This is a genomic window from Vibrio sp. Isolate30 (assembly GCF_022397975.1).
Lineage (GTDB): Bacteria > Pseudomonadota > Gammaproteobacteria > Enterobacterales > Vibrionaceae > Vibrio > Vibrio fortis.
Window position 1 is genome coordinate 112,037 of sequence record NZ_JAKEUS010000006.1, and the last position, 57,671, is coordinate 169,707.

Genomic DNA, 57,671 nt, shown 5'->3' on the forward strand with positions numbered 1-57,671 from the left:
ATCAATTTTCAGCGAGTTCCGACTGTTGATACCTCTAACCCACTTAATGCAAAAGGCATCCCTAGCCTCGACGAAAGTTTTGTAGTTATTCGTTTGCGTGGTATCAAAAACGTCGATTTCCCGTATCTACTCGCTATGATTGATGGCTCATTTATGTCACGTCATAACACGCTTGTTGTGCCAGGTGGGAAAATGAGCTTTGCTATGGAGCTCATCGTGAGACCTATCTTACAACAGCTCATCGAAACGGGAAAAATTGGCTAACGGAATAGCATTCTGGTTGATTACTTTTCATACCGTGATCATGTGCACAATTTTGCGTAAAAAATCGTAGCTTGGTCACGATTAAAATCAAGAAATAGTGACTGAAAAAGGATACTATTCTTAACCGAAACACAAGATAGCTTGCAGCACAGAACAAGTGCTCTTATCCTAAGAAGTCAAATTCAGGCTTAGCTAAAATATGGAAAGCGGCAAGCATACCCTGCAGAGGAAGTGAGATATTATGGTTCTAGGTAAACCTCAAACCGATCCAACATTAGAGTGGTTCCTTTCACACTGTCATATTCATAAGTACCCTTCAAAGAGTACTCTGATTCACGCTGGTGAAAAGGCAGAGACCCTGTACTACATCGTTAAGGGTTCTGTGGCAGTTCTTATCAAAGACGAAGAAGGTAAGGAAATGATTCTTTCTTACCTAAACCAAGGCGACTTTATCGGCGAACTTGGTCTATTCGAAGAAGACCAAGAGCGAACTGCATGGGTTCGTGCAAAATCTCCTTGTGAAGTTGCAGAGATTTCTTTCAAGAAATTCCGTCAACTTATCCAAGTGAACCCAGACATCCTGATGCGCCTTTCTGCGCAAATGGCTAGCCGTCTTCAAGTAACCAGCCAAAAAGTTGGTGACTTAGCGTTCCTTGACGTTACTGGTCGTATCGCACAAACGCTACTAAACCTAGCGAAACAACCTGATGCGATGACTCACCCAGACGGCATGCAAATCAAGATCACTCGTCAAGAGATTGGTCAGATTGTTGGCTGTTCACGTGAGACTGTAGGTCGTATCTTGAAGATGCTAGAAGAGCAAAACCTAATTTCTGCTCACGGTAAAACTATTGTGGTTTACGGTACTCGTTAATCTCGATTGACCGAGCAAAAATTCAAAAGCCACCAAATGCAAATTTAGTGGCTTTTTCTTTATCTAGATACGAGATACGAGATACGAGATACGAATGAAACACATCAGGCTCTCGCCTTGTAAACTTTCTCGAAGCGAAGCGTACCCGAATCTCTAGGGCAACCCCGTGCTCGTAGCTTCAATTATCCGTTAGTGCTCTCGAAGATCTTATCCGCTGAAGCAGCAACAAATCCGGTATAAAGCTCGCCATTGGCCATTGGGTAGCGCTTAGCAAACTCATAGAAACCACCTGGAACCAACTCTACCCCTTCTGAGAACTCAACCTTAACTTTGTCAGCCATTGTTGATGATTGCTCTAGTAGAACCTCTGGAGAGCCTTTTACTTGGCCACCGACACTGTTGATTGTAAAGCCAGACGCACTCAGGTGATCATTCACAGCTTGTACTTCGGTGAACTCATTTAGCTGATTCACACTCACGGTAAAGTGGTTAGCACCGTAACCGTGCGCCGCCAACCAAGAAGCGTATTCGCTCTCTGTCGCCAGTTGTTTGTAATCTTGGAAATCCAAGTTCCATAAGCGACCACCGAATAGGAAGTCGTGACCTTCTAGCTTGCTTGCATCTACCTGCGCCACCAACTTCGCAACAATCGCTTGTAGCTCAGAAGAACACTCTTCTACTTTCAATTCACTGATGAACACTTTTGGTTGGTTTGGATCTGGATGTTCAAAGTGCTTAGCCACTAGCTTTTTGCTTTCAAACACGTAGTCACCACACGCTTTATAGCCAAGTGCCAAGAAGGGTTTAGCCAGCGTATCAATCCCCAAAGGTGCGACATTAAATGTACGCAGCGCGATGTGATCATTAATGAGGTCTTCCTCTTCTTTCAACAGCTGATGTACCTTCTCAGCGGATGGGCAGAGGCGTTCGATATAGTCTTCCCACAGGGATTTGAACAGTAGATCGGGTGTCATGGTGACTCCTTGTCGGGTTCTAGCAAGCTAGAGGATTGGATTAGAAAATGAGAGGCTGCGACAAAAAGTCAGCAGCCATCAGCTTGTGACATACTTATTTATAATTATATCTCGCGGAGTCAGACGCCCTGCGAGTAATCCAAAAGGAGGCCAAACTTCCCTGCCTCCAATTGATGGTTTACGTTGTTAGTGATGATGAATGATTACAGTTCGATACCAGGACTAAATATCGCTGGAAGCTGAGTCTCACCGCCTTCCATCGATGCCATTGGGTATGCACAGTAATCCGCTGCGTAGTAAGCGCTTGGACGTAGGTTACCTGAAGCACCTGGACCACCAAACGGTGCATCACCACTTGCGCCTGTCAGCTGACGGTTACGGTTGACGATACCGGCACGGATATGATCTACGAAGTATTCCCACTCTGAGTCATCTGTCGATACCAGACCTGCAGACAAACCAAAGCGAGTATCGTTCGCCAGTTCAACAGCTTGCTCTAATGTCTCATAGCGAACAACCTGCAGCAGTGGGCCGAAGTACTCTTCATCCGGTAGTTGTGCAATATTGGTTGCATCGATGATGCCCGGAGTAACGAATGCCGCTTCACCCGCTTTCGCTTCCACTAGGCTTACACCACCTAAAGATTGCAGGTTTGCTTGTGCATCCAGAATGAACTTAGCCGCTGCTTCTGAGATCTGTGGACCCATAAACGGTGCAGGCTCTGCGAAAGGTTGATCGACACGAATCTTCTTAGTTGCCGATACTAGGCTATCGAGCAGTTGATCGCCCTTCTCGCCCAATGGAACATACAAACGACGTGCACACGTACAGCGCTGACCCGCACTGATGAAGGCTGACTGGATGATGGTGTATACCGTTGCATCCACATCACCAAAGTGTTCACTGATCACCATAGGGTTGTTACCACCCATTTCTAGTGCCAACATCTTACCCGGTTGACCAGCAAACTGACGGTGTAGGATATGACCCGTGTTAGCACTGCCGGTGAATAGCACGCCATCTAAGCCTTTCGCATCCGCTAGAGCAATACCCGTCTCTTTAGCACCTTGAACAAGGTTAATTACACCGGCAGGTAGGCCAGCTTCTTGCCAAAGCTTCATCGCAAACTCACCTGTCCACGGAGTCTGCTCCGATGGTTTGAATACAACTGTATTACCCGATAGCAATGCAGGCACGATATGACCATTAGGCAGGTGGCCCGGGAAGTTGTAAGGCCCAAATACTGCCATAACACCTAGAGGGCGGTGACGCAGAACGATCTGGTTGCCCGCAGCTTCACGTGATGATTCACCGGTACGGTCGTGATATGCACGAATTGAGATAGCAATCTTGCCTGCCATTGCACCAGCTTCAGTGCGAGTTTCCCAGATTGGTTTACCCGTCTCTTTAGCAATGATTTGTGCGATCTCTTCGCTGTTCTCTTTCACTTTTTCCGCGAACTTAAGCACAATTGCTTCACGCTCGGCAAAGCTAAGTTTCTTCCAAGTTAAGAACGCTTCGCGCGCCGCAGCGACCGCTGATTCAACTTGAGCAGGTGTCGCACTGTCGCCCTTCCATACTACTTGGTTGTCGTATGGGCTTACTGATGTCATCGCTTCGCCTTGACCGGCTACCCATTGCCCTGCAATCCACTGAGTCATACTTCTATCCTTCTTTGACTAACCATCGAGCTCTATTGAGCCAACATACGAACAAAATCGCCTTCTTTAACTTCCAATGCCTCGGCCACGTTTGGCGCAAGAATCACTTTACCGCTCGCTTGGTCATAAGCACCTTTAGCAGCGACCGCTCGGAAGTTTTCAAATGAGGTGTTACCAATCAGGTAATCTTGAGAGCTTGCATGCTCACTAATTTCAACCTGAGCGCGAATCGAGTGGCGAACTGATTCAATATTACGCAAGTCACACTCAACCGTTGGGCCAGCGTCGAAGATGTCGACATAACCACGGTTGGTAAAGCCTTCACGCTCAAGCAGTTTCAATGCTGGACGTGTTTTTTCATGCACTTGACCAATCACGTCTTGAGCTTCTTGGCTCAAGAGGTTGATGTAAATTGGTAGTTTCGGCATAAGGTCAGCGATAAAGCCTTTCTTACCGATACCCGTTAAGTAATCCGCCAGCGTGAAGTCGATTGAGAAGAAGTGCTCTTGTAGCCACTGCCAGAACGGAGAGTTACCTTCGTCGTCCGACACGCCACGCATCTCCGCGAAAATGGTTTCAGAGAAACGCTCTGGGTGCTCAGCCATTAATAGGAAACGACACTTAGACATTAGGCGACCGTTTAAACCTTTACGGTAATCAGGGCGTAAGAAAAGTGTACAAATCTCGCTGCAACCTGTGTAGTTATTGCCAAATGTCAGTAGCTTAACGACGTTATTTACTTTAAGTCGTTGCGACGAGTGCACCACTTTACTGATGTGGTAAGAGTAAAAAGGCACGTCCCAGCCAATCGAGGCTTCAATACCAGTCGTGCCAGCAACTTCCCCAGTTTCAACGTCAAAACCTACCATTAGGTAACCTTCGTCACCCGGCTCAGTTACGTTTTCTTTGGCAAAACTGTATTCAGAGTGTGTAATTCGATTGGTTAACAGTTCTTCATTAACCGGAAGTGATGTGAATCCATGTCCTGATTCGACCGCACATGTGTGTAGCGCATCGTAATCAGATAATTTAATTGGGCGTACAACAAGCATCATTATTCCCTCCAGATGCAAAACAGGCCCAAAACATTAAGCTTGGGCCTTGAGCTGTGCGTCATGAGATCGCTCTTGTGGCGATCATTTCTATGACGCCGCTTGAGGCTTATACTAGCGAAGCAATTGCTTTATCTAGTTTTGCTAAGCCCTCTTCAATTTCTTCCTTAGTGATCACAAGTGATGGTGTGAAACGAACCACGTTTGCACCCGCAACCAACACCATTAGACCTTCTTTACCCGCAGCAACTAATACGTCACGCGCGCGGCCTTGCCATTCGTCATTCAGAGCCGCACCTAGTAGTAGGCCTTTGCCACGAACTTCACTAAAGATTTGATATTTTTCATTAATTTTCGCTAGGCCATCACGGAATAACGCTTCACGAACCTTCACACCTTCAAGTGTGTCTGGCTGGCTAACAACATCAACAACTGCTTCTGCAACCGCACATGCTAGTGGGTTACCACCGTAAGTTGAACCATGAGTACCCACTTTTAGATGTGGCGCTAATTCATTGGTCGTTAGCATTGCACCGATTGGGAAACCACCACCTAGTGATTTCGCCGTGCTCAAGATATCCGGTGTAACACCCAAACCTTGGTAAGCGTAGAAGTTACCAGTACGGCCGTTACCCGTTTGAACTTCATCGAAAATAAGCAGTGCATTGTGCTTATCACACAGCTCACGTACCGTGTTTACAAACTCAGATGTTGGAGAAATGATGCCGCCTTCGCCTTGTAGAGGTTCCATCATCACAGCACAAGTACGATCAGAGATATGCGCTTCTAGTGCTTCGATATCATTGTACGGAAGGTGCGTTACGTCTCCTGGCTTAGGACCAAAGCCATCTGAGTATGCAGCTTGACCACCAACAGTAACCGTAAAGAATGTACGACCGTGGAAACCCTGTTTAAATGCAATGATCTCAGATTTTTCTGGACCATGAACGTCTGCTGCCCAACGACGAGCAAGCTTAAGTGCTGCTTCGTTCGCTTCTGCACCTGAGTTTGCAAAGAACACTTTCTCTGCAAAACACACGTCTGTTAGTTTTTTCGCTAGACGCAGTGCTGGCTCGTTAGTCATAACGTTACTTAGGTGCCACAGCTTATTTGCTTGCTCTGTCACAGCGTCAACCATCGCTGGGTGACAGTGACCCAAACAGCTCACCGCAATACCACCAGCGAAGTCGATGTACTCACGACCTTGCTGATCCCAAACGCGTGCCCCTTCCCCTTTTACTGGGATCATTTCCATAGGGTTGTAACAAGGCACCATGACCTCATCAAATAGACTACGTTCCACTTTATTTTCCACTGTCATCACACATTCCTTCTCGATACTGCAAGCTTCGCAAAATAAGCGTAATGGTTCATATCTGAGACAAAGGTATTTTGTCTCGCCATCATCCTGCTGCAGCATTATATTTACATTTAATTAACCTTTTCAATAGTAGATTATTCTTTCGCCACGCTAAATAGCCAGGCGAACGTTACTACCTATGACTATTTATGCATCAACGTATCTATTTTATGAAGCTTTTTTTACTTAGACGTGCTTTAACAAACAAGAAATGCAGACAGATCAAGCTCTGAGAGGGGATCGAGAGGAAATAACGCGAATAACTTTGCATAGACACAAAAAACGGTATTCACATCTATAAATGTTATAAAAAGTGATCGGTGTCAGAAGGATTCAAACACTCAGCGGGCTAGAAAATTAGCCAGTAGTTGGTGCCCTTGCTCTGTTTTAATCGATTCAGGGTGAAATTGTACTGCGTCGATCGGCAAAGTCTTGTGCTGATAACCCATAATTTCGTCCATAAGGCCATCTTCAAATTCTGTCCAAGATGTCAGTTCAAAACAGTCCGGCAAGGTGCCATTCTTCACCACTAAGGAGTGATAGCGCGTAACAGTCAGTGGGTTATTCAACCCTTGAAAAACACTCTTCCCAGTGTGACGAATCGGAGAGGTTTTACCGTGCATTACCTGTCTGGCTCTCACGACTTCACCACCAAAGACTTGAGCAATCGCTTGGTGACCAAGACAGACACCTAAGATAGGTAATTTGCCCGCGAAGTGCTCGATAGCCGCAAGCGAGATACCTGCATCGTCAGGCGTACATGGGCCAGGAGAGATCACTAGGTGGTTTGGTTTAAGCGCTTCAATGCCGGCGATATCAATCTCATCATTACGCACAACCTTGACCTCTGCACCCAACTCACAAAAGTATTGGTACAGGTTGTAGGTAAAAGAGTCGTAGTTGTCGATGATAAGTAACATACGTAAATCGTAACCGTATTGAAGAGAACAATAGGATGTGTATTGTGCAGTAAGAGATTAGAAAGGCAAGTCTTTCTACTTATTTACTATTTAAACGAGCCCCATAAAGAAGAGGCGCACTAGGCGCCTCATATCGTTTTTCTTAGATTACTTACAATCTTTCTCGAAGATGGTATCAACCCAATGAGGGTTATCTACGAATGGGTTACGGTTGCCCTGAATCTTTTGAATTTTGCCATTGCGGTTAAATTCAAAGTGATCCACTGGATCTTGCTCATTCCATTCTAGAAGTACACAAACATTACCTAAAGCAGTGCCGTTATTAGTTACGCTTGGCACAAGTTCAAGGTCTGGGTTAGAGACATCGCTGGTATCTTTGCCTTCATAGCGCGTTGCCATGTAGAACATCATACGAGCAACGTCACCCTTCACCTCATCACGAGGCTCAAATGAATCGCCATCTTTTAAGTTACCCGCTTCCGGAGACTCTGAAGTTGGCGAACCACCATTATCAAACTCTAGGTTGCCGCGCTCAGAGTTGATAGACGCATCTGTTGGGCGAAGGTGGTGAATGTCGGTATATGCCGCAGCACGACTGTCATTGAACTCACCATTCGATTTAGGGTAGCTATGCTCACGGTTCCAAGCATCACCATCGTTGTTGCCGCTGCTGGTAAATGTTTTGAGCTGTGAGCGACCGGTATACATCAGAATTACGTTACTGCTGTTGTTAGGATCTTCATCAGTAGTCGCAAGTGCATCCCATACATCGCCATAAGAGAGCTGTGTAATCCCTGTTGAGATGATGTTGTTCAGTGCTTCTTTCAGCTCATCGCCTGTTTTATTCAATGCGCTGTCGTAGTACCCATCAGGGTTGTGCACTTCACCTGGTGGAACTGGTGGCTCAACAATCGTGGTTTGACAAGTTACCTTAGGTAGCGTGCCGACAACGTGTGGATCATGTGCTTGTTCATATGCCGCATTAACACTGAATGCACATGGAATAAGTAAAGTCAGTAGTGTCTTTTTCATACTTTTTATTAGGGACAACGAAGCCCCTACTCCTTAATGCAATGAGGTTACTTGTTAAAACGACGACGTAGGAAGCCAAGTCCTAATAGGCTCAATAGACCGCCTAGGCCAAATGAACCACCATCGCTGCCAGAGTCACTCATTTGAGTAATAGACACTTGCTGCGTTTCAATCACTTTACCTTCAACAGCTGTTGTTACTGTGTAGTCACCGATCTCTAAACCAGAGATAGGGACTTCCGTCCAGCCCAGCGCAATCTCGAACTGATCAAGCACGTCTTTTTGAACATTTGAAGAGGTTGCTACAAACGCTTGAGTTGCATTGTTGAAGCTCACCGACACTTCATCACCCACTTTCAAGTAAGCAGAGTCTGAGTATTTAGTCAGATCAACAAAGTGGTTAAAGGTAGCGCCACCAATCGGAGACTCAGGACGAGGCTCATTGATTGGCTCATCAGGAAGTTCTACTGGCGTACCCGGTTGTACTGGCTGATCTGGATCTGGGAACACAGGATCAACTGGATCAATTGGTTTACCCGCAAAGGCAATCGATAGTACTACTGGATCATGTCCTGAAGCGCGGAACGAGTCAGAGTAGGCTTGACCCAATTCGTGCTTAGCGTCCAGAGTTTGAGATTCGCCTGCGTTGATATTCCAATGGGTTGCGCCAATAACTTTCGATTTAAGTCCCGCAGAAGTCAGAATGTAGTCGAGGCTACCATTCTCATCCCCTTGAACTACGTTGTAGCTATTTGGATCTACAATCTCCATTACGTTCTCAAAACCGTAGCTATCAGTAACAACCACACCTTCTTCGTGTAGAGACTCGTCACCGATAAAGGTTTTTTCAGCCGTTTTGATCTCATAGCTTTCAGGTGCGCCTGAACGATCAGTCAGTACTGTGATTGCATCTTCGTTATTGAAGGCATTTAGGCTACCAAGAATGACTTTTTCGCCTTCCATCTCAGCCAGCTTCTGGCCTAGATAATCCGCAGCAGACACACGTAGGTTTTCACAACCGCCTTGGCGATCATCGTCCGATGTATCTTCTAGACAAACTTGGTCCTTATCCGCAAAGTGGTTTACTGCAACCACAAGTTTCTCTTCACGATCTTTAAATGAGAATACTGGAACAACCGCTGCGTGCTGAGTCGTAAACTCACCATTTTCAGCTTCTTGTTTCGGCATTGGAATCACTTGTAGTGAGTCTAGACCTACGGTGATCGGACGGAAAATAACAAAGTTTGCTGTCGCTAGCTCACCTACCGTTGTTAATCCTTCACTGCTAGCAATGTTGTACTGCTTAGCCTCTGGAAGATCAGCATTAAGCTGAGTCACTAGGTAAGAAATCGCCGAGCTTTCTTCAAAACCGTTGTTTTCAATGTCCATCAAGCCAACGATATCGGCATCAAGCGCAGTTAATGCAGACACAAGTTTTGCTGTTTGATGATCAAACTGCGTTGAGTCTTGTGCACCGGGCGTCGCGTCGTGAGCTAAGAAATCATTGCTCTCACCGCCACCTTGTAAACTATTGAAATACTCTTGGGCATTAAATGTTGCGATACGAACGTCACCTTCATCAACTTTAGGTGCTACGTCACGGTTGTTACCACGTGCAATGAAAGTATCGTTGTTCGCTTCTTCTGTTACGTAGAAACGGTAATCTGAGTAAGAGTACCCAAGCACACCTTGAAGGTTACTTGCTCGGTCGCCAACACGGATGAAATCTTCGGTTGAACCGTTTTGATCAATATCTGTTTTAGCAAAATCTGGATACCAAGCCGGAGCGCCAACTGTATCTTTCTTAAACGATTCAACCACTAAGCGTGCGTCATCATTACAGTCCGCAGCTTTAGCTGCTTCGTCAGTACCAGGGAAGTTCGCTTGGTTCGGATGAACATTTGCTTTACCTTGACTTAGAACTAAGTTGTAACGCTTAGGTCCTTCATCCAAGCTGTAGCTGCGTGAAACGCGCATATCAACCGTCGAAGTCAGGTTAACCAGCATGCCTTCATGACGTTCAAGTGTGAAGTCAAACTCAGAGTCTGAAGAGATTTGCTCAAGATTAACAGCCGTCACTGAACCCGTTCCAACCGCTTTGATAGCCGTTGCTGGGATTTGTGTCCAACCAAAGTTTTCTTGCACTGGGCCTGTTACTTGAACTTTGTCACCGATGCTCAGCCCGGTCACGTCACCGACAACAAAGATACCATCAGAAGTTTTCGGATCGCTGTCTGGCGTTTCATCTTGCATGTAGAAGCCGACCGCAACATCACCATCAAGCGCTTCACTTTGAATCGCAGTGATAACACCCTCTACTGTGAAGGCTTCATCCGAGATGAACTTACCGTTGGCTGGGTCTGTATATGGAGAAGCCCAAGAATCCCCCTGAAGATGACTGATCAATGTATCTGGTGATGGGTCCGGATCTGGATCAGGGTCTGGGTTAACTGAACCGTTGACTTTACCTAGGCCGTCAAATGTATCTGTGGCTAGCTCTGTCCAATCAGATTCATTGTAAGTCGCAGACGGCGATGTACCATTTCTTTGTAATGTAACATCTTTACCCCAACCACTTGCTGTTGGAACGGCGCCTACTACATCGATAAATGTGTCACCATTGAAGAGACCAACAGCATCACCACCATTGTGATATAAAGCGCCCTTAATGGAGCTTACGCCATCATCTAGAGTGATAGTTGCTGAGTCATGTAGAACTACCAATACCGATTTCGCTGGTAATATTTGTCCGTCAAAGATCACCATATCCAATGGATTCTCGTCACCATCTTTATAACGAACTAATTTATAACCGGTTAGGTCGATGTCTTCAGAACCATTGTTAAAGAGTTCGATTGCTTTGTTGTTGGAACTGCCTTCTACATATTCTGTAATAACAACTTCACCAGCACCACCACCCAACTCAACCTTGCCAAAGTCACTCCAATCATTCATATCTACAACTTCAAACTTACTTGCGTCGTAAGTTGTACTTGGAGACATATCTGTTCTTCGTAATGTAACGTCTTTATTAAAGTCCTGGCCGTCGCCAGCACCGACGATATCAACAACAGTACCATTGTTTCGCACAGCGACAGTATCGTTACCATTGAAGTAAGTTACGGTAGACTCAACGTCACCCTTACCTTTTAATTCATCCGCCGCACTTGCATTAACAATGACATAAGTTTGCCCTGAAGCCAGCGTCACGCCATCCAAAGATTGGCTGCTGTTCCAATCTCCACCATTCGGTGCAAGATCGACCGTATAGCCATCCAAAGTGGCAGAAGATGAGCCGACATTGGCGATTTCAATTGCCTTATTGCTCCCTGAGCCTTCAGTGATCTCAGAGATGATGATATTCGCGTTTGCCATAGGCGCAATAACCGCACCAACAGCAATCGCTATTAAACTTTTTTTCATGTTTGAACCTCAAAGGTAAACAAATTTATATCCATATCAGCCAAGTCAACACAGTGTTTCCTTAGCTTTACTCAAAAGAAAGGGTTAGTGAAAATTACTAACCCTTTTATCAATTACTGACGACGGCGGCGTAGGAAACCAAGACCAATCAGTGACAACAGAGCGCCGAAGCCAAAGCTACCACCTGAACCATCGTATGATTCAGTAACTGGCTTAACATTGCTTGAATCTCGTTTAACGATATCCGTAGCCATTGATTTTGACTCAATCACTTGAGATGCAGAATCCGATCGACTTACTGCATCACGCTTCAAAGTCATCGTAAAGGTGTACTCACCAGCCTCAAGACCAGCGACATCAAACATAACTGTCTGTTCGCCATCTTTGCTCAGTGTGACCTTTGGTAGACCTACGTTCGCAGGGCGAGGAGAGATAGCAATTTCCGCGATGTCACCAGATTTAGCGTCTTTGGAAACAGGGAAACCGATATCAGCACGACCACTCTTAATTGCGATCTTCACTGATGTTTCACCCGCTTCACCATAGGTGTAACCAAGCGTTACCATCGCAGGATCGTGGTCTGAAGAACGGAATGGCGACTGTTCGTAGAACGGGTTGCTCACTTCGTCTGACGCTTTCTTATAGTTGCTGTAATCATATAGAGATGATTCTGGCGCATTAATATGCCAATCCACAGCATCCACTAAACGCTTCTCAAGAGAAGGTGTGATCAGTAAGTGATCAAGAGAGCCAATCTCAGTATTGTACGAGTAACTCCATGCCGTTTTTCCTGCTGGTGTTTTCAGGTTTAGGGCATTTAAGTAGCCAAACGTTTTAGTAATTTGTTGACCATCTAGCTCAAACACTTTGCCATCTACAGAGGTGTAACTTGACGCGTAAATTTCTTTATTTGTCGGGTTGTCCGTTAGAATCAACATTGGGTCTTCAAACGCATAAGAGTTCATATCCCCTAGCACAACTTGATCGCCGCCAATCTTAGCCATTTCAGTACCTAGATGGTACGCAGCTGCAGAACGGAAGTTCTCACAAGAACCTTGGTAATCGTCATTGCGAACGTCATCATTTACTGGGTCAAAACCTTCCCAAGATTCCCAACCAACCCAGTCTTCATAACAAGTTGAACCTTTCGACTTAAGGTGGTTGATCGCGACCGTTAGTTGTTTACCTGTACTAAGCACGTTAAACGTTGCTGCCACAGTATTACGCTGGTAGTTATCTCCACTTTCACGAACAGCGCCAGTGTCGTCGACAATCGGTGCACCCGATGAATCAACAATCATTGGTGCGTGCTGTTCAGGCATTGGAATCACTTTACCTGATACTAAAGACACCTTAGATGGACGGTAAATAACGCCTGTCGTGATGACATCAGTACCAATTGTGTCTTGCTCATCTAGGACTGTGTCACCGTTCTTATCGAAACCTACAAATACATAACGGTTGTGTTGTGATGTCGAGTAATGGCGTTTGTTGTAATCTTCTTCGTCATACTTAGCGTTCACTTTGGCCAGCAATTGTTTAATTGCGCCAAAGTCACCAAAGCCATTGTTCTCAACTTCCATTAAGCCAAGTACATCAGCATTTAAGCTAAAGATTGCTTCTACAATCTTGGCTTCTTGACGCTCAAACTCTTCTTGCGATTTTGCACCACGATTATCACCGAATGAATTACTTGAACCGCCATATGGTGAGTTGAAGTAATTCAATACGTTTTGTGTTGCGACTTTAATTGTAAAGCCGTGGTCACCATAAGACTCTTCAACATCAATGTTGTGAAGCATGTAGTCAGGTGATCTCTTATCAGTATTCGCCACAGTACGAGGGGTATTAGCTGTAATGTCTGTATCTTTCATGACAAAGTCAGCTTTTGGCACCAAACGATATTCGCTAAAACTGTAGGTAATCACACCTTCTACATTTTTGATGCCATCGTTGATACGAATCGGATATTTATTTGGGTCATCGTTAAATTGTGGATAGTAAGGGATCTTACCGTTACTTGGCGCAGTCGCACTGTCTAAAAATAAAGTGGCATCTTTGTTCTGCTGGATTTTTGCCAAAGATTCAAAGCTACCTGCAACATACTTTTGGTTCGGGTGGAAGTTGGGTTCCTCATATGCAAGTGCAATGTTGTTGCGATATTGTTCTTTATGATAAAGCTCAAAGTCGAACGCAAATGCACGTGTCACGCGCATGTCTTGATTGCCTGTTTTAGTATCGTCCATATCTTCAACAAGCTTCACTAACATACCTTCGTGACGCTCTAGCGTTTTAGCGAATGAAGCACCGTCGCCTTTAAGACGTTTAAGCTCAACAGCAGGAGTTAAGACTGGAGTACTGTTTACCACATTCCATTCACCATCTTTTTCAAGAGCAAATTGAGTTTGGCCTAACTCCTCACGCACTTTACCAACAACCGTAATCTCTTGACCAAGCATCGAGCTAGTTGCTTTTTCAGAATTTACAAATAAGCCATTGGATGTCATTGGATCTTCATCATCATCGAACAAGAAGAAACCTTTCGATATTCCCTGATTAGCACTTGTTAGGACATGCGCCACACGAGCTGTCACTTTAAAATTCTTCGTTGTCTCGTATACCTTGTCATCCTTCAGATCACTGCCATACTCCTCTTCAATCAAAGGAGAAAACATTCCATTACCTTGGACTTCTGAAATCGTAACATCTACAGGCGGTGTCGGCGGCGGCGGTGGGGTCTCTAGTGTTGGAAGACCTAAATCAGTGTAAACATCCGTCCCCTTGTTTACCCAATGCAGAGCTTCATAACTAGAGTCTGGGGATTTGGCATCATTAGTGCGGCGCAGAGTGACTTCTTTCCCCCAAGAACTATTAACACCAATAATGTCATGCACGTTTGTATGATCAGACGCTGAGCCAATCCATACTGCATCGTCACCATTGAAATTCAATGCGTCATGGCCAATTGCTGTACCGCCATTTTGGTCGTTGTGACTACCAGAAAAAACAATTGTCGCGCCATTCGCTGCTACGGCATCTTTCAGATCTTTTGTTGCATTATCAGCAACAACGATGATCGACTTACCCGCAGGAATAGTTACATTTTCTAATACTGGAGTGCTGTCATCAGGCTTCAAAACCTTGTTGTTATACTTGCTGTAATACAAAGCATGATTTGTAAAAGTAAAATCTGAGGTGCCGAAGTTAGTGATTTCAATAGCGCTGTTAATTGCATAAGAATCTACACTCGATTCCACATACTCAGTGATAATTACATCATTAATATCAGCCAGTGCCGCGCCACTAAGCACACTACTAATCGCACCAGCGAGTAGAGTCATTTTTTTGTTCATTTCGATATCTCTCTGATTTAATTAGAAGTAAACGCGAGCGTAAGCGTAAGCGTCTTGAGCTGCTTCACCAGTGTTCCACTCAAATGCGATAATGCTCGAACCAGTTGGTCGGTAGTTAACACCCAATGTTCCCCATACACGCTCATCACCCCAGCTGTAGTAATCGCCTACACCTCCTGTTGCAATGTGGTCAGCGTTTTTGATGGCCCATTTTTCATACTCTTCAACGTTGTAAGATGCTGTGAATTCCCACTGTTCTGTGAGCTGGTATTTCGCAGACGCTAGATAACCCTTGTTCTCTTGAGTTTCATACTCAGAGTACAGAGTACATTCAGGGACTCCAGTGTCTGGATTCGGTGTTTCAACAATGCAGCTACCAATATCTTCTTCTTCATAGAAAGCATTAACACCAAGATGAAAAGTTTCTGTTACCGCAAGGCGAGCACCAGCACCTAGCAGACGCTGCTCGCCATATTTCGATTTTCCGTCAGAACCGCCGCGGCCTTCTGCACCAGCAACGACAGAGAAGCGATCGCCAAAGTAACCAATGTAACCATTCACTATTTCGCCAAGCTCAGAGCCAGAAGATGATTCAGCGCGGTTGGTGTACGAAGCGCCAACTTTGATTGCGCCAAAGTATTTACCTTCGTACTTAACGGTCATGTCTTGGTCGCCCGCTTCGCCGGTTTCAACCGTGGTATCAAAAGTGAAGTCACCCCACTTGTCGTAATCATCAAATGCAGTATCGGTTAGACCTACCTCTACGTAGTGTTCTTGATTCTTGCTCTTGTACAGGTCGTATCCAATAAAGACCTTGTCGATCGCCAGAACCATATCACCTGAACCGTATTCCCAGTTCTCACGCTCATAATCCAGCTCTAAGCGATAGTGCATCTTGTCTTGTTTGCCCTTCACACCCATGGTTGCGAATGAGTCATCAATGAAGGTTTGGTCTGCGTAAAACTCACCGTATTCGTAGTTAGCGCCAATATGACCACCAACGCCGACCTCACCATAAAGTTTTACGAAGTCACCATTCTCATCTTCATAAATAGTTACGGCATTTACTGCCGATGCCATAAACAAAGAAGAAATAGCTAGCGCCACTGCATTTCTTTTTAACATCACTTATTTCCTTAAATTCAACACTCGTAATGGAATATCGTTCCAAAGCCAGTTAGCGCGAAAAAATTTCAACCATTTATTTTATAAATATGATTTCGATTAAAATTTACGCGTGAAAAAGCACAGATTCACCACAGTGATTCTGGATGTAGCCAAGCCTACTTGTTTATATTAAACCTGTGTAATCTCTTACTTTTATGTAACCAGATAAAGCGATAAACACCATAAATGAGGTTCATTTCACATTTATGTCGCTGATATTACGGGGTTGATTATAAATTCAACAGAATGGGTGATGTGCAATAGAGCATTTCATCTAAATTATTAAAATATTGCTCTACATCTCAGAAAGTTATTTAAGTTGATGTTAAGTGAATTATTAATAAGGCTAAATTTTATAGTTGAGATAATTGGTATAACATAACAACTAGGGTGATTTTGATTACGCGCGCTTACAAATATATATATTAATTACCGCAGTTATATATTGAGTACGTGCATGCATTATTTGGCAAATTACATTCCACTAGATACAAAAAAGCCCCTGCATTGCAGGGGCTTCCAATCAACAATTCTTGTCCGTAAATACTATGGGCGAGTTACAAAACCTACTGCTTCATATGCTTTCTTCAGGGTTACTGCTGCGCGCTCTGAAGCTTTTTCTGCGCCCGCTTTCATTACTGCGTCCATGTAGGCACGATCTTCACGAATGCGGCGGTATTCCGCTTGGATTGGCTCTAGCATCTCTACGATCGCGGCACCGACATCTTTCTTAAATGGACCGTACATCTCTACGCCTTGGTACTGCGCTTCAATCTCTTCAAACGTTTTACCCGTTGCTGCAGAGTACAGACCCATTAGGTTAGAGATACCCGCTTTGTTTTCCCAGTCGTGAGCGATGCGCGGTGGTGTTTCCGCATCTGTTTGCGCTTTGTTGATCTTCTTAATGATCGACTTAGGCTCTTCCAGAAGAGTAATCACGTTCTTACGGTTATCATCTGATTTTGACATCTTCTTAGTTGCATCTTGCAGGCTCATTACACGTGCATTCACTGTTGGGATATACGGTTCTGGCACTTCGAAGATTGGCTGCTCAGGAGAGTAGATGTTGTTGAATCGAGTCGCGATATCACGCGCTAGCTCAAGGTGCTGCTTCTGGTCGCTACCTACTGGCACTTGGTGAGCACCGTATAACAAGATATCTGCAGCCATCAGCACTGGGTAATCAAACAGACCTACGTTTACGTCATTTGAGTGACGTGCAGACTTGTCTTTAAACTGAGTCATACGGCTCAGTTCACCCATTTGTGTGTAACAGTTAAGAAGCCAACCAAGTTGAGCATGTTCTGGTACGTGAGACTGAACAAATAGCGTGCTCTTCTTTGGATCAACACCGACAGCAAGACAGATTGCTAGTGCGTCTAGAGTCGCTTCATGCAGCGCTTTCGGATCTTGACGAACCGTAACCGCGTGAAGGTCTACAACACAGTATTGGCAATCGTAGTCATCTTGCATCTGTTGCCATTGACGTAGAGCACCCAAGTAGTTACCGATACTTAGTTCACCAGATGGTTGAACACCACTCAATACGATGGGCTTGCTCATGGTTTTAATTCCTTTGCTTACTTGCTAGCTTTTAAACTCAGTTTGTTTAACGTTGCGTCTTACAGACTAGCTTCTTAACTTAAAAATAGAAAAGCCGCACAGCTCTTCTGTGCGGCTCATCCAGTGTACTCATTGACAAGTATTTTGCCAGTAGCTTAACTAACTTTTGTACGCTTTATGCTGAAACGAGAACAACATCGAGTAATTGCGCGACACTATCGGCCACATAGTCAGGGTTTGATGCAGAGATCGGTTCACCGTGGTTATAGCCATAAGTCAGACCGAACGAGTGACAACCCGCATTCTTCGCCGCTTTGATGTCGTTACTTGAATCACCGACCATCAACATTTCGTCAGCTTCTACGTTGTGCTTTTCTAGCAACCAGTTTAGCGCTACTGGGTTCGGCTTCTTCTCTGGGAACGAATCACCACCTAACACATCAACAAAGTACTTATCGATACCGTGTTGCACTAGTACATCTGGCACAAACTTTGACGGCTTGTTAGTTACCAACGCCATAGTAAAGCCTGCTTTGTGCAGTTCTGCCAGGGTCTCTTTTACTGATGGATAAAGGTGGCTTAGCTTATGCCCACCCTGCTCGTAGAAATCATCAAACAAGATACGCGCTTTCTTTAGCAGCTCTGACTCTAGGTTTGGATCTACCGTTAGACTGCGGCTCAAGGAGCGTCCGATAAGAACATCGGCACCGTTGCCCACATAATCACGTACTTCCTCTTCGCTTACTGCAGGGAATCCCATCGCCTGACACGCTTGGTCCGCGGCAACCGCAAGATCTGGCACGCTATCTAATAAGGTTCCATCCAAATCAAAGGCAATCAGTTTTATTGAGCTTAATGACATCTTACTTTCCTATTTTTTGTATTCGCCTTATGAGTTGAGCAATAAGACGTAAAAAAGGGGCCAATCAGCCCCTTTATCTAAATTCTTTAGTTTAGGTCAACAGACCCTAGTTCTACTTTTATGCGTTAACTTTTGCAAGCTCTGCACGCATCTCATCAATCACTTCTTTGTAATCAGGCTGATTGAAAATTGCTGAACCCGCAACAAACATATCTGCGCCCGCTTCTGCGATTTCACGAATGTTATCTACTTTTACGCCGCCATCAATCTCAAGACGGATGTCACGGCCTGATTCGTCGATCATCTTACGAACCGCACGCAACTTATCTAAAGTGTGAGGAATGAAAGATTGACCACCAAAGCCTGGGTTTACCGACATCAGTAGAATCAAATCTACTTTATCCATAATGTAGTCTAGGCATGAAAGCGGTGTTGCTGGGTTTAATACAACGCCTGCTTTACAGCCGTGCTCTTTGATAAGCTGTAGTGTACGATCGATGTGCTCAGAAGCTTCAACGTGGAACGTGATCATCGATGCACCGGCTTTAGCGAAATCAGGTACGATGTTATCGACAGGTTTAACCATTAGGTGAACGTCGATCGGTGCGGTAATACCGTAGTCACGAAGCGCTTTACAGATAGGTGCGCCAAAAGTCAGGTTTGGTACGTAGTGGTTATCCATCACATCAAAGTGCACAACGTCGGCACCCGCTGCAAGAACACGTTCTACGTCTTCACCAAGACGAGCAAAATCTGCAGACAAAATAGATGGAGCGATTAGAAAATCTTTCATACCAGACCTCTTAAGAGTGAGTAAAATGCGAATATCACCGCCTTGGTGGCATCTCATACACAAATATAAGGCTCAAACCCAAGACTATCTGGTGCGCAATTCTACCTAACCGATGAAAGAGATCCTAGCAGTTCCAAGGAATTGTTTATCAAAGTGCCAAGTCCGTTGTCAGTAACACCACCTGTAGAAACAATCTGTCAATTGACTCGGTAAAGCGTTGCTACTCAGAAGCTGGTTGGTTTTTCTCTGCATGGAACAGAGCCAGCAGCTCATCCACTTTATTACGACCTGCACCGTTACGGCTGATGGTTCGCTTCACTTTTACAACGTTAAGATCGGCACCGTGATAGAGGCGACGTGTCAAAGTCGTATCGTGATTAGAGATCAATACAGGGATACCACGCTCCATTGCCGTTTTCTCAGCAACATCAGCAAGTGCAGCTTGGTCATCAAGTGAAAAGCCATTACCTGCATAAGAGGTAAAGTTTGCGGTATTTGATAGCGGTGCGTATGGAGGATCGCAATAAACGACACAGCCTTTACGAGCGCGACTAAAGGTTTCGCTGTAGCCTTCACAAACAAAGGTTGCTTTCTTGGCTTTCTCGGCAAAGAACTCAAGCTCCGCTTCAGGGAAGTAAGGTTTTTTGTAAGAACCGAACGGCACGTTAAACCCCCCCTTCTTGTTATAACGACATAAGCCATTAAAACCAAAGCGGTTCATGTATAAAAATGCCAAAGAACGGTACATCACATTGTCAGTATCGTTGAATTGAGCGCGAATATCTAAGTACGCTTCTTTGCGGTTGTTTTCAGGACAAAACCAGCGTTTTGCTTCCGCAATATAGGTCTCAGGATCGGTTTTGAGGAGATTATATAAGTTGATCAGATCAGGGTTGATGTCTGCCAGCAAGTATTGGTCATAATCCGTGTTCAAAAACACAGAACCAGCACCAACAAATGGCTCCACCAATTTACGAGCAGGCGGCAAGTGGCGTTGGATATCTTCTACTAGGCCATATTTACCACCAGCCCATTTTAGAAAGGCACGCTGCTTTTTCATTTACTGCTCTATCTATCAACTCAAAAATAAGGCTGCGGAATGTAACATATTTTGAGGCGAAGCTCAGCGTTATTTCGCACGTTCTATCTCTCGATGCACCTGATTCATCGATTTTGCCCAAGGTTCCAGTGCTTGCAAGCCTTTTGGCAAGGATTCAACCGCATCTCGCGCGACTTGAATGGTTGGATAATCTTGATAGGTGACAATAAACCACTCAACATCATTTCGAACTGTTGGGTAAATTCGAACATCATCAACAATATCGTACTGCTCAATAAAAGATTGAACATCTTCAAGCTCAGTCATTGCGCCTAACTGCAGCGTATAAGCTCGTGGTGATAACGCTTTGAGTTCATCTCTGGCAAACGAGAAAGTAATGGTTTTCGCAGGGGCTTGTGCTGCCTCTTGGGCTGCTAGCTCGGCTTGTTCACGAGCAGAGCCTTCATCATCACTGGAAGCTTCTAGTGCCGCTTGTGACGGAGCAACAGGCTCAGTGCTTGGAGAGCTGTTTGCCTCTACTGCATCATCAATGTTTTGGGTATCAACCGTCTCTGGCTTGCCTTCTAAAAGCGCATCAACGACGTCTGATGTAATAACAACGCGCTGCTGAGTATCTTGCTCTGCCCCAACGCTGACTGTCTCTTCAACCACAACGGGTGGTAAAGAAGACGTATCATCCTCTGCACCGACATAACTATCACCACCATCAGACTCTGGCGCAGTGACATCTTCCAAGTTCTCATCGCTTTTGCTCTCTTTGGTTTCAAAGGTAGGAATCGCGGTCTGCTCAATAGGAGCAATCAGAGATTCAGCTTTGTCGTCTGGCGTTGGTTGACTTAGCATCCACCAGTAACCACCACCAATCACAACCAAAAGTAAGGCAACCAAAATTGCGACGTTGGTTGGCGAGCCAATAATTGAGCGAATAATAATCCTTTTTTCCACTTTTAACTCTCCTAGAGCCATTAACTCACCCGGTAGAGGCGCGGCTTTTCGAAATGCGCTTCGTACCCGATTTTCCATATCGTCTTCAACATAACGCACCACCAGCGACTCAAAAAACTGCAGCGCCTCTTGTTCTGAAAGAGGCTCAATCTCAAGATCAATGGGTTTATGCTCTTGCCCATAACTCAAACGAGTTAACAGAGAATCTAAATGTCCCGCTTCTGAAAACAGAACAACATTAATCGTCCATTGGGGGTTGCTTTGCGCTTCGAGCACCAACAGCCACAGCTCAGACACTAACACTTCCGATAAACGGTGGGCATTATCAACCACGATAACGACATCGCACGAATCGCCATCAAGGATTCGCGTCAAGCTATCGCTTAAAGAGTCATGTTGATTAAAAAGAGGATCGGAAACAATTTGGCTCAGAATGAGCGCACGGTGTTGTTGGTCTTCTTGATTGGGGTGACAAAATAGTAGGCATTGATTTTTATCTGTAGCCCAAGCCTCAAGGTAGCGTTGTGCTAACCATGTTTTCCCTGAACCGGGTTGCCCCGCGACAGTGACTAAGTTTGAACCAAAATTGGTGAGGAGTTGTAACCGCTCTAGCAGCTCAACCTGAGACTCTAACTCCAATACTCTTAATTCATGAGCCAAACTCATTAGGCTTCCCTACTGACAAATCAACCAAACGTCGAGATTGTCACTCTGAGCCACAACAGCTCAGAGTAACGTTACTTCTTGCTTAAAGCGTACGACAGAAATCAATCGCTTGTTTGATGATGTCCTGAGGTACATCGGCAACCACCTCAGCTGTACCAATGCTAGTCGGTAGAACGAGACGGAGCTGACCAGAGAGCACTTTTTTATCGCGCATCATGTGCTTCATAAAGTCTTCAAAAGACATGCTTTCTGGAGTATGAATTGGCAACCTCGCACTCTTGAGTATAGAGATAATACGCTCAAGTTGCAGCTCGGTAATCAAGCCTTGCAGTTGCGCCGTTTTAGCAGCCATAACCGTGCCAGATGACACAGCTTCACCATGTAGCCAATTACCATAGCCTAGTTCTGCTTCAATCGCATGACCAAATGTATGACCTAGGTTCAATAACGCACGGATTCCTGACTCTTTCTCATCTTGTGCCACAACCTCAGCTTTAATCGCACAACAACGCGCAATCGCCGTAGTCAGTGCCTGCTCGTCAAGTTGATACAGCTTATCGAGGTTCTCTTCGAGCCAGCTAAAGAAGGCTTCATCGTAAATGATGCCGTACTTGATCACTTCAGCAATACCCGCCGCAAACTCACGCTCAGGCAGTGTAGACAGGCAGTTAGTGTCGATGATGACAGACTTAGGTTGATAAAAGGCGCCAATCATGTTCTTACCCATAGGGTGATTAACGGCTGTTTTACCACCTACCGATGAGTCTACCTGTGAAAGCAAAGTCGTAGGAATCTGAACAAAATCAATACCACGCTGGTAACATGCCGCAGCAAAGCCGACAAGATCACCAATCACACCACCACCTAAGGCAATCACCACCACATCGCGGCTGTAGTTACCTTCAAGCATGTAGCTCATTACGGTGTTAAAGGTTTCAAGCGTCTTGTATTGCTCACCATCAGGCAACTCTAGTAGAGATGCTTGACAGCCAACGTCACTCAAAAGCGATAAGATTTTATCCGCATACAAAGGGGCAACTGTGACATTACTGATCACAACCACTTTTTGCTTACCGGATAAAAAAGAAAGGTACGCCGGGTCTTCAAATAACCCGGCGCCAATAGAGATAGGGTAGCTACGCTCAGCTAGATTGACCGTAATCCGTTCCATGGTTTGCTCTCCGAAAAAATGAACTTAACGTTCTTCTAGCATTTTTACGATCTGGTTGGCTACCACTTTTGCACTTTGGTCGTCAGTACGAACTGTGTAGTCCGCCACTTCTTCGTACAGTGCGTTGCGAGTCATTGCTAGATCTTCTAGCACATCACGCGGGTTATCCGTTTGAAGTAGAGGGCGCTTCTTGTCGCGGTTTGTACGCGCAAGTTGCTTCTCAATTGTTGTTTCAAGGTAAACAACAATACCTCGTGCAGATAGACGGTTACGGTTTTCTTTGCTCATTACTGAACCGCCGCCTGTCGCAAGAACAATACCTTGTTCTTCTGTCAGATCGTTGATTACAGATTCTTCGCGTTTACGGAAACCTTCTTCACCTTCTACATCAAATACCCAAGCGATGTCTGCGCCAGTGCGCTCTTCGATCACAGTATCAGAGTCTAGAAACTCCATGTGCAGTTGGGAAGCTAGGTGTCTACCAATTGTACTTTTGCCGGCGCCCATTGGGCCAACAAGAAAAATATTGCGTTTCTCAGCCATGTTTAGCAGTAATTTACAACGTTAATTCAATGACATCGCCACAAGGTAGGTCAGTACTAATACTGAAATTAAAAGGCCCGTGGCACCGATTCCTCACAGATAATTCGTGATAAGACCCGAAATTATCAAGGTTAGGTGCCACTAATGCAACTTTATTTTTGATCTAATTGCCCCTTATTGAATCACAACTTTAGGTGTAACAAAGATCAACAGTTCACTTTTCCCTACATTTTCATAACTTCGGCGAAATAATGCGCCTAAAAGCGGTAAATCCCCAAGAACGGGCACCTTATCGACGGTATTGCTCACACTATGTTGAAAAATCCCTCCCAGCACTACGGTTTCTCCGTTATTAACCAGTACCTGAGTGCCAATTCTTTGAGTATCGATTGCTACCGCTTCACCTGTCCCCGTTTTCACCACTTGCCCGGGTCTATCTTGGGTTACGCTAAGGTCTAGCACCAAGCGGTTATCTGGCGTGATTTGTGGTGTCACCTTGAGGCTCAATACGGCTTTTTTGAATGACACCGATGTCGCTCCACTCGAAGACGACTCCAAGTAAGGGATTTCTGTCCCTTGCTCAATATAAGCGGGCTTCTTATTGGTCGTAATTAAACGAGGACTGGAGATAATTTCTGCTTTTGACTCTTGTTGGAGCGCCGAAAGCTCTAGATCAAGCAGAGTATCTGAGCCTAATTTCGCCACTTGAAAAGCGATACTCGATGCATTGGGAGAGGTCGCACCAAGATTGACGTTAAGGTAGTTGTCAATTGCACTAGAGTCATCACCGCCATCGTCACTGTTGTATGGCTGAATTGTTGGATAGTTACCTTCAATGGATCCCCCAACTTTAAAGCTACCATTGGTCGATGAAACACCCCAGCGGACACCAAGTTCATCCAAATTGCCCTCAGTGACTGTGACAATTCTCGCCTCGATTTGAACCTGCTTTACCGGAATATCGAGTGACTCGACTATTTCACGGATCACCGAGATATTCTCGGCTAACTCTCGAATCAATAACGAGTTGGTGCGCTCATCAATGGTGATACTGCCTCTATCTGAAAGCATACTAACGGTGCCATCACCGCCAATCATATCGGCAATATCGGTGGCTTTGGCAAAGTTGATTTTAATGATCTCCGACTTAAGCTCCCCTAATTCTTGTTCTAATCTCGATTTTTCAAGCGCTTGCTGCTCTCGTAGATCGAGCTCCGCTCTCGGTGCCACCAATATCACATTGCCATCAACACGCTTATCTAACCCCTTGACCTGAAGAATGATGTCTAACACCTGCTGCCATGGCACCCCATCAAGACGAAGTGTGAGGTTACCCGCTACAGAGTCTGAAACCACCAAGTTAAAGTCGTTATAATCAGCGATGAGCTGCAACACGTTCCTCACAGGAATATCTTGGAAGTTAATCGAGATAAGCTTGCCCTCTTTGTCGAGAATGTTCTTTTCAGGTTCGCTCTCAACGACCACGGGCTCACTTACAACCACCTCGATTTCTCGCCCGTTAATCTGATATTCATAGTCGTAGTCAGCGCTAATGCTAGCGAATAAACGAACGCTCGGCGTTTCTCTAAACACCTCAATGTCTTCCACTAAGGTTGAAAAATCCTTCACATCCAAAAGGTACAATTTGTCATCCGTCACTTGAGTATTAAGTAACTCTATACTCAAGCCATCTTGGGCTTTCTGTACATCGACGACGGTACTGCTCGATGCCAACTCTATGACAATCACCGCATCACGCGTTTGATTGACTCTAAAGTCGATACTCTTCAGTTCATTAGGTTGTGTCTGCGCTTTTACCCCAACTGTGACGCAGCATAGCAACACAACGAAAGCAGCTTGGTACACTCGGCTCAATCCCCTATTTATTCCTTTAATCATATTTACATCTCTAATCCACGGCATGTGGTTGGTTTATTTGAGAGCTAAGCGGACATTGCGTCGATGCCAACAACCTAGACCATCTGGAAGGGTTTCATTAATCATTACGTACTGACTGGTGACCTTAGTAATACGTCCATTATTTAAGCCAATGAACTGGCCTTTCTGCACTTTAACGACATTGCCTTTTGGAGTTTGAACAAGGCCAGACACCTGACTGCCACTGCCCATAACTCCCTTGAGTCGCAACTGGTCAAGCGGGTATTTTTCTAACTTCCCGGTACGACTACGTCGCGTTGGCTGCCAGCAATCCTTTTTCGCTTTAGGCTGTGTCAGTACAATCGCCTCTTTGGGCAACTCAAACGGTGGGCGGTGGGTCTTTTGCTGATATTGCACAGCGACAAACTCAGAGGTAGGTCCTAACTGCTCAACATCTTTACGTGCTCGAGCCTCTACCTGCACAACAAAATCCTCTAACGAATCTTGGTTGGCCTTACATCCGGCAACAACAGAGACAATCAACAGCACCAGCAAGGCTCTAACGAGATTCATCTTTCACCTCTGCCTTAAATTGGTAGGTGTATGCGCGAACACGAAAATGCAGAGTACTGCTCTCTTGGCTGACCCTCTGCCAAGTCACATCATCAAAGTTAATGATGCGCGGCAACTTGGCTATTGCTGCGGAAAAGTCACCAATTTCATGGTAATCACCTGTCAGCTCGATATTCAGAGGCAAGCTATATAAGAAGGCCTTGTTCTGTTTTTCACCCCAATCAATGCGTGTAAAGGTGAGTTTGTTATCTAGACCGAGCTCATTGACTGAGGCAAGCATACTCGCCAACTCTTTTTGCACTGGTAGCTGTTCAAGTAGATAGTCGTAACGACTGGTCAATTCATCGAGTTGATTCTGCAACGCAGGCAAAGTGGCCACTTTATTGGCTTTAATTCGAAGGGTGGTTTTTAGCGTCTGCTCTTGCTGTTTCATCTGCTCTAACTCGTCATTGAGTGGCATCACATAGAACCAAGCTCCGAAGCCTTGGATGATTAACATCAGTAAAACGATCACCAACAGCTGCGGTAACAGCGGCCACTCCGTAATTTCATCGACATCGAGATCTTGAAAATTAACCATGTGACGCCCCTTGAGCTGCCTTAAGTGCTTGCGTCTGCTCTACTGAGGGGGGAATAAAACCAAATGAAACCTTAAAGGTTTGAAACTCTTTATTAAAACGCTTGCGATTATGCACAATAGAGTGCATTTCAACATTATTAAGGGAAGGAGAACGCTCTAGGTTATCGAGCATGGTGGCAAGCCGTGCGGTACTGTCGCTGATCCCAGACATCTCAATCTCTTGCCCATTCATTTTAATCTTATCGACATAGACGCCCTCTGGGATAAGTTCAGGCATCAGATTCATAAAGTGAGTGGTTTTGTTGCGCCCAGACTGTAAAGATTCCACCACGTCTAAACGAGTTAGAATGGCTTTATGCTCCCGCTCTGCCACTTTCAAAGAACGAATCTGTTTATCAAGCTGACCAATATACTGTTCCAGATAATTAAGACGGGCTTGCTGACGGGCTTTTTCTTGTTGGAAATAGTGCCCAATCGCCCACTGCCCCATGACCGCCATCAAGGTGCCTAAGATCACCAACTGAATGAAGCGTTTCTTGTGTTGCGCTCGAAGCTCATCACGCCAAGGAAGGAGGTTAATTTGATGCAACATGCTTCACTCCTTGCCATTTCAAGCCACTCACGGCCATCCCTGCAGCAATACCAAAGACATGGCGATCCATATTCTTATAACGCTTAGTAGAAGCTTTATTTTCAAACAGGGCTAATGGGTTAAGAGGCTCACAAGCCAGCTGAAAGTGACGCTCTAGTTGCTCGACGAGCATCGGTGTTTCTGCCCCTTCTCCCATCAACCAAATCCCTCGTAACGCCTGCAACGAGTTAACCGACGCATAGAGCTGAAACTGCCGTTTGAGTTTTTCGATCAGATTCACGGTAAAGGCTTGGGTCTGCTCTACTGAACCAAAAGGGCTTGAAACATCTCCGAAATGCTCTGACTGATAGAGTGCTTGAGTGCCAAATGCGATGTCTTTAAAGAAAGGCACCCCGCTTTGAGGGATAAGCCCGAGCGAGGTTTGATTCACGCCAATATCGATGATGATCCAACTCTGTTTCTCTGGATAAAGTCGAGTTGCCAACTGCCAAATGTTGAGCAGTCCATGGGCTTGAGTGTCGACCACAATTGGACGAAAACCCGCTTTGGTCAGCGCTTGAGAGCGGCTTTCCACCACCTCTTTGCGCGTCGCATAAACCTGGTAACTGGTGGTTGAACCTTTACCAAATCGCTTATCATCCAATTTAATGAAATCCAAGCTAAGTTCCTCAATCGGAAAAGGCGATTGATGAGCGAAGGTTTGATAGATAGAGAACTCTTTTTCTCGGTCTTCCAGGTCACTTTCTATCTGCAAGATTTTGCTAATCACGGTATTATCTGGGACTGAGATGGCCGCATGACGACAGCCAAACGGTAAGCCTTTCCTAAGTTCTTTGAGTTTCTTTACAGTTTTCTGATACTCCAAGGTGTGGTTATCTGTGAAAATGTCGTCCGTAATAGGCAGTTCTTTGTACCCCACTAAGGCATATAACTCTCCAACGGGCTTTAAAACCACGGCTTTGATGCTGTGATTGTTTATATCTATACCTGTAACTAATGACGAACCCATACCAGCTCCTGACATGCCAAGCATTTCGTTGCTTATATAGGGGTTGTGATTATTGGTTAAATAAGCGTTAATAAACGAAAGCTAAGTTTTTAGTCTAGAGTACAAGGGTTTGCTGCTTATCAGCCTTAACTAATCAGGGATTATCCGGTGAAGTTCATAAAGCGATTATTCATATTTACATTGGTTTGCATGATTCTTGGAGTCAGTACAATTTTTGGTTTTTATTATTACGTAAAACCAGAATTGCCAGATGTCGCGACACTACGCGATGTTGAACTTCAAACGCCAATGCAAGTCTTCAGTCAAGACGGCAAATTGATCTCTCAATTTGGTGAAAAGCGACGCAACCCTGTCAGCTACGACGAAATTCCTCGTCACTTAGTTGAAGCGCTCATCGCTACCGAAGATAGCCGCTTCTACGACCACCCTGGCATCGACCCGATTGGTATTACTCGTGCTGCGATTGTTGTTGCTATGTCTGGCTCAGCAAAACAGGGCGCGAGTACGATTACCCAACAGCTTGCGCGTAACTTCTTCTTATCTAATGAGAAAAAGATCATGCGTAAGATCAAAGAGATCTTCATCGCGATCCACATCGAGCAACTGCTGAGCAAAGAAGAGATCATGGAACTCTACGTGAACAAGATTTTCTTGGGTCACCGCTCTTATGGTTTCGGTGCGGCTGCACGCGTTTACTTCGGTAAAGATCTTCCAGATCTGACCCTAAGTGAAATCGCAACACTAGCCGGTATGCCAAAAGCGCCATCTACCATGAACCCGATCTACTCACTAGAGCGTGCGACCAATCGTCGTAACGTGGTTCTAGGTCGAATGCTGGATGAGAAATACATTACTCAAGAAGAGTACGATGAAGCTCGTGCCGAAGAGTTAGTCTCAAAATACCACGGCGCGGAGATCGAACTGAGCGCACCTTATGTCGCAGAAGTTGCTCGTGCTTGGATGGTAGAGCGCTACGGTGAAGATGCTTACACATCAGGTATGAAGGTCTACACGACGGTTGATTCAACTCTGCAAGATGCCGCAAACCGCGCAGCTATCACCAACCTTCTTAACTACGATGAGCGACACGGCTATCGTGGTGCTGAAAAAGTACTTTGGCAAACCGAGCAAGCGGCTTGGGATCAAGAACAGATTGTTAAACACCTAAAATCACAACCGACCTATGGTGATTTAACACCGGCTGTCGTGACCAAAGTAGATGCTCAACGCGCTCACGTTTGGGTTAAAAACCAAGGTGAAGGCGTGATTGAATGGCAAGGCATGAACTGGGCACGTAAGTTCCTAACTGACGACCGCCAAGGCCCTGCCCCATCAAACGCACAAGAGATCTTGGCAGTAGGTGAACAGATCTGGGTTCGTAGCGAAACTATCTCTGGCAAAGAAGCAACGGCCGAAGAGAGTGAAGAGGCAACTGAAGTCGCTAATGCTGCCCCAACTCACTGGCGCCTAAGCCAAGTGCCAAATGCAAACACCGCCTTTGTCGCAATGAACCCTGATAATGGCGCTGTACTTTCTATGGTTGGTGGTTTCAACTTTGTTCACAACAAGTTTAACCGTGCAACCCAATCAATCCGTCAAGTAGGTTCAGGTATCAAGCCTTTCATCTACTCTGCGGCTATCGACAAAGGCTTAACGCTAGCATCGCTGATCAACGATGCTCCGATTAACCAATGGGATAAGAGCCAAGGGACAGCGTGGCGTCCGAAGAATTCACCACCAACGTATGTGGGTCCAACTCGTCTTCGCATTGGCTTAGCACAATCGAAAAACGTAATGGCGGTACGTGTACTACGTGAAGTGGGCTTAGATGATACTCGTAACTACCTAACACGCTTTGGTTTTGACATTGATGAAGTACCTCGCTCGGAAACCATCGCACTGGGTGCAGGTAGCTTAACGCCAATGAAAGTGGCTCAAGGTTACTCGGTATTTGCGAATGGTGGCTACTATGTGGAACCTTTCTACATCAGCCGTGTTGAAAGCCCATTTGGTGACGTAGAATTTGAAGCTTCACCAAAAGTCGTTTGTCACCAAGACTGTGAAACGAACCTAGAAGCAGATCCTGTTGCTGACGAGTTTGCTGAGCAAGACGTTGATGCCGAAACGCAATATGCGCCACAAGTCATCTCAGAGCAGACCGCGTTTCTAGTTCGTGAAATGATGTACAGCAACATCTGGGGCGGTGGTAACTGGCGCGAAGGCACAGGTTGGAACGGCACTGGTTGGCGAGCTCAACCATTGAAGCGTCGAGATATTGGTGGCAAAACCGGTACAACCAATGACTCAAAAGACACTTGGTACAGCGGTTACGGCCCTGGCATTGTAGCGACCGTGTGGGTTGGTTTTGATAACCATAACCGCAACCTAGGTCGCACTAAAAACAACAGTAATTTAGGTAAAGACCAGATTACTGGTGCGGAAGCGGGTGCTAAAACCGCACAACCAGCTTGGGTCGACTTCATGGGCTTAGCTCTGAAAGATGTACCTGCGCAGCGTAAAGAGATCCCAGAAGATATCGTACGAGTGCGAATTGATAGAGACACCGGTCTCCTGACCAACAAATCTGATGGTTCTTCGATGTTTGAATACTTCGTGAAAGGCACTGAACCTACAGAGTACATCAGCGAGCGCTTTGGTGATGATATTTACTCATCATCAGGTGACGCTGAAGAAGAGCTGTTCTAATCCAACTAAGCACCAATTAAAGAGGGCTGATACCTAAGTATCAGCCCTCTTTTTATCTGTAAACTTTAAGCTCTATAGCGTTATTTTTCTAATTGCGTACGAATCGCTTCTGCAAGCTGTTCGAATCGACCACGCAGTGGCGATCCCGGTCGGTATGCGACTACGATACGACGAGAAGGGGTTGGATTCACCGCAGGCACGTAGCATACGCCGTCTTTTTTCTTTTCAGCTGGCAGGGATAGCTCGGGAAGCAACGTGATGCCCGCACCAGCAGCTACCATATTACGCAGCGTTTCAAGGCTGGTTGCTTTAAAGCGTTCATCATCTCGTGCGCCGGCTGCAAAACAGAAACCCAATGCTTGGTCGCGGAGACAGTGACCATCACCAAGAGCCAATACGGTTTTACCATTGAGCTGAAGCATATCGACGCTATCTTGCTCGGCCCATTCATGGTCACATGGAACCGCAACACTTAGTGGCTCATCATAAACGTCGATCTCTTTAAAAACAGCGGTCTCATCTACCGCAGCTAATACTAGACAATCGAGCTTACCATCTTCTAATTGGCTCACCAGTTGGTGCGTTTGAGCTTCATGCAAAAACAGCTCGAGTTCTGGGAACTGTTCCTTCAAGTGAGGAACAATCTTAGGCAAGATATAAGGCCCCACTGTCGGAATAAAGCCAATGTGCATTGGTCCAGTCATCGCATCGCCATGACCACTCGCCATATCTTTAAAAGTCTTCACCTCATTCAAGATACGCTTAGCCTGCTCCACCAGCTGCAATCCAGACTCAGTAAAAATTACCTTCCTTGGGCTACGTTCAGTCAGTTGTAATCCGATCTCCTCTTCAAGCTTACGGATCTGGCCGCTCAAAGTAGGTTGACTGACAAAGCACGCCTCTGCGGCTTTTCGAAAATGTTTATGCTCGGCTAAAGCCACCAAGTATTCAAAGTCACGAATGTTCATGATTGGTCTCTTACCTAAGGTGTAAAGAATGCACTTCCTATAAAGGAGAACCCTTAATAGAAAATACCTATCAAAACCATAACATCAAACGATTAGAGCTATCAAAGGATTTATCTAATAATGGGCTCAACAAAACGAAACAGAGCGCAGAAAAACGCTAAGCTCTATACGAACCAAATTAAAAGTAATCTCTAAGGAAACCATTATGTTTGCATCTAAAGAAGGTCAATCAATTCCTCAAGTAACATTCCCTACTCGCCAAGGTGATGCTTGGGTTAACGTTACAACAGAAGAGCTATTCAAAGACAAGACGGTTATCGTATTTAGCTTACCGGGCGCATTCACACCAACTTGTTCTTCAAGTCACTTGCCACGTTACAACGAGCTTTACTCGGTATTTAAAGAGAACGGTGTTGATGACATTCTGTGTGTATCAGTGAATGACACATTCGTAATGAACGCTTGGAAAGCAGACCAAGAAGCTGAAAACATCACCTTCATTCCAGACGGTAACGGTGACTTCACAGACGGCATGGGCATGCTAGTTGAGAAGAACGACATTGGCTTTGGCAAACGTTCATGGCGCTACAGCATGCTGGTTAAAAACGGCGTGGTAGAGAAAATGTTCATCGAAGAAGACGTACCAGGCGACCCGTTCAAGGTTTCTGATGCAGACACTATGCTTAACTACATTGCACCTGAGCACAAAGAGCAAGAGTCAATCACAGTGTTCACTAAGCCAGGTTGCCCGTTCTGCATGAAAGCAAAACAGAACCTAATCGACAAAGGCCTAAACTACGAAGAAGTGGTACTAGGTAAAGATGCAACAACAGTAAGCCTGCGTGCTATCTCTGGCCGCTCTACAGTTCCTCAAGTTTTCATCGGTGGTAAACACATCGGTGGTAGCGAAGAGCTAGAAACTTTCCTAGGCTAATCAATGCCAAATTGCTAACCCGCTTACCAGTGGGTTGGCTAACCCTATCGGGTTGAATCTAGCTTGTGGCTCGCTTTATCCACAGCCACAGGCTAAACCTAATAAAACAAACCACAAAACGCCACTATCCTGACTCTCAATGCACCATCAGAGTTGGAGGGAGTCGCGTAAGTTTAATTTAACCATTGCGAGAAATTATTATGAAACAAGTCAATGTCGATGTCGCAGTTATCGGGGGCGGTACAGCTGGTTTAGGTTCGTACCGTGCTGCAAAAGCACACACTGACAGTGTAGTGATGATTGAAGGTGGTCCATACGGTACCACTTGTGCTCGAGTTGGGTGTATGCCTTCTAAATTGCTGATTGCTGCAGCAGAAAGTGTTCACCAAATCGAAAAAGCACCGGCATTTGGTGTTCACCCACAAGGTGAAACCACCATCAACGGCCGCGAAGTAATGGACCGAGTGAAACGCGAGCGTGACCGTTTTGTTGGTTTTGTTTTAGAAGGCGTCGATGAAATTCCTGCGCAAGACAAGATTGTTGGTTATGCAAAATTCTTAGACGACAACACACTTCAAATCGATGACCATACTGTCGTGAATGCTAAACGCATTGTGATCGCGACAGGCTCTCGCCCTGCCTACCCTGCAGTTTGGAATGAACTGGGCGATCGTCTGATCATCAATGATGACGTGTTCAACTGGGATGATTTACCGCAATCCGTTGCCGTATTTGGACCAGGCGTCATTGGTTTAGAGCTAGGCCAGTCATTACATCGTCTGGGGGTTCAAACCAAACTATTCGGTTTAGGTGGTCAAGTTGGCCCTGTGACCGACCCAGAAATTATGGCTTACGCAAACAAAGCCTTTAACGAAGAGTTTTACCTAGATGCTGATGTAAAAATCGAAAGCATGAAGCGTATTACCATTGAATCTGGTGAGCCACGTGTTGAAATTCAATTTATCAATAAGCAAGGTGAACTAGAAACCAACATCGTTGAGTACGTACTAGCTGCAACTGGCCGTCGTCCGAATACGGACAAGCTTGGTCTAGAGAACACCTCTCTAGAGTTAGATGAGCGTGGTGTACCTATTGCCGACCATTACACGCTACAAACATCGCTACCATCGATATTTATTGCCGGTGATGCAAGTAACCAACTGCCTCTGCTACACGAAGCAGCAGACCAAGCACGTATCGCGGGTGATAACGCTGGTCGCTTCCCAGAGATTCGAGCAGGGCTGCGCCGCTCTAAAATCTCAGCGGTTTTCTCTGATCCGCAAATCGCGATGGTCGGTGAAACCTACAAAGAGATCACTACCCGATTAGGCACATGTGGCTGTTTCGCTACGGGTGAAGTGTCTTTCGAGAACCAAGGTCGCTCACGAGTGATGCTACGCAACAAAGGTATTCTGCACGTTTACGGTGAGCAAGGGACAGGTCGCTTCCTGGGTGCGGAGATGATGGGACCAAACGCAGAGCACTTAGCGCACTTGCTAGCATGGGCACACCAGAACAAGATGACGGTATCAGAAATGTTAGACATGCCGTTTTACCACCCAGTGATTGAAGAAGGTGTACGAACCGCACTGCGTGACCTCAATGCGAAACTGCACTTAGGCCCAGAGATGGTGAAACACTGTCTAGACTGTGGTCCAGGTTGTTAATCTCGATAGATTGAGACAGAACACATAGATTAGATACTAAAAAGGAAAGCCATTGGCTTTCCTTTTTGTTTTTGGCAACGAGCAAATAACAGATTCCCGATTACGCTCCTTCGTCGCTTTCGGGAATGACGTTGGTTTATTTAAGACACTAAACCAAAACTTAACCCGTCATTCCAGAATCGAGGGACGAGATATCTGGAATCTCTTATGTTAGTCGAATGATTAACAGCAGCTGCTGTTCTTCTCTGCAGCAATTACCGAGATCTCAACCAATAGCGCTTCACGAGCCATGTCTGCTGTTACACAAGCGCGAGCTGGTGCGTGACCTTCTGGTACCCATGCATCCCATACTGCATTCATTTCTTGGAAATCATCCATGGTTTTCAGGTAGATAGTTGCAGAAAGCATGTGCTCTTTATCACTACCCGCTTGCTCAAGTAGCGTTTCTACCTTGTCTAGCATGGTTTGAGTCTGCTCTTTGATGCCTTGTGTCGCATCCGCACACACTTGACCACATAGGTAAATCGTACCGTTGTGCTTTACGATACGGCTCATACGTTGTTTGGTTTCTTGGCGTTCAATCATCACTTTCTCTCTCGGTGTCACCGTGATTAACCATAGGGTGACGTGTTATTATCAAAGACCATTAGGATAACGCGAATTCAACCCAAGATGACATGTAAGCATTGCAATAAAAGCGAAAAAATCCGCGACAAACTCGGACGGTGCCAACGCTGCATGAATCAGTTGATGGTGTTATCGATTCTGAGCTGGGGAGTCTGGTGGTTATTTTTCTCAGACCAACCAAAGAGCATTAATGCGATAGCACTTTTAATGGCTGCGAGCGCCTTTAGCGGACTGTTGATGATCCATTGGATCATGAAGTGGCTTATCTTACCAAGAAGAAAGAATCGAAAAAGATCGTCAACCAGTTAAACAACACTGCGACTCGTTGAGGTAAATGACCGATTAACTGGTTTGGCAGAAAAAGTAGCAGACATAAAAAAAGCCCTGAAGCCAATCGGTTTCAGGGCTTTCTTAGAAAATTCTAAGAAAAAGCAGTGGTACTTTAATAGACCGTGCTTCCCTTAATTTGTTCCCAGAAAAACGATCTTTTTTTATCTTTTTTCTAAGAACTTTAAAATCAACACTTTATGCAACGTTTGTCTTAGCAATCACTTGTTCCACAAGGTTGACCTCTAGTGCGACTTCATCACAAGCATGCTGACGAGGACACTGGTCACAATCTTTAAGCACTTTCTCTGGCAGTAGCGACTTCGACGTTGGCAAGAAATCATGCTTCATAAAGAACTCTGGTGTACGTGTTAATACAAACACCTTCTTAATTGCCATCTGACGTGCTTTCTCTACAAGATGTTGAACAATCGCAGAGCCTTGTCCTTGACCTTGCCAACCCGCTTCGACGCCTAAAGAGCGAATCTCAGCTAGGCCAGAGTCATATACGTAAAGTGATGCACAACCCGTCACTTCACCGTGATGCTCAGCGACCGCAAACGAGCCAATATCACGTACTAATTCATTGCGTGAACGTGGTAGGTTCTCGCCCATATTCGCCCAGTACGCCACCATACCTTCCAGCGCTTCAACATCGGTCAAGCGTGCAGGGCGCACCTTAACAATCGAGGTATCACGCTGCGCGAGACGCTTCTCGGCTTGATCGACCGCGTAAGCCACCTGTTTTGGTGATACACCACCCAGAGCACTACGCTTCTCAAGACACGACTCAATGGTCAGGATGTCGTAAACATCTTCTTCAATCACCTCAGAGAATTCTTTCATCTCTGCGATAGACAACTCTTCCAGAGCACAGCCTTTAGCAATCGCCGCGACAACAGTTACACCGACAATATGGTGCGCTTCACGGAAAGGAATGCCTTTCGCTACTAGGTAATCAGCGAGCTCTGTCGAGTTTGCATAACCTTGTTTCGCCGCTTCTAGCGTACGTTCGCCGTTGACCTTGATGCCGTCGAAACAAAGCGCCGCCATCTCCATACAGTCATTCCAAGTATCTAGAGCATCAAATAGACCCTCTTTGTCTTCCTGCATGTCTTTGTTGTAAGCCAAAGGTAGTGCTTTCACTGTCATCATCATGCCAGCCAGTGAACCGTAGACACGGCCGGTCTTACCACGGATAAGTTCAAGCGCATCTGGGTTTTTCTTCTGTGGCATCAGAGATGAACCTGATGTCACGGTGTCTGCTAACTCGATGAAGTTTGATTCACCAGAGTTGTAGAAAATCATATCTTCCGCAAGACGTGACAGATGAAGCATAGAGATAGAAGCAATCGACATCAGCTCCATCACATGGTCACGGTCAGAGACTGAATCTAGAGAGTTACGTGTTGCACGACGGAAACCTAAGTTATGCGCCAGCGCTTCACGGTCCATTGGGTATGCTGTACCCGCAAGAGCACCAGAACCCAGAGGACAAGTATCAAGACGCTTAATTGCATCATTCAAACGCGAGTAATCACGCTCGAACATCTCAACGTATGCCAGACACCAGTGAGCGAAGGTGACAGGCTGAGCACGTTGAAGGTGAGTATATCCCGGTAGAACGGTCCCTTGATGCTGAGCCGCCACATTCACCATTTGGCTTTGAAGGCGATCTAGCGCAATCAACAATTGCTGACCTTGCTGACGACACCAAAGTTTTAGGTCTGTCGCTACTTGGTCGTTACGAGAACGGCCGGTGTGCAGCTTCTTACCAAGATCACCAACCTTACCGATCAGTTGCTGTTCAACCCAGCTGTGAATATCTTCAGCATCCGAACGTAGGATTTGCTCAGGATCTTCCATCACCTCTAACTTCAGTTCATTCAGCGCCAGTTCAAGCCTTTGCTGTTCTTCTGCAGTTAGAACGTTAACCGACAGTAGAGCTTTTGACCAGGCAATTGAGCCCACAATGTCTTGCTCAGCCAAGCGGTAGTCAAAACGAAGTGAATCGTTAAAGTCTTTAAACCGTGTATCTGCTGCTTGGGTAAATCTCCCGCCCCATAATGCCATTGCGTATCTCCTAATTGCCCAGTGCTCACTGTGTTTTGCAAATAATAAGCCTGATTGAAATTCAGTCTTTTTCTAATGGTTTAAACTTACGGCAAATCAGATTAAAAATAAAGTATAAATTCATTATTTTTACATATTTATTCACCAATGACTGATAAAAACGATTTCTTGCAGCCGTGAGATGGGATTATATGCCATTCAGTCGTAAAAACCGATGCGTATTCACCAAACAAAAAGCCCACTCGCTAAACAAATAGCGAATGGGCTTTGAACAGTTTCCAGTATCTTAAGTAACTGTATTCGTTACTTTTGGCTGTTTAGAGCACGGATACGGCTTGATAGAGAGTAAAGGCGGATAAAGCCTTCTGCGTGGCTTTGATCGTAAACTTCATCTTCACCAAAGGTTGCAAACTCTTCTGAGTATAGGCTGTTGTCAGAACGCTTCTGAGTCACAGTTGCATGACCTTTGTATAGCTTAACAACCACTTCACCATTCACATCTTGTGCGAGCTCTTCTGTCGCCGCTAGGATTGATTTACATAGCGGAGTGAACCAACGACCATCGTATACAAGGTGAGAAGCCTTAACACCTAGCTCTTCACGGAATTCGAATGCTGCTTTGTCTAGCACTAGTTGCTCAACCGCACGCAGCGCTTCCATGATAATCGTGCCCCCTGGAGTTTCGTAACAACCACGAGATTTCATACCTACAAGACGGTTCTCTACGATATCGATACGACCAACACCGTGCTTCGCACCTTTTTCATTAAGGTAAACCAGTGCGTTGTATGGCGTCATTGCTTCGCCGTCTACTTCAACCACTTCACCTTTTTCAACCTTCAGCGTTACCGTTTCAGATTCATTTGGTGCTTGCTCTGGGTCTACAGTCCATGCCCAGCAATCTTCGTTTGGCGCATTCCATGTATCTTCTAGTACACCACCCTCTGTAGAGATGTGCCAAGCGTTTGCATCACGCGAGTAGATCTTGGTTAGAGAAGCAGTACAAGGAATGTTACGCTCTGCTAGGTAATCTAGACACTCTTCACGGCTCACAAGATCCCACTCACGCCATGGTGCAATTACGTGTAGATCCGGTGCTAGTGCAGCAAACGCACCCTCGAAACGAACTTGGTCGTTACCTTTACCAGTACAGCCGTGACATAGAGCGTCAGCACCCACTTTACGTGCGACTTCAACTTGCGCCTTAGCAATGATTGGACGAGCCATTGATGTGCCTAGAAGGTATTTGCCTTCGTAGTAAGCACCCGTTTTTAGCGTTGGGAAGATGTAGTCTGCAACCATCTCTTCTTTTAGGTCAGCGATGTAACACTCAGAAGCACCAGACGCTTTCGCTTTCTCTTCAATGCCTTCAAGCTCTTCTGCGCCTTGACCAACATCGGCCACAAACGCTACTACTTCACAATCATAGTTCTCTTTTAACCACGGAATGATTACCGAAGTATCTAGACCGCCAGAATAGGCTACAACAACTTTATTAACTTTAACCTTGCTCATTTGAGTTTCTCCTAAATTCCCGGGCCTGCACTTTGGCGGTCAGCTCCTCGGGGTTTATCCATTCGACTTAATTAATTCTTTAACTTCACTTTCTGAGTTCAGAAGCTACTGAGATAAAAACATGTTACTGAGGTAAAAACTGAGTACCGATGCTCTCACCTGAAAATAGTTGTGCCAGTTTGTCTGGGTAGCGCCAGGTCGCGACTTCAATTGGGCGGCCAAGGTCATTAGCTGCTTCAAGTGCCGCTTGTACTTTAACGATCATGCCGTCGGTGATGACTTTGCCTTCAATCAACTCGTCCGCTTGTTGCTGGTTTAAGCTTGGAATAAGATGACCTTTCCCATCCAGAACGCCGCTCACATCTGATAGCAGTACCAACTCTGCATCCAATGCACCCGCGACAGCAACAGCAGCTTGGTCTGCATTGACGTTCATCAATTGACCTTGGTCAGTCAAACCGATTGAGCTAATGATTGGCAGTGCGCCCGTATCTAGGATGGCTTGCAGAACCTGAGAATTACCCGGCGCTGCTTTGCCTACCGCACCCAATTCAGGGTCTAGCTCACTTACCTGACATAAACCGCCATCAGCAAGGCTTAGACCCACAGCATTGAGGCCGTCTTTGATCGCTTGTCCTTGAAGAAGCTTGTTTGCTGTACCAGCCAGAGCACCTGCAATTACAGGAATCTGGTCATACGGAGTGACACGTAGGCCCTGCTTTTTTACGGTCTCTAGATTGAGCTTGCCCATCAGCTCATCAACCAGGTAGCCACCGCCATGAACGATGACGATAGGTCGCTGCGCTTGCTGTTTGTACTGTGAAATTGCCCCGAAAAGCTTGCTCAACGTTTCGCTACAAGAAAGTGCAGCGCCACCTAACTTTATGATTAATGGTTGATTATTTTGGCTCATTAGAGAATTCCTTACACTAGCGCAGTTAATGGCGCAAAGCCATACCGTAAATTTAAACACTGCATCGCTTGGCTAGATGCACCCTTCAGCAAGTTATCAATCGCAGAAACCACGATGATGTGTTGACCCTGAACCTTCCATCCCAAATCACAGAATGGAGTATGTTCAACGTCTTGAATTCTTGGCAGTGTCTCTTCAAGTAGTCTCACTGCTGGCTTATCTTGATAAGCTGTAGCAAATGCTTGCTGTACCTGCTCTTTCGTCACGCCATCTGCCAACTTCATGGTGATGGTTGCCAAAATGCCACGCTTAAAGTTGCCAAGGTGTGGCGTAAAGATAACGTCGCAGCCCAAGTGCGCAGCAATTTCAGGTTGGTGACGGTGATTAAATACACCGTAAGGCTGCAAACTTACTTCGCAGAAACTGTTGACCATACTCGCCTTACGGCCCGCACCACTGACACCGCTGGTTGCGTTAATCACTGGCCATTGGTTCTCGTCTAACAGTTTGCTTTCAACCAAAGGCTTAATCGCCAATTGAGAAGCCGTTGGATAACAGCCTGCAACAGCCACCAATTGCGCTTCTTTTATCTCAGCTTCATTCCACTCAGCCAATCCATATGCAGCGCTATCAAGCCACTGCTCATGCTGATGCTCAAAGCCATAAAAATCTTGATAGAAGTTTTCACCCTTAACTCTGAACGCGCCAGACAGGTCGAAAACTTGGCAATCGTTCTCAAGAAAAATCGGGGCAAGGTCATGGCTGACCTCATGTGCTGTTGCAAGAAAAACCACATCCGCTTCTTTAGCTACGCTAACTGGGTCGACTAATGGCTCGACTGGCATATCGATTAGACCTGCTAATTTTCCATGCAGACTAGAAATCGGTTTACCCGCATCTACACTGTTGGCGGAGACAAACAAACCTGATAGCGTTAACTCAGGGTGTTTATTTACCATTAGAGCCAGTTCTGCTCCTGTGTAGCCGCTTGCGCCAATGATCGTGGTTTTCAACATTCTCACACATCCATTCTTGAGGTAAGTTACAGTTCAAATTTGACTAATCATACTTAATTTTTGGTTTTATTTGATTTTTTATTCACTAAATATGATTTAATATGTGTTTTACCGCCTTATGGTTTTTCTGTCAATAGTAGAAGTGAAGATATTATGCAATTACCCAGTTTTCTTGAGGTCTACCAGGGCCTAATTTCCACCGATTCGATCAGCTCAACCGATCCGAGCTGGGATCACGGCAATGAAAAGGTCATCGAGAAGATGGCGCAATGGTTCAAAGACTTAGGCTTTAGTGTTGAGGTCGTGGAAGTCGAGCCCGGCAAGCATAATATGGTGGCAAAGATGGGATCGGGCGAAGGCGGCTTGCTGCTTGCTGGCCACAGCGATACGGTTCCGTTTGATGAGGGGCGCTGGAACTTCAACCCTCATGCACTAACAGAGCACAATAATCGCTTCTATGGATTGGGCACCGCAGACATGAAAGGCTTTTTCGCTTTTATTTATGAAGCGGTAAAGAAGATTGACTGGAGTAAGCAGACCAAGCCGCTCTATGTACTGGCGACTTGTGACGAAGAGACCACCATGCTCGGTGCTCGTCATTTCACCGATAATGCTCCTTTCAAACCGGATTACTGCATTATTGGTGAGCCGACTAGCTTAGTGCCAATTCGTGGTCATAAAGGTCACGTGGCGAATGCAGTGCGAGTAACGGGTAAATCTGGCCACTCTTCTGATCCAGCGCTCGGCGTGAACGCCATTGAGATCATGCATGAAGTGCTGTTTGCTCTGATGCAACTTCGCGACAAACTCATCAAAGAGTATCATCACCCAGGATTCGCGATTCCAAGCCCAACACTTAACCTTGGCCACATCCACGGTGGCGACAGTGCCAACCGCATTTGTGGCTGTTGTGAACTGCACTACGATGTGCGCCCTCTTCCAGGCATTAGTTTAGATGGTTTAGACAACATGCTGCGCAGCGCGCTTAGAGAGGTCGAAGCTAAATGGCCGGGCAGAGTTGAGATCACTCCACTACACGAGCCGATTCCGGGTTATGAGTGTCAGCATGATCATCCATTTATCGGCGGCATGGAGTCGGTATGTGAAACCGAGTCACAAACCGTGAACTACTGTACTGAAGCACCTTTCTTACAACAGCTATGTCCAACATTGGTGCTAGGGCCGGGTTCTATTGACCAAGCACACCAGCCAGATGAATTCTTGAGCTTTGACTTCATCGACCCAACCATCAATATTTTGAGTAAGTCGATCTATAAATATTGTTTCTAGTTATTGCGCGATAACTCAATATCGCTCGCACTATCGAACAAAAGCGACCTCGAAAGGTCGCTTTTGTGCTGTTTTGACATCATCATCGCTAAATTGTAATTAAATTTCACCTTCGTTCTCTCAGAAAAGAAAATTTCTAACTTCGCCATTTATATAACCAATAATTGCAAACTTAGGATGCTTTATTTGACTAGATACAGCAGTTTTCGCTAGATTGTGTACTTAACAAGGAACAATGGATGTAATTTTTTTACGAGGCAGGATGACAATGAACGAGAAATACGCCGCTCTCAAGAGTAACGTGAGCATGCTAGGACGCTTGCTAGGTAACACTATTCAAGACGCGCATGGCGACGTAATCCTAGAGAAAGTGGAAACTATCCGTAAACTTTCCAAGTCAGCTCGAGCAGGTAACCAAGCTGACCGCGATAGCCTAGTTGAAGAGATCAAAAATTTACCTAACGAGCAACTGACCCCTGTCGCTCGTGCTTTCAACCAATTTCTAAACCTCACCAACATGGCAGAGCAGTACCATACGATTTCTCGCCACTGTGAAGAGCACGTTTGTGAACCAGACGTACTTCAATCTCTGTTCTCTAAGCTAAACCAAAATGACATCAGCAAGCTCGATGCGGCTCAAGCAGTACGCGACCTCAATATCGAACTTGTGCTGACAGCTCACCCAACTGAAATCACTCGTCGCACCATGATCAACAAGCTGGTTAAGATCAACGAGTGTTTATCAAAACTTGAGCTAAGCGACCTATCCAACAAAGAACGCGTGAAAACTGAGCGTCGTCTAGAGCAACTTATCGCTCAAGGTTGGCACTCAGACGTGATTCGTCAGCAACGCCCAACGCCGCTTGATGAAGCGAAATGGGGTTTTGCCGTTGTTGAAAACTCACTATGGGAAGCCGTACCAGAATTCCTACGTGAAATGGATGGTCGTTTAAAAGGCTTCCTTGGCGAAGGTCTACCTATCGACGCTCGCCCTGTACACTTCTCATCTTGGATGGGTGGTGACCGCGACGGTAACCCGTTTGTTACGCACTCAATCACTAAAGAAGTACTGCGCCTCTCTCGCTGGAAAGCGGCTGACCTTTACCTTGGTGACATCAACGAGCTAATCACTGAGCTGTCGATGACCAAGTGCAACGACACCGTTCGCGAACTGGCCGGTGATGAGCACGAAGCTTACCGTGCCATCCTTAAGAGCCTGCGTACGCTCCTTACGGATACGCTTGAAGTGCTTGATGCGAAGCTACACGACGCAGAAGTACCGAAAAAGACCACGCTACAGAACATCGACCAACTGTGGACACCGCTTTACGCATGTTACAAATCGCTGCATGAATGTGGCATGGGCGTAATCGCAGACGGTTCACTGTTGGATACACTACGCCGTATCAAGGCCTTTGGTGTACACCTAGTTCGTCTTGATATCCGCCAAGAGAGTACACGTCACTCAGACGTTCTTTCTGAACTGACTCGCTACCTAGGTATCGGTGACTACGATCAATGGAGTGAGCAAGACAAGATTGCTTTCCTAACTAACGAGCTAAGCTCTAAGCGTCCACTACTTCCGCGTGATTGGGAGCCATCTGAGCCAGTAAAAGAGGTTCTAGACACCTGTAAGGTGATTGCGGCACAACCTCGTGAAGCCTTTGGTGCTTACGTTATCTCAATGGCACGCACAGCCTCAGACGTACTAGCGGTTCACTTACTGCTACAAGAATCAGGCTGTCCGTATCGCATGGACGTATGTCCGCTGTTCGAAACCCTAGATGACTTGAACAACTCTGAAGCGGTAATGAAGCAGCTGATGGGCATCGACCTATACCGTGGCTTTATCCAGAACCACCAAATGGTGATGATCGGCTACTCTGACTCAGCAAAAGATGCGGGCGTAATGTCTGCGGGTTGGGCTCAATACGATGCAATGGATAAGCTTGTTAAAGCGTGCGAAGAGGAAGGCATTGAACTGACTCTATTCCACGGTCGTGGTGGTACCGTTGGTCGTGGTGGTGCACCTGCACACGCAGCACTCCTTTCTCAGCCACCAAAAAGCCTGAAAGGCGGCCTACGTGTAACAGAGCAAGGCGAGATGATTCGCTTTAAGCTTGGCCTGCCAGATGTCGCAGTTAACAGCTTTAATCTATACGCTAGCGCAATTCTAGAAGCGAACCTACTTCCACCACCAGAGCCTAAACAAGAGTGGCGCGATCTGATGGAAGTGCTGTCTCAAGTATCTTGTGAAGCCTACCGTAATATTGTTCGTGGTGAAGAGAAGTTTGTACCGTACTTCCGTCAGGCAACCCCTGAACTAGAGCTGGGTAAACTGCCTCTTGGCTCTCGCCCTGCCAAACGTAATCCAAACGGTGGTGTAGAAAGCCTACGTGCGATTCCATGGATCTTCTCTTGGAGTCAAAACCGCCTTGTTCTACCTGCATGGTTAGGTGCGGGTGAAGCGATTCAATACTCGGTTGACCAAGGCCATCAAGCGCTACTTGAAGAGATGTGTCGCGAATGGCCATTCTTCTCAACTCGCTTAGGTATGCTTGAGATGGTTTACTCGAAGTGTAATATGGAAATCGCTAAGTACTATGATCAGCGTTTGGTCGACGAAGAGCTATTACCTCTGGGTGAAAAACTTCGTGAACAGCTACAAAAAGACATCAAAGCGGTGCTAAATGTAGAGAACAACGAAAACCTAATGCAGAGCGACCCTTGGGGACAAGAATCTATCCGCTTACGTAATATCTACGTTGAACCATTGAACATGCTTCAAGCTGAGCTGCTTTACCGTACTCGTCAGAGTGAAACGCCACCAGCAGAGCTAGAAGAAGCGCTTATGGTGACCATTGCAGGTATTGCAGCAGGCATGCGCAACACTGGTTAAGCAGAATAATATTCTAAATAGAGTACAAAAGGTCGCCCAGTGCGACCTTTTTATTTCACCCAGCAAATACTATTGAGTCTTTTATCAGTTTTTTGGGTTATTTTGTCCATGTATTCTACTTTATGCTTATTATTTAGATATACTACTGCTCCGCTGCGAGAACACTCCAATCAAAATATTTCGTGGCATTGGACTAGGCAAGCTAGTCCGACTAGGTGATAAACGGCTTTATAAGGTGACACAACCAACAACAAAGAGTGTTGGTGCAACTTAAACATAACCCAATATATCGTGCCGCAAGAAGCACACTTGATGTTTAAGTATTTGTTTACTGTTTATTGACCATTTGGATTGAAGACATGTCATTACCACACGTAATTCTAACCGTTTTAAGTACACGCGATGCTACTGGTTACGATATCACTAAAGAATTCTCAGCAAGCATTGGATACTTCTGGAAAGCTAGCCACCAACAAGTTTACCGTGAGCTCAACAAAATGGCTCAAAATGAACAGGTAACTTGCGTGCTAGAGCCTCAAGAAGGCAAACCTGACCGTAAAGTTTACTCAATCACAGACGCTGGCCGTCGCGCTCTTGGCGAATGGTTTGAACAGCCAACAGCTCACCCAACTGTACGTGATGAGTTCTCAGCAAAACTGATGGCTTGTGCCGTTCAACCATCTGCTGCATACCAAGTACAACTGGCTGAGCTAGTTGAAGAGTCTCGCAAGCTAGTTTCTCACTACAAAGAGATTGAAGCAGCTTACTACGCAACGCCATCAACACTAGACAAGCAAGCACGTCTAGAGCGACTAACTCTGCGTCGTAACCTACTTATCCGCGAAGCTTGGATCATGTGGGCAGAAGAAGTTCTATTAGAGCTTGAAACGCTAGCATAAGTTTGACACTGGTGACTTTCACTAGATAAGCAAAAGGCTTGAATACCAAGTATTCAAGCCTTTTTTGTGTCTGCTAGATAGCGTTGAATTACAGTGCTGCAACCTGAGGACGCACACCTAGGGTATGACAAAGTGCGTAAGTCATCTCAGCACGGTTCAGAGTATAGAAGTGGAAATCTTTCACACCTTCACGGCTTAGTGTTCTTACCATATCAATCGCTTGGCTCGCACCCACAAGCTGACGCGTTGTTGGATCATCGTCTAGGCCTTCAAACTGCTTCGCCATCCAACCTGGTACTTTCACGTTGTTCATCGCCGCAAAGCGAGATGCTTGCTTGAAGTTAGAGACAGGTAGAATGCCCGGTACGATCTCGACATCAATACCTGCTGCTACACAACGGTCACGGAAGCGTAAGTAGCTTTCCACATCAAAGAAGAACTGAGTAATTGCACGGTTTGCGCCAGCATCCACTTTACGCTTTAGGTTAAGTAAGTCGGCTTGTGCACTCTTCGCTTCTGGGTGTACTTCAGGGAAAGCAGCAACTGAGATATCGAAGTCATGGCGAGATTTAAGCAGTTTAACAAGGTCTGAGGCATACATCTCTGGTGCACCGCCACCTGGAGGAATATCACCACGTAGAGCAACGATGCTCTGAATACCATTCGCCCAGTAGTCGTCTGCGATCTGAATCAACTCTTCACGGCTAGCATCAATACACGTTAGATGTGGTGCAGCCACAAGGCCAGTCTGATCTTTGATCTCTTTGATGATTGAGTGGGTACGGTCACGCTCACCAGAGTTAGCACCGTAAGTTACCGATACAAACTTAGGCTGCAGTGTTTTTAGACGGTGTACAGAGTTCCACAGCGTCTCTTCCATCTTCTCATTGCTTGGCGGAAAAAACTCAAATGACACATTAATGTTGTCAGAAAGCTCAGCGATATTCTGATTCAAAGCGTCTATATGACTTGCGTGTGTGTATCCCATCTTACTCTCCCTGTGGCCAACTCAACCACTAAAATCTCAAACCTTTAAACCGACGTTTAGACGTCTATATGTCCACAGAATGTATTGAATACGATTTAATGTCAACAGATCGATTATGAATTTTTCTCAAGTTGATCGTGAGGAATCTTCAAGTCGATAAGTGGGTCGCAAAGCAATAATAACGTACAAAAAAGGCTGAAAAACACATTGTGCTTTCAGCCTTATTTATCTTAGTGGATAGTATGCTATTTACGCTTTCGGACAATCGATCTGAGTTTTAGAACAAGCTCGACATTCTGTTCAAATCGGACTGAATTGCACCGGCTGTTACTTCACGTCCAGCACCTGGTCCACGAATAACGAGTGGATTATCTTTGTACCACTTACTCTCAATCGCAAAGATATTGTCACACGGCAGTAGATTCGCTAGTGCATGCTCTTTCGATAGCGCCTCAACACCGACCGTTGCCTTACCGTTCTTTTCAAGGCGAGCAACATAGCGCAACACTTTTTGCTGTGATTGAGCTTTCTCTAGACGCTCAGCCAGCACTTCACTCAATACCGACGCTTTATCAAAGAAGTCATCGACAGAAAGGTCTTGTAGCTCTTGAGGAACCAAGGATTCTACTTTGACGTTCTCTGGCTCAATATCCAAACCCGACTCGCGCGCAAGAATCACCAGTTTGCGCATCACGTCAGAGCCATCGAGATCAGAGCGAGGGTCAGGCTCTGTCAGGCCTTGTTGCCATGCTAAGTCCACCAACTCACTAAATGGTACTGAACCATCAAATTGCTGGAACAACCAAGACAATGTGCCTGAGAAAATGCCTGACAGCGCGATGATGTCATCGCCACTCTCTCGAAGGTCTCGTACAGTATGGTTAATTGGCAAACCAGCACCCACAGTTGCGTTATACAACCAGTGACGACTGATCTTCGCGAATGCATCTTGCACCTGATGGTAGTATTCACTCGATGCAGAACCCGCGACTTTGTTGGCAGAGATTAGATGAATACCCTGCTGAGCAATATCCAGATATCTGTCTGCAAGCACCTTGCTCGCAGTTACATCCAAAACAACCACTTCATCGTAGCCTTGAATTGAACCAAGCTTTGTTAGCCACTCTCCATCTTCATACGTCACCGCTTCATCGTCAAAACGATCCGCGACAGCACGAGCATCGATACCTTGTTCGTCATACCAATAAGTTTGGCTATCAACGACAGCAACCAACTCAAAATTCATACCACGACGTTTTTCTAGCTCAACCTTTTGCTCGGCGAACAGTGATAGCCAGCTTGAGCCGATGTTCCCCTTACCACACAGTGCGATCGCCACGCGCTTCTGAGCTTGAAACAGTTGAGAATGAATGCCTTTAACTAGAGTTTCGGTTTCCGATTTACGAACCACTGCCACTAAGCTTAAACGAGATTGAGATTCTGAGATAAATTCAACCGGTGCGCCCTTGAGCTGCTGATAGAAGCCGTAACAATGGTTCGGGTTCTTAGTCACCCCCGCACCTACCGCAGCAACCAGTGAGTAGCCCTCTTTGAGTTTGATCTCTGCTTCAATCGCATGGTCTTGCAGATACTCTAGTGCGCCGCCTGCGATCTCTTCTGTGTAAGCAAGGCGCAAGCAGTTTTGATCAGATTGCAGTTCATAAGCCAGCGGTTCTAGCTGAGCACGCTTTAGCCCTTCGAGCACCTCACTTTCAAGGCGTTCAAAATCATGGCCGTGACCAAAGGTGAGCTGAATCAGTAACACATCATCCAGAGAGGTGATGATCTTCGCGCCGCGCCCCGACGCCAGTACACGCTCAATCTGTGTTGAGCCCGACTCTGGCTGGTAACTGCAACGCAGGCTGAGATCCATTGCGCTTTGGGCGACAGGTTGTAGGGTGCGACTGTGTAGCACAGGTGCAGCCAAGCGTGCTAGCTCACTCGCTTCATCGAGACGCAGCAAAGGCAGTAGACAAGCATCTGAAACCAATCTTGGATCGGCACTGTAAACACCCGCAACATCACTCCAGATCGTCACACGATCGACTTCCGCCAATGCGCCAATCACGGTCGCTGAGTAATCTGAACCATTACGGCCTAACAACACCGTCTCACCGGCACTGTTCTGCGCCATAAAGCCGGTAATCACCACGCGGCAATGAGAATGTTGAGCAAGAGACTCTTTAATCAACGCATATGAGCGTGCGCGATCCACCTCAGGTTGAGCACCCGCCTCTGCGCGCAAAAAGTCTCGAGCATCTTGTGCCACAGCTTGAAGATCACTCTGGCATAAGAGCGCGGCTAGTAAACGCGACGACCACACTTCACCATGACCTAGCACTGCTGCTTTTTGTGCTTCATTCAATGGCGCGGTTAGTTCACCTAAAGCCGTAAACTCTCGCTGTAGGGTTACGGTTAACTGCTCTGCAACCTCGCCCTCTAAGAGTTCTGAAACTAACTCCAACTGGAACTGACGCAGAGATTGCAGACACTCATGCGCCAAGCGACCATCTTTATCTAATGCCTCTAAAAATTCGATCAATCGGTTTGTGGTTTTGCCTGCCGCAGACACCACCACCAAATCAGTCTCGCTAGAATACTCTTTAAGAATATTCACGACACGCTGATAGCACTCAGGGTTTGCCAAACTGCTACCACCAAATTTATGCAATTGGCGAAAGTTAGCCATTACTTACGCTCCCCGTTATCAATGAACTGCTGCGCTTTAACGAAGGCTTGCTCAAGGTCAGCAATCAGGTCTTCTGCATCTTCTAGACCTACCGACAGTCTCAGAAGTTGATGAGACACGCCTGCTTCCGCTAGGGCTTCTTCACCCATTGCACGGTGTGTCATTGAAGCAGGGTGACAAATCAAGCTCTCAACACCGCCTAGAGATTCAGCCAGTGAAAATAGTTCCAACTCACCAACAAAGTGCTTAAGCGCCTTAAAAGAGCCTGCAAATTCAAAACTCAGCATAGACCCAAAACCAGATTGCTGCTTCTTAGCAATCTCATGACCTGGGTGTTCTGGAAGGCTTGGGTGATAAATGGTATCGACCAAAGGCTGTTTCTGCAGCGCCGTTAGAATTTCACGAGAGCTCTCTTCATGAACACGCATACGTGCACCCAAGGTACGGATACCGCGCAGTGTCATATAGCTATCAAATGGTGTCCCCGTTGCACCAATACAGTTACCCCACCAAGCCAGCTCTTCGGCATGCTCTTCAGTTTTCGTAATCACCACGCCGCCAATCACATCAGAGTGACCATTGATGTATTTGGTGGTTGAGTGGATAACAAAGTCCGCACCAAGCTCTAAAGGCTTTTGGAACACTGGTGTCAAAAAGGTGTTATCCACCGCCACCAACGCACCCACCTCTTTTGCCTTGCGACAAGTCTCAGCAATATCAACTACGCGAACGAGCGGGTTTGATGGTGTTTCCAACAAGATCAACTTTGGTTTCAGTGCGATCGCAGCATCGAATGCAGCTTGATCCGATTGATCAACAAACAGCACCTTAAAATCACCCTTTTGTGAGCGCGTATTGAAAAGACGGTAAGTACCACCGTAGCAGTCGTGTGGCGCCACAATCAGATCGTCACTGCCAAGAAACGCCGAGACCCATAGGTTGAGTGCTGACGTACCACAGTTAGTCACCACTGCTCCCTTGCCAGACTCCAATTCAAACAGAGCCGTCTCTAGCAAGCCTCGGTTTGGGTTGCCTGAACGAGTGTAATCATACTTAGGAACTTCACCAAAAGCGGGAAAACCGTAGTTGGTCGACAGATAAATGGGTGGAACAACGGCATGATGTTGAGTGTCTGACTCGATACCAGTACGTACGGCGATGGTTGCTGGTTTCCGGCTGCTCATAGGTGTTTCCTTACAGGTTTTGGCGTCTGAGAATCACAGCGGCTTGTCGGGGTTTTGCGGCTGTGTTAGATATATGTTATTCACTTTACTTTCATAAGAATGAGACGTCAACACTTCTAGACGTCTATATGTCTTTGCTTATGGCGGTAAATCCCGCTAAAATCACCCCTATTAATTTAATCTAACAACTAAAGTGATGAAGGTACGCAATGGCCGACTGGAATGGTGAATACATAAGCCCATATGCTGAGCATGGAAAGAAAAGCGAACAAGTAAAGAAAATTACAGTTTCTATCCCTCTAAAAGTGTTGAAGGTTCTAACTGACGAGCGTACTCGCCGCCAGATTAACAACCTACGCCATGCAACAAACAGTGAGCTACTATGTGAAGCCTTTCTGCATGCATATACTGGCCAGCCTCTACCAACAGATGAAGACCTGCGTAAAGATCGCCCAGACGACATCCCTGCTGAAGTGAAAAAGCTGATGACAGAGATGGGCATCGAGTTCGAAGCATTTGACGAAGAATAATCATAACTCAGTCACTACCTTCAATTTTGATTCGCTTTAGCTGAGCCATATCTATTGCCTGATTCATTTAACCTGAACAATAGGCACAAAAAAACCGACTCCAATGAGTCGGTTTTTTATTATTCTCTTCGCTCAACTACACGACGATTACGCCATATAGTTTGCTGGCATCTCGATACGAGCCACACCTGATTCAACCGCTGCTTGAGCAACCGCTTTAGCAACGCGAGGCAATAGGCGTGGATCCATCGGCTTAGGAATGATGTAGCCTTTACCAAACTCAAGTGAATCAGCACCTGCTGCTTTTAGTACGTCTGCAGGTACTTCTTCTTTCGCAAGTTCACGAATCGCTTCAACCGCTGCTAACTTCATTGCGTCGTTGATTTCGCTTGCACGAACATCAAGGGCACCGCGGAAGATGAATGGGAAGCAAAGAACGTTGTTTACTTGGTTCGGGTAATCACTACGACCAGTACCCATGATAAGGTCGCTACGTACTTCGTGCGCAAGCTCTGGCTTGATCTCTGGATCTGGGTTAGAACATGCGAATACGATTGGCTTATCAGCCATTAGCTTCAGCGCTTCTGCTGGCAATAGGTTAGGACCAGATACACCTAGGAATAGGTCTGCGCCATCAATAACATCTTCTAGAGTACGCTTATCAGTGTTGTTCGCAAACAGCTGCTTGTATTCGTTCAGGTCATCACGACGAGTGTGGATAACACCTTTACGGTCTAGCATGTAGATCTTCTCGCGCTGTGCGCCACATTTGATCAACAGTTCCATACACGCAACCGCTGCTGCACCCGCACCCAAACAAACAATCTTACACTCTTCTAGCTTCTTACCTTGAAGCTCAATCGCGTTCAGCATACCCGCAGCCGTTACGATCGCAGTGCCGTGTTGGTCATCGTGGAATACTGGAACATCACAACGCTCGATTAGGCGACGTTCAATCTCAAAACAGTCAGGTGCTTTGATGTCTTCTAGGTTGATACCACCGAATGTATCAGCAATGTTCGCTACCGTATCAACGAACTCATCGATTGTGCGGTGTTTTACTTCAATATCGATAGAATCTAAACCTGCAAAACGCTTAAACAGCAGCGCTTTACCTTCCATTACAGGTTTAGAAGCAATAGGACCTAAGTTACCTAGGCCAAGAATCGCTGTACCGTTAGAGATAACTGCAACCATGTTGCCTTTACCAGTGTACTTATAAACGTTATCAACGTTCTGTGCGATTTCACGAACTGGCTCAGCCACACCTGGGCTGTAAGCAAGGGCCAGATCTTCTGCAGAATTTGCAGACTTTGTCAGTTCAACGGCAATTTTGCCAGGAATTGGGAACTCATGATAATCAAGAGCTTGCTGACGGAATTGTTCTTGAGGTGATAGTTCTTCAGATTGAGCTTGGAGAGTGTCATCAGACATGGGTGTAGGTTTCCTAGAATATTATTATTTGGGGGAATCTATTTTATATTAATGGATGTACTTCAAAGTTCCTAGGTGGTAAAGCCCCCTGTCTCATTAAAAAACGAGAATTCACTACTAATAAGACCAGTGCCCAGTTGAAATTACTAAACACCAGAAAACAAAAAAGGACACCGAAGTGTCCTTTTTCATGTCTACTAAGCGAGAATTACTTCTTGCTAGATAGAGCACCGAAACGCTTGTTGAAGCGATCAACACGGCCGCCTGTATCAACGATACGTTGCTTACCAGTGTAGAACGGGTGACATTTGTCACATACGTCTAGGTGGATAGAATCTTTGTCTAGAGTTGAGTTGAATTCGAACTCGTTGCCGCAAGAGCAAGTAGCTTTAACAGCTTTGTATTCTGGGTGGATACCAACTTTCATGGGAAAACCTCAATTAGGCCGTGTCGCCATCCGATTCTAAGCCGGACACCACACGTTGTTAAAAAATAAATTAAAGACACCGCGTCCCACAAAAATGTGATGAAGCCATACCTTTAAGGCGCCGTATAGTAATGAATCTATGAGGCAGGATCAACCAGTTTGGATGATTTTTTCGCCACTATTGCATGATTTCTTCTTTTATTACCTTTTTATGCTTTGCATACGTATCTCGATAACTGGCATCACTAAACTGCTTCTCGAATTTAACGCCCTTATCCTTTAGACTGTTTGCCCTGCACTTTCTAGAATTAACAAGCGAATCTATGCGTCCAACGATAGCCCGAGTGGCTCTGCCAGTCCCTTTAGATAGACAATTTGACTATAAGATTCCGAGTCACTTGTTTCCTATCATTGGCGGACGCGTATCCGTTCCTTTTGGTCGCCAAACTCTGACAGGTATTGTCACCGCTCTGGTCAATGAGTCCGAGTTTGAATTCGATAAGCTTAAACCCATTAAAGCCCTGCTCGACAATCAGCCTGTCTGGCCAGACTCAGTCTACTCCTTGTTAGTGTGGTGCAGTCAGTTCTATCAATATCCTTTAGGCGAAACCTTTGCTAACGCACTACCAAGCGCGCTGCGTAAAGGCAAACCCGCCGACTTCGCGACACTTGTCGAGTGGCAGATAACGCCACAAGGCAAAGACCAACTGATGCAGGGATTTGGACGCGCAGTCAAACAAGCTAAGGTTATGCACCTACTCGAAAATGGCCCAGTACCGCACCAAGAGTTTATTGACCAAGAAGTCTCAAGCTCGGTACTCAAAACCCTTGAAGAGAAAGGTTGGATAGAATCTCGAGAGAAAAAGCCGACACGTTATGCATGGCCAAGCGATCTTGAAAACGACCAAGACAAGCCAAAGCTCAACGAAGAACAAGCGATCGCGATTGCGACGGTGAATAGCCAAACCGACTTCGGCTGTTTCCTGTTAGAAGGTGTCACGGGTTCAGGTAAAACAGAAGTTTACCTAAATATGATTAAGCCAGTACTAGAGCAAGGTAGACAAGCCTTAGTTCTGGTTCCTGAAATAGGTCTGACCCCGCAAACCATCAACCGCTTTAAAAAACGCTTTAACGTGCCGATTGAAGTCGTGCACTCAGGGTTAAATGACTCTGAGCGCCTAAACGCTTGGCTATCTGCTCGCGATAAGATCGCAGGCATTGTGATCGGCACTCGCTCGGCTCTGTTTACGCCATTTGCTGACCTCGGCATCATTATTGTCGACGAGGAGCATGACGCGTCATATAAGCAGCAAGACAGCCTGCGTTACCACGCTCGTGATGTTGCTATCATGCGCGCCCACAAAGCGCAGATTCCAATTGTGCTTGGCTCAGCAACCCCTGCATTTGAAACCCTACACAACGCGCAAGTTGGCAAGTATAGCCATCTGACATTGAGCTCACGTGCGGGTGCAGCCGTACCAACCACTAACAAGGTTCTGGATGTTAAGGGGGAGTATCTTGAGAGTGGCTTATCGGCATCATTGATTGCTGAGATGCAAAGACACCTCAAATCTGGCAACCAAGTCATGCTGTTCTTAAACCGTCGTGGCTTCTCTCCAGCGTTGATGTGTCATGACTGCGGTTGGACGGCAGAGTGTAAGCGCTGTGATGCCTACTACACCTATCACCAATACAGTAATGAGATGCGCTGCCACCATTGTGGTTCTCAGCAGCACATTATTCATAACTGCCAAGGGTGTGGCTCGGCTAATCTAGTGACCGTAGGTGTTGGCACAGAGCAGCTTGAAACACAGCTTGGGCAGCTGTTCCCTGAATACAAAACCATACGAATTGACCGCGACAGTACCCGTCGCAAGGGCAGCCTAGAGAATGCCTTAGAATCGATTCGCCGCGGTGAGTACCAGATTCTGATTGGCACACAGATGCTTGCCAAGGGACACCACTTTCCGGACGTAACTCTGGTAGCACTGCTCGACGTCGATGGTTCGCTCTACAGCAGTGACTTTCGAGCCTCAGAGCGCCTAGCCCAGCTGTTTATTCAAGTTGCAGGCCGTGCTGGGCGAGCAAGCAAGCCTGGCGAAGTGATTCTGCAGACTCATCACCCAGAACACGGGTTGCTGCAGGCGTTGCTACACAAAGACTACAACCACTTTGCTCAGACTGCGCTCGCCGAGCGTAAACAGGCGATGCTACCGCCCTATACCTTTATGACGCTATTCCGCGCGGAAGCCAATGACCCACACCTTGTTGAAGAGTTCTTAAGACAGGTGCGTCACACCTTAGAGTCGCACCCACTGTTTGATCAGTTCTGTATGGCACTAGGGCCCACTCCAGCACCGCTGGCCAAGCGTGCAGGAAAGTCGCGCTGGCAGTTAATTTTACAGACCCAAACTCGCTCACTTATGCAGAAGTTACTCATGAGTGCAAAACCTGCGATAAACATGTTGCCACTCGCAAAAAAGGTACGTTGGTCGCTCGACATTGAGCCGCAAGATCTCAGCTAAACCTTACAGGCTTAAAATTACTGATAGGTTTATTCACGGAAATTTCATATTTATCGTGAGCAACTTCACACTAGTCATGTGATTTTTGTTAATCTAGCCGTAACTTTGTATCGGCTAAACACATAAAATATTGCAATAAAAAAAGTGTTAGCAACACTTTCATAATATCAATCAATTATATAATTATTCACGCCTTAGTCAGAGGCAATAAAGGAATTAGAGAGGGTTTAATTTATGGCGACAATGAAGGATGTTGCCCAGTTGGCAGGTGTCTCAACAGCGACGGTATCACGAGCGCTAATGAACCCTGAAAAAGTATCGGTGACCACTCGAAAGCGAGTTGAAACAGCGGTACTAGAAGCTGGATACTCACCCAACACTTTAGCTAGAAACTTACGTCGCAACGAATCTAAAACCATCATCACCATCGTTCCTGATATCTGTGATCCCTACTTCGCTGAAATCATTCGCGGTATTGAAGACGCTGCCGTTGAAAACGACTACTTGGTTCTTTTAGGTGATAGCGGACAACAAAAAAAACGTGAGAGCTCGTTTGTAAACTTGGTCTTCACCAAGCAAGCAGACGGCATGCTACTCCTCGGAACTGACCACCCATTCGATGTCAGTAAAGCAGAGCAGAAAAACCTGCCACCAATGGTTATGGCGTGTGAGTTCGCCCCAGAGCTTGAGCTACCAACGGTACACATCGACAACCTGACCTCGGCATTTGAAGCGGTGAACTACCTAGCTCAGTTGGGTCACAAGCGCATCGCTCAGATCTCAGGCCCAACATCAGCGACTCTCTGTCAATTCCGCCAACAAGGCTATCAGCAAGCCCTGCGCCGTGCAGGAGTTACCATGAACCCAGCCTACAGCACGGTCGGTGACTTTACCTTTGAAGCGGGTGCTCAAGCGGTTCGCCAGCTACTTGCACTGCCAGAACAACCAACTGCTATCTTCTGTCACAATGACGCGATGGCAATTGGTGCGATTCAAGAAGCGAAGAAGCTAGGTCTGCGCGTTCCGCACGATCTATCTATTGTCGGCTTCGATGATATTCAGTTCGCACAATACTGCGATCCACCGTTGACGACGATCTCTCAGCCTCGCTACGAGATTGGACGTCAGGCGATGCTGATGATGCTTGATATGCTCAAAGGCAATGATGTTCAAGCCGGTTCTCGTCTGCTCGAAGCGAAACTAGTCGTTCGTGGAAGTACGGCGCCACCACGCATTTAATCCATGAAAATAGACTCATAAATCTGCGGCACATTTTGATGTGCCGCTTCCATTTCTACACTATTATCCTCGCGCATTCTGGATTACCATGGGTGCAGAATCACCAACATTTGAAAGACTTGTGGCTAATAGAGATTATGTAAAGCGCGGTCGTGGAAATAAACGCACGGCTAAAAAACCTGCCCCTCGCCGAAAACCATGGCGTAGTGGTCTTTTGGCGATCTTACTGGCCGGTGGCTTTGGCTACGGCTTGTATCTGTTGAGCAATGATCCTGAGCCGCCACCGCCGACTGTGGTGACTAAGCCCAAGCCAAAACCTAAGCCAGCTAAGGTTATCCCGCCGCCACCTGAGGAGAAGTGGGATTACGTAGAAACCTTGCCAAGCCGCGAAGTTGAAGTGAAAGCCAAAGAACAAGAAGTCTCTAAAGTGCCATACATCATGCAATGTGGCGCTTACAAGACATCCGCTCAAGCCGAAGCGCGTAAGCTCGACATTGCCTTCCAAGG

General features: G+C 46.1%; 45 protein-coding genes (2 of these 45 running past the window's edge). 13 read left to right on the forward strand and 32 right to left on the reverse strand.

Annotation, left to right across the window (positions count from 1 at the left end):
* Together L1D60_RS15405 and crp are read left to right on the forward strand one after the other, a co-directional pair.
* On the forward strand, window positions 1-264 hold the end of the coding sequence (locus L1D60_RS15405) for a phosphoribulokinase (RefSeq protein ID WP_032550028.1). 606 nt of this gene lie to the left of the window's left edge; the window shows 264 of its 870 coding nt (coding positions 607-870); its start codon lies beyond the left edge, outside the window; it ends in the stop codon at window positions 262-264.
* A 241-nt stretch (window positions 265-505) separates the two neighbouring features.
* Window positions 506-1,138, forward strand: coding sequence for a cAMP-activated global transcriptional regulator CRP (gene crp / locus L1D60_RS15410; protein WP_004410522.1), 633 nt, complete (start codon window positions 506-508; stop codon window positions 1,136-1,138).
* 182 nt (window positions 1,139-1,320) lie between these two features.
* On the opposite strand, the gene L1D60_RS15415 is transcribed toward crp, so the two are convergent.
* The 21 genes from L1D60_RS15415 to pilM all read right to left on the reverse strand — a co-directional run bounded on the left by L1D60_RS15415 (window position 1,321) and on the right by pilM (window position 28,314).
* On the reverse strand, window positions 1,321-2,112 hold the full coding sequence (locus L1D60_RS15415; RefSeq protein ID WP_239841901.1) for a DUF1338 domain-containing protein: 792 nt from the start codon (window positions 2,110-2,112) through the stop codon (window positions 1,321-1,323).
* 203 nt (window positions 2,113-2,315) lie between these two features.
* Window positions 2,316-3,773 (reverse strand): succinylglutamate-semialdehyde dehydrogenase, encoded by a 1,458-nt coding sequence (gene astD, locus L1D60_RS15420; RefSeq protein ID WP_239841902.1) that lies wholly within the window; start codon window positions 3,771-3,773, stop codon window positions 2,316-2,318.
* A 32-nt stretch (window positions 3,774-3,805) separates the two neighbouring features.
* Window positions 3,806-4,825 (reverse strand): arginine N-succinyltransferase, encoded by a 1,020-nt coding sequence (gene astA / locus L1D60_RS15425; protein ID WP_239841985.1) that lies wholly within the window; start codon window positions 4,823-4,825, stop codon window positions 3,806-3,808.
* Between the two features lie 109 nt (window positions 4,826-4,934).
* Window positions 4,935-6,146, reverse strand: coding sequence for an aspartate aminotransferase family protein (locus tag L1D60_RS15430; protein WP_239841903.1), 1,212 nt, complete (start codon window positions 6,144-6,146; stop codon window positions 4,935-4,937).
* Window positions 6,147-6,526: 380 nt separating this feature from the next.
* Window positions 6,527-7,105 (reverse strand): aminodeoxychorismate/anthranilate synthase component II, encoded by a 579-nt coding sequence (locus L1D60_RS15435; RefSeq protein ID WP_239841904.1) that lies wholly within the window; start codon window positions 7,103-7,105, stop codon window positions 6,527-6,529.
* Window positions 7,106-7,252: 147 nt separating this feature from the next.
* Entirely contained in the window at window positions 7,253-8,137 is an 885-nt protein-coding gene (locus tag L1D60_RS15440) for an endonuclease (RefSeq protein WP_239841905.1), read from the reverse strand.
* 47 nt (window positions 8,138-8,184) lie between these two features.
* Complete coding sequence (locus L1D60_RS15445; RefSeq protein ID WP_239841906.1) at window positions 8,185-11,559, reverse strand: ExeM/NucH family extracellular endonuclease; 3,375 nt, start codon at window positions 11,557-11,559, stop codon at window positions 8,185-8,187.
* Window positions 11,560-11,672: 113 nt separating this feature from the next.
* Complete coding sequence (locus tag L1D60_RS15450) at window positions 11,673-14,912, reverse strand: ExeM/NucH family extracellular endonuclease (RefSeq protein WP_239841907.1); 3,240 nt, start codon at window positions 14,910-14,912, stop codon at window positions 11,673-11,675.
* 21 nt (window positions 14,913-14,933) lie between these two features.
* Window positions 14,934-16,037, reverse strand: coding sequence for a porin (locus tag L1D60_RS15455; protein WP_239841908.1), 1,104 nt, complete (start codon window positions 16,035-16,037; stop codon window positions 14,934-14,936).
* Window positions 16,038-16,625: 588 nt separating this feature from the next.
* Window positions 16,626-17,642, reverse strand: a complete 1,017-nt coding sequence (trpS, locus tag L1D60_RS15460; RefSeq protein ID WP_239841909.1) for a tryptophan--tRNA ligase — start codon at window positions 17,640-17,642, stop codon at window positions 16,626-16,628.
* Between the two features lie 175 nt (window positions 17,643-17,817).
* On the reverse strand, window positions 17,818-18,504 hold the full coding sequence (locus L1D60_RS15465) for a phosphoglycolate phosphatase (RefSeq protein ID WP_239841910.1): 687 nt from the start codon (window positions 18,502-18,504) through the stop codon (window positions 17,818-17,820).
* Window positions 18,505-18,622: 118 nt separating this feature from the next.
* Window positions 18,623-19,297 carry a ribulose-phosphate 3-epimerase gene (rpe, locus tag L1D60_RS15470; RefSeq protein ID WP_032550011.1) on the reverse strand — a complete coding sequence of 225 codons (675 nt, stop codon included), beginning with the start codon at window positions 19,295-19,297 and terminating at the stop codon, window positions 18,623-18,625.
* A gap of 220 nt (window positions 19,298-19,517) precedes the next feature.
* Window positions 19,518-20,357, reverse strand: a complete 840-nt coding sequence (locus L1D60_RS15475; protein ID WP_239841911.1) for a Dam family site-specific DNA-(adenine-N6)-methyltransferase — start codon at window positions 20,355-20,357, stop codon at window positions 19,518-19,520.
* A 69-nt stretch (window positions 20,358-20,426) separates the two neighbouring features.
* Complete coding sequence (locus L1D60_RS15480; protein ID WP_239841912.1) at window positions 20,427-21,968, reverse strand: AAA family ATPase; 1,542 nt, start codon at window positions 21,966-21,968, stop codon at window positions 20,427-20,429.
* Window positions 21,969-22,050: 82 nt separating this feature from the next.
* Window positions 22,051-23,139: a 3-dehydroquinate synthase gene (gene aroB / locus L1D60_RS15485; protein WP_239841913.1), complete on the reverse strand. Its 1,089-nt coding sequence runs from the start codon at window positions 23,137-23,139 to the stop codon at window positions 22,051-22,053.
* A gap of 24 nt (window positions 23,140-23,163) precedes the next feature.
* Window positions 23,164-23,682: a shikimate kinase AroK gene (aroK, locus tag L1D60_RS15490; protein ID WP_032550005.1), complete on the reverse strand. Its 519-nt coding sequence runs from the start codon at window positions 23,680-23,682 to the stop codon at window positions 23,164-23,166.
* Window positions 23,683-23,856: 174 nt separating this feature from the next.
* Window positions 23,857-25,581: a type IV pilus secretin PilQ family protein gene (locus tag L1D60_RS15495; protein ID WP_239841914.1), complete on the reverse strand. Its 1,725-nt coding sequence runs from the start codon at window positions 25,579-25,581 to the stop codon at window positions 23,857-23,859.
* 33 nt (window positions 25,582-25,614) lie between these two features.
* Window positions 25,615-26,133 carry a pilus assembly protein PilP gene (locus L1D60_RS15500; protein ID WP_239841915.1) on the reverse strand — a complete coding sequence of 173 codons (519 nt, stop codon included), beginning with the start codon at window positions 26,131-26,133 and terminating at the stop codon, window positions 25,615-25,617.
* On the reverse strand, window positions 26,120-26,713 hold the full coding sequence (pilO, locus tag L1D60_RS15505; protein WP_239841916.1) for a type 4a pilus biogenesis protein PilO: 594 nt from the start codon (window positions 26,711-26,713) through the stop codon (window positions 26,120-26,122). Before pilO ends, L1D60_RS15500 begins: the two co-directional genes overlap by 14 nt.
* Window positions 26,706-27,305: a PilN domain-containing protein gene (locus L1D60_RS15510; RefSeq protein WP_239841917.1), complete on the reverse strand. Its 600-nt coding sequence runs from the start codon at window positions 27,303-27,305 to the stop codon at window positions 26,706-26,708. Before L1D60_RS15510 ends, pilO begins: the two co-directional genes overlap by 8 nt.
* Window positions 27,289-28,314 carry a type IV pilus assembly protein PilM gene (pilM, locus tag L1D60_RS15515; protein ID WP_239841918.1) on the reverse strand — a complete coding sequence of 342 codons (1,026 nt, stop codon included), beginning with the start codon at window positions 28,312-28,314 and terminating at the stop codon, window positions 27,289-27,291. The genes L1D60_RS15510 and pilM overlap by 17 nt, the downstream gene beginning before the upstream one ends.
* A 147-nt stretch (window positions 28,315-28,461) precedes the next feature.
* On the opposite strand from pilM, the gene L1D60_RS15520 reads away from it, so the two are divergent.
* Complete coding sequence (locus tag L1D60_RS15520; RefSeq protein ID WP_239841919.1) at window positions 28,462-31,020, forward strand: PBP1A family penicillin-binding protein; 2,559 nt, start codon at window positions 28,462-28,464, stop codon at window positions 31,018-31,020.
* An 80-nt stretch (window positions 31,021-31,100) separates the two neighbouring features.
* On the opposite strand, the gene oxyR is transcribed toward L1D60_RS15520, so the two are convergent.
* A complete protein-coding gene (gene oxyR, locus L1D60_RS15525) occupies window positions 31,101-31,988 on the reverse strand; it encodes a DNA-binding transcriptional regulator OxyR (RefSeq protein WP_239841920.1) in 888 nt (295 codons plus the stop codon).
* 205 nt (window positions 31,989-32,193) lie between these two features.
* On the opposite strand from oxyR, the gene L1D60_RS15530 reads away from it, so the two are divergent.
* Together L1D60_RS15530 and L1D60_RS15535 are read left to right on the forward strand one after the other, a co-directional pair.
* The gene (locus L1D60_RS15530; RefSeq protein WP_239841921.1) at window positions 32,194-32,922 is read left to right on the forward strand and encodes a glutathione peroxidase; all 729 of its coding nucleotides are present in this window, start codon (window positions 32,194-32,196) and stop codon (window positions 32,920-32,922) included.
* A gap of 200 nt (window positions 32,923-33,122) precedes the next feature.
* The gene (locus tag L1D60_RS15535; protein ID WP_239841922.1) at window positions 33,123-34,589 is read left to right on the forward strand and encodes a dihydrolipoyl dehydrogenase; all 1,467 of its coding nucleotides are present in this window, start codon (window positions 33,123-33,125) and stop codon (window positions 34,587-34,589) included.
* A 222-nt stretch (window positions 34,590-34,811) separates the two neighbouring features.
* Here the strand turns inward: L1D60_RS15535 and L1D60_RS15540 are convergent, their stop codons facing one another.
* Complete coding sequence (locus tag L1D60_RS15540; protein WP_032549991.1) at window positions 34,812-35,174, reverse strand: RidA family protein; 363 nt, start codon at window positions 35,172-35,174, stop codon at window positions 34,812-34,814.
* Window positions 35,175-35,261: 87 nt separating this feature from the next.
* Between L1D60_RS15540 and L1D60_RS15545 the strand changes: the two genes are divergently transcribed.
* The gene (locus tag L1D60_RS15545; protein WP_239841923.1) at window positions 35,262-35,525 is read left to right on the forward strand and encodes a DUF3624 domain-containing protein; all 264 of its coding nucleotides are present in this window, start codon (window positions 35,262-35,264) and stop codon (window positions 35,523-35,525) included.
* A gap of 216 nt (window positions 35,526-35,741) precedes the next feature.
* Here the strand turns inward: L1D60_RS15545 and argH are convergent, their stop codons facing one another.
* From argH to argC, 4 genes are all read right to left on the reverse strand, one after another.
* Window positions 35,742-37,616, reverse strand: a complete 1,875-nt coding sequence (argH, locus tag L1D60_RS15550) for an argininosuccinate lyase (protein WP_239841924.1) — start codon at window positions 37,614-37,616, stop codon at window positions 35,742-35,744.
* Between the two features lie 303 nt (window positions 37,617-37,919).
* Window positions 37,920-39,131 (reverse strand): argininosuccinate synthase, encoded by a 1,212-nt coding sequence (locus L1D60_RS15555; protein WP_239841925.1) that lies wholly within the window; start codon window positions 39,129-39,131, stop codon window positions 37,920-37,922.
* 124 nt (window positions 39,132-39,255) lie between these two features.
* Window positions 39,256-40,044, reverse strand: coding sequence for an acetylglutamate kinase (gene argB, locus L1D60_RS15560; RefSeq protein WP_239841926.1), 789 nt, complete (start codon window positions 40,042-40,044; stop codon window positions 39,256-39,258).
* A gap of 11 nt (window positions 40,045-40,055) precedes the next feature.
* The gene (argC, locus tag L1D60_RS15565; RefSeq protein WP_239841927.1) at window positions 40,056-41,060 is read right to left on the reverse strand and encodes an N-acetyl-gamma-glutamyl-phosphate reductase; all 1,005 of its coding nucleotides are present in this window, start codon (window positions 41,058-41,060) and stop codon (window positions 40,056-40,058) included.
* Between the two features lie 153 nt (window positions 41,061-41,213).
* Between argC and argE the strand changes: the two genes are divergently transcribed.
* The 3 genes from argE (at window position 41,214) to L1D60_RS15580 (ending at window position 46,148) form a co-directional block, all read left to right on the forward strand.
* The gene (gene argE / locus L1D60_RS15570) at window positions 41,214-42,350 is read left to right on the forward strand and encodes an acetylornithine deacetylase (protein ID WP_239841928.1); all 1,137 of its coding nucleotides are present in this window, start codon (window positions 41,214-41,216) and stop codon (window positions 42,348-42,350) included.
* Window positions 42,351-42,612: 262 nt separating this feature from the next.
* A complete protein-coding gene (gene ppc, locus L1D60_RS15575; RefSeq protein WP_239841929.1) occupies window positions 42,613-45,249 on the forward strand; it encodes a phosphoenolpyruvate carboxylase in 2,637 nt (878 codons plus the stop codon).
* Window positions 45,250-45,608: 359 nt separating this feature from the next.
* Window positions 45,609-46,148, forward strand: coding sequence for a PadR family transcriptional regulator (locus L1D60_RS15580; RefSeq protein WP_239841930.1), 540 nt, complete (start codon window positions 45,609-45,611; stop codon window positions 46,146-46,148).
* 88 nt (window positions 46,149-46,236) lie between these two features.
* On the opposite strand, the gene metF is transcribed toward L1D60_RS15580, so the two are convergent.
* The 3 genes from metF to L1D60_RS15595 all read right to left on the reverse strand — a co-directional run bounded on the left by metF (window position 46,237) and on the right by L1D60_RS15595 (window position 51,009).
* Entirely contained in the window at window positions 46,237-47,136 is a 900-nt protein-coding gene (gene metF / locus L1D60_RS15585) for a methylenetetrahydrofolate reductase (protein WP_239841931.1), read from the reverse strand.
* A gap of 277 nt (window positions 47,137-47,413) precedes the next feature.
* Window positions 47,414-49,825 carry a bifunctional aspartate kinase/homoserine dehydrogenase II gene (locus L1D60_RS15590; RefSeq protein ID WP_239841932.1) on the reverse strand — a complete coding sequence of 804 codons (2,412 nt, stop codon included), beginning with the start codon at window positions 49,823-49,825 and terminating at the stop codon, window positions 47,414-47,416.
* The gene (locus tag L1D60_RS15595) at window positions 49,825-51,009 is read right to left on the reverse strand and encodes an O-succinylhomoserine (thiol)-lyase (protein WP_239841933.1); all 1,185 of its coding nucleotides are present in this window, start codon (window positions 51,007-51,009) and stop codon (window positions 49,825-49,827) included. The genes L1D60_RS15590 and L1D60_RS15595 overlap by 1 nt, the downstream gene beginning before the upstream one ends.
* A 209-nt stretch (window positions 51,010-51,218) precedes the next feature.
* On the opposite strand from L1D60_RS15595, the gene metJ reads away from it, so the two are divergent.
* Window positions 51,219-51,539 carry a met regulon transcriptional regulator MetJ gene (gene metJ, locus L1D60_RS15600; RefSeq protein ID WP_004415993.1) on the forward strand — a complete coding sequence of 107 codons (321 nt, stop codon included), beginning with the start codon at window positions 51,219-51,221 and terminating at the stop codon, window positions 51,537-51,539.
* A gap of 147 nt (window positions 51,540-51,686) precedes the next feature.
* Here the strand turns inward: metJ and L1D60_RS15605 are convergent, their stop codons facing one another.
* Window positions 51,687-52,973, reverse strand: a complete 1,287-nt coding sequence (locus L1D60_RS15605; protein WP_239841934.1) for a malic enzyme-like NAD(P)-binding protein — start codon at window positions 52,971-52,973, stop codon at window positions 51,687-51,689.
* Window positions 52,974-53,181: 208 nt separating this feature from the next.
* On the reverse strand, window positions 53,182-53,400 hold the full coding sequence (gene rpmE, locus L1D60_RS15610; protein WP_239841935.1) for a 50S ribosomal protein L31: 219 nt from the start codon (window positions 53,398-53,400) through the stop codon (window positions 53,182-53,184).
* A gap of 323 nt (window positions 53,401-53,723) precedes the next feature.
* On the opposite strand from rpmE, the gene priA reads away from it, so the two are divergent.
* The 3 genes from priA to L1D60_RS15625 form a co-directional block, all read left to right on the forward strand.
* Entirely contained in the window at window positions 53,724-55,925 is a 2,202-nt protein-coding gene (gene priA, locus L1D60_RS15615; protein ID WP_239841936.1) for a primosomal protein N', read from the forward strand.
* 234 nt (window positions 55,926-56,159) lie between these two features.
* Entirely contained in the window at window positions 56,160-57,164 is a 1,005-nt protein-coding gene (gene cytR, locus L1D60_RS15620; protein ID WP_032549977.1) for a DNA-binding transcriptional regulator CytR, read from the forward strand.
* 121 nt (window positions 57,165-57,285) lie between these two features.
* Window positions 57,286-57,671: the 5' portion of an SPOR domain-containing protein gene (locus L1D60_RS15625; protein WP_032550059.1), read on the forward strand. The gene runs 148 nt beyond the window's last position; 386 of the gene's 534 nt are visible here — the first part of the coding sequence; its start codon is at window positions 57,286-57,288; its stop codon lies off the right edge, out of view.

Coding starts and splice junctions, on each gene's coding strand:
- crp (WP_004410522.1), top strand. CDS start 506: ATGGTTCTAGGTAAACCTCAAACCGATCCAACATTAGAGTGGTTCCTT.
- L1D60_RS15415 (WP_239841901.1), bottom strand. CDS start 2,112: ATGACACCCGATCTACTGTTCAAATCCCTGTGGGAAGACTATATCGAA.
- astD (WP_239841902.1), bottom strand. CDS start 3,773: ATGACTCAGTGGATTGCAGGGCAATGGGTAGCCGGTCAAGGCGAAGCG.
- astA (WP_239841985.1), bottom strand. CDS start 4,825: ATGCTTGTTGTACGCCCAATTAAATTATCTGATTACGATGCGCTACAC.
- L1D60_RS15430 (WP_239841903.1), bottom strand. CDS start 6,146: ATGACAGTGGAAAATAAAGTGGAACGTAGTCTATTTGATGAGGTCATG.
- L1D60_RS15435 (WP_239841904.1), bottom strand. CDS start 7,105: ATGTTACTTATCATCGACAACTACGACTCTTTTACCTACAACCTGTAC.
- L1D60_RS15440 (WP_239841905.1), bottom strand. CDS start 8,137: ATGAAAAAGACACTACTGACTTTACTTATTCCATGTGCATTCAGTGTT.
- L1D60_RS15445 (WP_239841906.1), bottom strand. CDS start 11,559: ATGAAAAAAAGTTTAATAGCGATTGCTGTTGGTGCGGTTATTGCGCCT.
- L1D60_RS15450 (WP_239841907.1), bottom strand. CDS start 14,912: ATGAACAAAAAAATGACTCTACTCGCTGGTGCGATTAGTAGTGTGCTT.
- L1D60_RS15455 (WP_239841908.1), bottom strand. CDS start 16,037: ATGTTAAAAAGAAATGCAGTGGCGCTAGCTATTTCTTCTTTGTTTATG.
- trpS (WP_239841909.1), bottom strand. CDS start 17,642: ATGAGCAAGCCCATCGTATTGAGTGGTGTTCAACCATCTGGTGAACTA.
- L1D60_RS15465 (WP_239841910.1), bottom strand. CDS start 18,504: ATGTCATTAAGCTCAATAAAACTGATTGCCTTTGATTTGGATGGAACC.
- rpe (WP_032550011.1), bottom strand. CDS start 19,297: ATGAAAGATTTTCTAATCGCTCCATCTATTTTGTCTGCAGATTTTGCT.
- L1D60_RS15475 (WP_239841911.1), bottom strand. CDS start 20,357: ATGAAAAAGCAGCGTGCCTTTCTAAAATGGGCTGGTGGTAAATATGGC.
- L1D60_RS15480 (WP_239841912.1), bottom strand. CDS start 21,968: ATGAGTTTGGCTCATGAATTAAGAGTATTGGAGTTAGAGTCTCAGGTT.
- aroB (WP_239841913.1), bottom strand. CDS start 23,139: ATGGAACGGATTACGGTCAATCTAGCTGAGCGTAGCTACCCTATCTCT.
- aroK (WP_032550005.1), bottom strand. CDS start 23,682: ATGGCTGAGAAACGCAATATTTTTCTTGTTGGCCCAATGGGCGCCGGC.
- L1D60_RS15495 (WP_239841914.1), bottom strand. CDS start 25,581: ATGATTAAAGGAATAAATAGGGGATTGAGCCGAGTGTACCAAGCTGCT.
- L1D60_RS15500 (WP_239841915.1), bottom strand. CDS start 26,133: ATGAATCTCGTTAGAGCCTTGCTGGTGCTGTTGATTGTCTCTGTTGTT.
- pilO (WP_239841916.1), bottom strand. CDS start 26,713: ATGGTTAATTTTCAAGATCTCGATGTCGATGAAATTACGGAGTGGCCG.
- L1D60_RS15510 (WP_239841917.1), bottom strand. CDS start 27,305: ATGTTGCATCAAATTAACCTCCTTCCTTGGCGTGATGAGCTTCGAGCG.
- pilM (WP_239841918.1), bottom strand. CDS start 28,314: ATGGGTTCGTCATTAGTTACAGGTATAGATATAAACAATCACAGCATC.
- oxyR (WP_239841920.1), bottom strand. CDS start 31,988: ATGAACATTCGTGACTTTGAATACTTGGTGGCTTTAGCCGAGCATAAA.
- L1D60_RS15530 (WP_239841921.1), top strand. CDS start 32,194: ATGTTTGCATCTAAAGAAGGTCAATCAATTCCTCAAGTAACATTCCCT.
- L1D60_RS15535 (WP_239841922.1), top strand. CDS start 33,123: ATGAAACAAGTCAATGTCGATGTCGCAGTTATCGGGGGCGGTACAGCT.
- L1D60_RS15540 (WP_032549991.1), bottom strand. CDS start 35,174: ATGATTGAACGCCAAGAAACCAAACAACGTATGAGCCGTATCGTAAAG.
- L1D60_RS15545 (WP_239841923.1), top strand. CDS start 35,262: ATGACATGTAAGCATTGCAATAAAAGCGAAAAAATCCGCGACAAACTC.
- argH (WP_239841924.1), bottom strand. CDS start 37,616: ATGGCATTATGGGGCGGGAGATTTACCCAAGCAGCAGATACACGGTTT.
- L1D60_RS15555 (WP_239841925.1), bottom strand. CDS start 39,131: ATGAGCAAGGTTAAAGTTAATAAAGTTGTTGTAGCCTATTCTGGCGGT.
- argB (WP_239841926.1), bottom strand. CDS start 40,044: ATGAGCCAAAATAATCAACCATTAATCATAAAGTTAGGTGGCGCTGCA.
- argC (WP_239841927.1), bottom strand. CDS start 41,060: ATGTTGAAAACCACGATCATTGGCGCAAGCGGCTACACAGGAGCAGAA.
- argE (WP_239841928.1), top strand. CDS start 41,214: ATGCAATTACCCAGTTTTCTTGAGGTCTACCAGGGCCTAATTTCCACC.
- ppc (WP_239841929.1), top strand. CDS start 42,613: ATGACAATGAACGAGAAATACGCCGCTCTCAAGAGTAACGTGAGCATG.
- L1D60_RS15580 (WP_239841930.1), top strand. CDS start 45,609: ATGTCATTACCACACGTAATTCTAACCGTTTTAAGTACACGCGATGCT.
- metF (WP_239841931.1), bottom strand. CDS start 47,136: ATGGGATACACACACGCAAGTCATATAGACGCTTTGAATCAGAATATC.
- L1D60_RS15590 (WP_239841932.1), bottom strand. CDS start 49,825: ATGGCTAACTTTCGCCAATTGCATAAATTTGGTGGTAGCAGTTTGGCA.
- L1D60_RS15595 (WP_239841933.1), bottom strand. CDS start 51,009: ATGAGCAGCCGGAAACCAGCAACCATCGCCGTACGTACTGGTATCGAG.
- metJ (WP_004415993.1), top strand. CDS start 51,219: ATGGCCGACTGGAATGGTGAATACATAAGCCCATATGCTGAGCATGGA.
- L1D60_RS15605 (WP_239841934.1), bottom strand. CDS start 52,973: ATGTCTGATGACACTCTCCAAGCTCAATCTGAAGAACTATCACCTCAA.
- rpmE (WP_239841935.1), bottom strand. CDS start 53,400: ATGAAAGTTGGTATCCACCCAGAATACAAAGCTGTTAAAGCTACTTGC.
- priA (WP_239841936.1), top strand. CDS start 53,724: ATGCGTCCAACGATAGCCCGAGTGGCTCTGCCAGTCCCTTTAGATAGA.
- cytR (WP_032549977.1), top strand. CDS start 56,160: ATGGCGACAATGAAGGATGTTGCCCAGTTGGCAGGTGTCTCAACAGCG.